The sequence below is a fragment of the Anabaena sp. FACHB-1391 genome (assembly GCF_014696755.1).
Classification (GTDB): domain Bacteria; phylum Cyanobacteriota; class Cyanobacteriia; order Cyanobacteriales; family Nostocaceae; genus Dolichospermum; species Dolichospermum planctonicum.
Genome location: NZ_JACJQS010000034.1, coordinates 1 through 52,799 on the forward strand (window position 1 = coordinate 1; position 52,799 = coordinate 52,799).

The 52,799-nt window shown below is 37.7% G+C and carries 38 protein-coding genes, 1 tRNA gene and 2 pseudogenes; 25 read left to right on the top strand and 16 right to left on the bottom strand.

Annotation, left to right across the window (positions count from 1 at the left end; translation table 11 throughout):
- The 3 genes and pseudogenes from H6F62_RS15440 to H6F62_RS21050 all read right to left on the bottom strand — a co-directional run.
- A pseudogene (locus H6F62_RS15440) lies at positions 1-683 on the bottom strand (photosystem II q(b) protein); the annotation flags it as partial.
- A 223-nt stretch (positions 684-906) separates the two neighbouring features.
- Complete coding sequence (locus H6F62_RS15445; protein ID WP_028084856.1) at positions 907-1,257, bottom strand: histidine triad nucleotide-binding protein; 351 nt, start codon at positions 1,255-1,257, stop codon at positions 907-909.
- A 404-nt stretch (positions 1,258-1,661) separates the two neighbouring features.
- On the bottom strand, positions 1,662-1,847 hold the full coding sequence (locus tag H6F62_RS21050; protein WP_242026029.1) for a hypothetical protein: 186 nt from the start codon (positions 1,845-1,847) through the stop codon (positions 1,662-1,664).
- A 120-nt stretch (positions 1,848-1,967) separates the two neighbouring features.
- Here H6F62_RS21050 and H6F62_RS15455 point away from each other — a divergent pair, with 120 nt between their 5' ends.
- The 9 genes from H6F62_RS15455 to H6F62_RS15490 all read left to right on the top strand — a co-directional run bounded on the left by H6F62_RS15455 (position 1,968) and on the right by H6F62_RS15490 (position 10,562).
- Positions 1,968-3,500: a YifB family Mg chelatase-like AAA ATPase gene (locus tag H6F62_RS15455; protein ID WP_190372428.1), complete on the top strand. Its 1,533-nt coding sequence runs from the start codon at positions 1,968-1,970 to the stop codon at positions 3,498-3,500.
- A 15-nt stretch (positions 3,501-3,515) separates the two neighbouring features.
- Complete coding sequence (locus tag H6F62_RS15460) at positions 3,516-4,082, top strand: uridine phosphorylase (protein WP_347238719.1); 567 nt, start codon at positions 3,516-3,518, stop codon at positions 4,080-4,082.
- Between the two features lie 45 nt (positions 4,083-4,127).
- Positions 4,128-4,307: a hypothetical protein gene (locus H6F62_RS21355; protein ID WP_347238720.1), complete on the top strand. Its 180-nt coding sequence runs from the start codon at positions 4,128-4,130 to the stop codon at positions 4,305-4,307.
- Between the two features lie 35 nt (positions 4,308-4,342).
- Positions 4,343-5,593: a competence/damage-inducible protein A gene (locus H6F62_RS15465; RefSeq protein WP_190372429.1), complete on the top strand. Its 1,251-nt coding sequence runs from the start codon at positions 4,343-4,345 to the stop codon at positions 5,591-5,593.
- Positions 5,594-5,711: 118 nt separating this feature from the next.
- Positions 5,712-6,842, top strand: coding sequence for a succinylglutamate desuccinylase/aspartoacylase family protein (locus H6F62_RS15470; RefSeq protein ID WP_137906813.1), 1,131 nt, complete (start codon positions 5,712-5,714; stop codon positions 6,840-6,842).
- Positions 6,843-6,868: 26 nt separating this feature from the next.
- On the top strand, positions 6,869-7,441 hold the full coding sequence (locus H6F62_RS15475; protein WP_137906812.1) for a GNAT family N-acetyltransferase: 573 nt from the start codon (positions 6,869-6,871) through the stop codon (positions 7,439-7,441).
- A 38-nt stretch (positions 7,442-7,479) separates the two neighbouring features.
- Entirely contained in the window at positions 7,480-8,673 is a 1,194-nt protein-coding gene (locus H6F62_RS15480; RefSeq protein ID WP_190372430.1) for an NAD(P)/FAD-dependent oxidoreductase, read from the top strand.
- A gap of 125 nt (positions 8,674-8,798) precedes the next feature.
- Positions 8,799-9,452, top strand: coding sequence for an HAD family hydrolase (locus tag H6F62_RS15485; protein ID WP_137906810.1), 654 nt, complete (start codon positions 8,799-8,801; stop codon positions 9,450-9,452).
- A gap of 297 nt (positions 9,453-9,749) precedes the next feature.
- On the top strand, positions 9,750-10,562 hold the full coding sequence (locus H6F62_RS15490; protein ID WP_190372431.1) for a carbon-nitrogen hydrolase family protein: 813 nt from the start codon (positions 9,750-9,752) through the stop codon (positions 10,560-10,562).
- A 260-nt stretch (positions 10,563-10,822) separates the two neighbouring features.
- Here H6F62_RS15490 and H6F62_RS15495 read toward each other — a convergent pair whose 3' ends face one another.
- On the bottom strand, positions 10,823-11,305 hold the full coding sequence (locus H6F62_RS15495) for a DUF29 domain-containing protein (RefSeq protein WP_190372432.1): 483 nt from the start codon (positions 11,303-11,305) through the stop codon (positions 10,823-10,825).
- Between the two features lie 133 nt (positions 11,306-11,438).
- Here H6F62_RS15495 and H6F62_RS15500 point away from each other — a divergent pair.
- Positions 11,439-12,315: pseudogene (locus H6F62_RS15500) on the top strand (IS630 family transposase).
- Positions 12,316-12,445: 130 nt separating this feature from the next.
- On the opposite strand, the gene fba reads toward H6F62_RS15500, so the two are convergent.
- From fba to H6F62_RS15520, 4 genes are all read right to left on the bottom strand, one after another.
- The gene (fba, locus tag H6F62_RS15505) at positions 12,446-13,519 is read right to left on the bottom strand and encodes a class II fructose-bisphosphate aldolase (RefSeq protein ID WP_028084868.1); all 1,074 of its coding nucleotides are present in this window, start codon (positions 13,517-13,519) and stop codon (positions 12,446-12,448) included.
- 501 nt (positions 13,520-14,020) lie between these two features.
- Entirely contained in the window at positions 14,021-15,259 is a 1,239-nt protein-coding gene (locus H6F62_RS15510) for a DUF4912 domain-containing protein (RefSeq protein WP_137906807.1), read from the bottom strand.
- 579 nt (positions 15,260-15,838) lie between these two features.
- The gene (locus H6F62_RS15515) at positions 15,839-18,133 is read right to left on the bottom strand and encodes an IMS domain-containing protein (RefSeq protein ID WP_190372433.1); all 2,295 of its coding nucleotides are present in this window, start codon (positions 18,131-18,133) and stop codon (positions 15,839-15,841) included.
- A 258-nt stretch (positions 18,134-18,391) separates the two neighbouring features.
- Entirely contained in the window at positions 18,392-18,700 is a 309-nt protein-coding gene (locus H6F62_RS15520; protein ID WP_028090991.1) for a DUF3067 family protein, read from the bottom strand.
- Between the two features lie 335 nt (positions 18,701-19,035).
- Between H6F62_RS15520 and petC the strand changes: the two genes are divergently transcribed.
- The 3 genes from petC (at position 19,036) to H6F62_RS15535 (ending at position 21,661) form a co-directional block, all read left to right on the top strand.
- Positions 19,036-19,575, top strand: a complete 540-nt coding sequence (gene petC, locus H6F62_RS15525) for a cytochrome b6-f complex iron-sulfur subunit (RefSeq protein ID WP_190372434.1) — start codon at positions 19,036-19,038, stop codon at positions 19,573-19,575.
- 122 nt (positions 19,576-19,697) lie between these two features.
- Positions 19,698-20,699, top strand: coding sequence for a cytochrome f (gene petA, locus H6F62_RS15530; protein WP_137906805.1), 1,002 nt, complete (start codon positions 19,698-19,700; stop codon positions 20,697-20,699).
- 188 nt (positions 20,700-20,887) lie between these two features.
- Positions 20,888-21,661, top strand: a complete 774-nt coding sequence (locus H6F62_RS15535; protein ID WP_190372435.1) for a glucosamine-6-phosphate deaminase — start codon at positions 20,888-20,890, stop codon at positions 21,659-21,661.
- A gap of 51 nt (positions 21,662-21,712) precedes the next feature.
- Here the strand turns inward: H6F62_RS15535 and H6F62_RS15540 are convergent, their stop codons facing one another.
- From H6F62_RS15540 to H6F62_RS15555, 4 genes are all read right to left on the bottom strand, one after another.
- Complete coding sequence (locus H6F62_RS15540; RefSeq protein ID WP_190372436.1) at positions 21,713-22,417, bottom strand: DevA family ABC transporter ATP-binding protein; 705 nt, start codon at positions 22,415-22,417, stop codon at positions 21,713-21,715.
- An 18-nt stretch (positions 22,418-22,435) separates the two neighbouring features.
- Positions 22,436-23,611 carry an ABC transporter permease DevC gene (devC, locus tag H6F62_RS15545; protein ID WP_190372437.1) on the bottom strand — a complete coding sequence of 392 codons (1,176 nt, stop codon included), beginning with the start codon at positions 23,609-23,611 and terminating at the stop codon, positions 22,436-22,438.
- Between the two features lie 30 nt (positions 23,612-23,641).
- Positions 23,642-24,871: an ABC exporter membrane fusion protein gene (locus H6F62_RS15550; RefSeq protein WP_137906801.1), complete on the bottom strand. Its 1,230-nt coding sequence runs from the start codon at positions 24,869-24,871 to the stop codon at positions 23,642-23,644.
- Between the two features lie 325 nt (positions 24,872-25,196).
- Positions 25,197-25,526, bottom strand: a complete 330-nt coding sequence (locus tag H6F62_RS15555) for a hypothetical protein (RefSeq protein ID WP_028082946.1) — start codon at positions 25,524-25,526, stop codon at positions 25,197-25,199.
- A 754-nt stretch (positions 25,527-26,280) separates the two neighbouring features.
- On the opposite strand from H6F62_RS15555, the gene H6F62_RS15560 reads away from it, so the two are divergent.
- From H6F62_RS15560 to proC, 10 genes are all read left to right on the top strand, one after another.
- A complete protein-coding gene (locus H6F62_RS15560) occupies positions 26,281-32,598 on the top strand; it encodes a type I polyketide synthase (protein ID WP_190372438.1) in 6,318 nt (2,105 codons plus the stop codon).
- Positions 32,599-32,718: 120 nt separating this feature from the next.
- Complete coding sequence (locus tag H6F62_RS15565) at positions 32,719-35,409, top strand: PfaB family protein (RefSeq protein WP_190372439.1); 2,691 nt, start codon at positions 32,719-32,721, stop codon at positions 35,407-35,409.
- A 96-nt stretch (positions 35,410-35,505) separates the two neighbouring features.
- Positions 35,506-37,155: a PfaD family polyunsaturated fatty acid/polyketide biosynthesis protein gene (locus H6F62_RS15570; protein ID WP_199306445.1), complete on the top strand. Its 1,650-nt coding sequence runs from the start codon at positions 35,506-35,508 to the stop codon at positions 37,153-37,155.
- 96 nt (positions 37,156-37,251) lie between these two features.
- Entirely contained in the window at positions 37,252-38,580 is a 1,329-nt protein-coding gene (locus tag H6F62_RS15575; protein WP_190372441.1) for a condensation domain-containing protein, read from the top strand.
- A 12-nt stretch (positions 38,581-38,592) separates the two neighbouring features.
- Positions 38,593-38,898 carry an acyl carrier protein gene (locus H6F62_RS15580; RefSeq protein WP_190372447.1) on the top strand — a complete coding sequence of 102 codons (306 nt, stop codon included), beginning with the start codon at positions 38,593-38,595 and terminating at the stop codon, positions 38,896-38,898.
- Between the two features lie 139 nt (positions 38,899-39,037).
- Positions 39,038-40,897 carry a hypothetical protein gene (locus tag H6F62_RS15585; RefSeq protein ID WP_162501168.1) on the top strand — a complete coding sequence of 620 codons (1,860 nt, stop codon included), beginning with the start codon at positions 39,038-39,040 and terminating at the stop codon, positions 40,895-40,897.
- Between the two features lie 327 nt (positions 40,898-41,224).
- Positions 41,225-41,503 (top strand): transcriptional coactivator PipX, encoded by a 279-nt coding sequence (gene pipX / locus H6F62_RS15590; protein ID WP_028082939.1) that lies wholly within the window; start codon positions 41,225-41,227, stop codon positions 41,501-41,503.
- On the top strand, positions 41,500-42,189 hold the full coding sequence (locus H6F62_RS15595; protein ID WP_190372442.1) for a YggS family pyridoxal phosphate-dependent enzyme: 690 nt from the start codon (positions 41,500-41,502) through the stop codon (positions 42,187-42,189). The genes pipX and H6F62_RS15595 overlap by 4 nt, the downstream gene beginning before the upstream one ends.
- Positions 42,190-42,656: 467 nt before the next feature.
- Entirely contained in the window at positions 42,657-43,253 is a 597-nt protein-coding gene (locus H6F62_RS15600) for a cell division protein SepF (protein ID WP_190372443.1), read from the top strand.
- A gap of 119 nt (positions 43,254-43,372) precedes the next feature.
- A complete protein-coding gene (gene proC / locus H6F62_RS15605) occupies positions 43,373-44,188 on the top strand; it encodes a pyrroline-5-carboxylate reductase (protein WP_137906910.1) in 816 nt (271 codons plus the stop codon).
- Between the two features lie 458 nt (positions 44,189-44,646).
- On the opposite strand, the gene H6F62_RS15610 is transcribed toward proC, so the two are convergent.
- Genes H6F62_RS15610 through H6F62_RS15620 form a run of 3 tightly spaced genes read right to left on the bottom strand, consistent with a single transcriptional unit; the run spans position 44,647 to position 46,448 of the window.
- Complete coding sequence (locus H6F62_RS15610) at positions 44,647-45,450, bottom strand: inositol monophosphatase family protein (protein ID WP_190372444.1); 804 nt, start codon at positions 45,448-45,450, stop codon at positions 44,647-44,649.
- 28 nt (positions 45,451-45,478) lie between these two features.
- Positions 45,479-46,048, bottom strand: coding sequence for a thermonuclease family protein (locus H6F62_RS15615; protein ID WP_242026030.1), 570 nt, complete (start codon positions 46,046-46,048; stop codon positions 45,479-45,481).
- Between the two features lie 31 nt (positions 46,049-46,079).
- A complete protein-coding gene (locus tag H6F62_RS15620) occupies positions 46,080-46,448 on the bottom strand; it encodes a 2Fe-2S iron-sulfur cluster-binding protein (RefSeq protein ID WP_028082833.1) in 369 nt (122 codons plus the stop codon).
- A gap of 161 nt (positions 46,449-46,609) precedes the next feature.
- On the opposite strand from H6F62_RS15620, the gene H6F62_RS15625 reads away from it, so the two are divergent.
- Positions 46,610-46,696, top strand: a tRNA-Ser gene (locus H6F62_RS15625).
- A 75-nt stretch (positions 46,697-46,771) separates the two neighbouring features.
- On the top strand, positions 46,772-47,302 hold the full coding sequence (locus H6F62_RS15630) for a ComEA family DNA-binding protein (RefSeq protein ID WP_137906790.1): 531 nt from the start codon (positions 46,772-46,774) through the stop codon (positions 47,300-47,302).
- An 865-nt stretch (positions 47,303-48,167) separates the two neighbouring features.
- Here the strand turns inward: H6F62_RS15630 and H6F62_RS15635 are convergent.
- On the bottom strand, positions 48,168-52,373 hold the full coding sequence (locus H6F62_RS15635) for a bluetail domain-containing putative surface protein (protein ID WP_190372446.1): 4,206 nt from the start codon (positions 52,371-52,373) through the stop codon (positions 48,168-48,170).
- Positions 52,374-52,799: the final 426 nt, after the last annotated feature.

Below are 52,799 nucleotides of genomic sequence, written 5' to 3' on the forward strand. Positions count from 1 at the left end.
GTTGTTTCTTTAACCAAGGAAGATGTCACCAAAGAACCGTGCATTGCAGAGAACAAAGAACCACCGAATACACCAGCTACACCTAACATATGGAAGGGGTGCATCAAGATGTTATGTTCTGCTTGGAACACAATCATGAAGTTGAATGTACCGGAGATACCTAAAGGCATACCATCAGAGAATGAACCTTGACCGATGGGGTAAATCAAGAAGACTGCGGTAGCTGCTGCTACAGGAGCAGAGAAGGCTAGGCAAATCCAAGGACGCATTCCCAAGCGGTAAGAAAGTTCCCATTCACGACCGAGGTAGCAGAATACGCCGATCAAGAAGTGGAATACTACTAACTGGTAAGGACCACCGTTATACAACCACTCATCTAAAGAAGCTGCTTCCCAAATTGGGTAGAAGTGTAAACCTATAGCGTTAGAAGAAGGAACTACTGCACCGGAAATAATGTTATTTCCGTATAGTAAAGAACCTGCAACTGGCTCACGGATACCGTCAATGTCAACGGGAGGTGCTGCAATGAAAGCGATAGTAAAGCAAGCGATCGCACTCAAGAGAGTAGGGATCATTAATACTCCGAACCAACCGATGTATAGGCGGTTATCTGTGCTGGTAATCCACTCGCAAAAGCGATCCCATACGTTAGCGCTTTGGCGCTGCTGTAATGTTGTGGTCATGTGTTTATAATGGCGTTTGAGTTATGTATGTTTTGGTAGGTGTTTCTACCTCATGAATTTATATTAAGCCTTATGTTTTGATTTGTAAAGATATTTAAAGTAAGTATTAGTTATGAAAGTCATTAGTTTTTCTGATATGATGGAATTTACAGAAGCTCTTGTCATAATTGGGCGGGCAGGATGCCCACCCCACAGGAATTATGGACTATTTTGGATGTAAAAATCAACCAGGAGGCCAAGACATAGAACGACCGCCTAGTATATGTATATGCAAATGATGGACTGTTTGACCGCCATCAACACCGGTATTCATAACTACTCGATAACCGTTTTCTAGTCCGGCTTGTGCTGCAACCTTTTGCACTATTAATAGAAGATGTCCCAAGAGAGCTTGATCTTCAGGTTCAGCGGTGGCCAGGTTAACTATGGGTTTTTTGGGGATAACAAGGATGTGAACTGGTGCTTGGGGGTTAACATCTGTAAAGGCCAGGGCTAAATCGTCTTCATAAACAATATGCGCGGGAATTTCTTTACGAATGATTTTACTGAAAATCGTTTCTGTGTTCTGACTCATGCAGTTTTACTTACTCATCTGCTCAAGATTTTAAGCGATGGTTAGAACAGACGATTAAAAGTTAAGTTGTTATTTAATTAGTGCATCTATCTATAGCTCTATGTCCAGACCTGACCAAACGCTTAATTAGCCTCGCACCCAACAATTGGGTAAAAGAGGAATTAAGACCAAGCGATATTGAAAAAAATTATTTTTCTCATATTTAGAATATCCTAACTAACATTTATACAATTTCGCGGCATAATATCATCTAAACGCAGTTGCGGCGAAGGTAAAAGAGTTGATTTAATAAACTCTCCTAAAGGTTCATGGTGTAGCACAGTTTCATCTAATACTAGAATATCAGGTCATCGGGCTGTGGCTGTTTCTGCAAAAGGACAGATTAGACAGGTGCGCGGCATAAACTAGGGAAGTTCAGCATGAGTAATAGCAATACCCAGTTTAGTTGCCAGTTTACCACCAACGGCTTTATCTAGTCCAGTTGGTTCGATGTCAATCACTTCTCCCTCTGCAAGTTCATAGCGGGGGTTGTTACCGTATTGAAAGATAAATTCTGCACAGGTTAATAATTTTGTTAATGCTTGAACCATAAGCCACCTGCATCTTTAGCTGCTATTGTTATATTAACAATCTTCTTGAGTGATTTCACCCATTGTTAATTTACCTAAAAATCTGCTTTGATATGGATAAAGTTTATTGATATGTAAAAAATGCTGGCTAGAGTTTGGAGTGCATCTATTGTTGGAATTGACGCGGTTAAGGTGGGAGTGGAAGTTGATGTTTCTGGGGGTTTACCGGGAATTGTGATTTTAGGTTTACCAGATTCAGCCATTCAAGAATCTAAAGAACGAGTAAAAGCCACCTTAAAAAATGCCGGTTTTGCCTTTCCCATGCGGAAAATTGTCATTAATCTAACTCCTGCGGATTTACGCAAAGAAGGACCTGCTTTTGATTTACCAATTAGTATAGGAATTTTAGCAGCTTCTGAACAGGTTAACGCTGATTTGTTAGGAGATTTTTTATTCTTAGGAGAAGTTTCTTTAGATGGTAGTTTGCGTCCTGTTGCTGGTATTTTACCCATTGCTGCAACGGCAAAAAAAATGGGAATTTCCGGTATTATTGTTCCCGTTGATAATGCTCAAGAGGCGGCTGTTGTTGAAGGTTTATCAGTTTATGGTTGTCAACATATTGCTGATGTAGTAGACTTATTAAATCATCCCAAAAATTACAAACCTGTACAGTTTAATCAAAGCCTAGAAAACCCCTCAGAAACATCTTTAAATTTAGCAGATTTGCAAGATGTCAAAGGACAAGCTCATGCTAGAAGAGCCTTAGAAATTGCCGCAGCCGGGGGACATAATTTGATTTTTGTTGGACCACCCGGAAGTGGAAAAACAATGTTAGCAAGGCGCTTATCGGGGATTTTACCACCTTTAAGTTTTTCCGAATCGTTAGAAGTTACACGCATTCATTCTGTAGCTGGATTATTAAAAAATCGTGGTTCTTTAGTAAAAGATCGTCCTTTTAGAAGTCCCCACCATTCTGCCTCTGGTCCTTCTTTAGTTGGTGGTGGTACTTTTCCCCGTCCTGGTGAAATTTCATTATCCCATAGAGGTGTACTTTTTCTAGATGAATTAACCGAATTTAAAAGAGACGTTTTAGAGTTTTTACGTCAACCTTTAGAAGATGGTTATGTGACAATTTCTAGAACTAAGCAATCTGTCACTTTTCCTGCTCAATTTACATTAGTAGCTAGTACAAATCCCTGTCCTTGTGGTTATTATGGTGATACAATTCAAGCCTGCACTTGTTCACCTCGACAACGAGAACAATACTGGGCAAAATTGTCTGGACCATTAATGGATAGAATTGATTTACAAGTCGCAGTAAATCGTTTGAAACCAGAGGAAATAACCCAACAACCAACAGGAGAAACATCAAAATCTGTAGCCCAAAGAGTCGAAAAAGCCAGAGAACTTTCTCTAATTCGCTTTCAAGAAGAAAGAAATTTACAATGTAATGCCCAAATGCAAAGTCGTCATCTGCAAAAATGGTGTAAATTAGATGATCCTAGTCGTAATTTATTAGAATCTGCAATTAGGAAATTAGGGTTATCCGCAAGAGCAAGTGATCGCATTTTAAAAGTAGCACGCACTATAGCAGATTTAGCAGGAGATGAAAATCTTAAACCCCACCATGTAGCAGAAGCAATTCAATATCGGACAATTGATAGAATGCAGTAAAAAACCTCCAAAAATATGGATAATAAAATGCTATATCATATTGGTTTTAGCAAAGAAGATTTAGGTAAATTTCCTCCCGAAATTGCTTTATTATCAGGTGATCCCCAGCGGGCTAATTTCATCGCCCAAACCTATCTACAGGATGTACGTATATTGTCAGAAAATCGTGGACTCCATAGCTATTTAGGCTATTTACCCAATGGAAAAAAGATTTTATCTGCTACTAGTGGAATGGGTGCGCCTTCCTTGAGTATTGTAGTTAATGAATTAGTGCAAGTAGGTATTCGACAAATAATTCGTATTGGTACTTGTGGCTCAATTCAACCGCATATATCTGTAGGGAGTATTGTTATTAGTAAAGGGGCTTTGTGTCGTCAAGGAGCAGCTAATGATATCGCACCTGTAGAGTATCCAGCTATAGCAGATCCTTTCCTGACCGTGGCTTTAGTCAAAGCAGCACAAGAATTAAAAATTGAGCATTATTTGGGAATTACCGCCTCAGTTGATACCTTTTATGAAGGACAAGAACGGACTAATTCAGCTAATCCCTATTTAATACTTTCTCTTGAGAGAATTACCTAAGAATATCGCCGATTAAATATTTTCAATTATGAAATGGAATCGGGAATGTTATTTAAAATGGCAGGTGTATATAATTTTGTGGCGGCGGCTGTTTGTGCTGTCATTGCTCAACGTACCATGTCAGAAAATATTATCTTATCAACAGAGGATTTAGCTATCAACAATGCAATTTTAACCGCCATTCACGCAGCTACAAATTTCCAGTCAGATCAAATACTTACTTAAGTTTCTTAAGTTTATTCACATCATCAAGAACTATCATGAGTGCAGAAATTATTTGTGTTGGTACAGAAATGCTACTAGGAGATATTCTGAATAGCAACGCCCAATATCTTGCTCAAGAATTAGCAAAACTAGGCATTCCCCACTACTATCAAACAGTAGTAGGGGATAATCCAGACAGACTCAAGCAAGTTATCGAAATTGCTGCTTCTAGAGTGCAAATTCTCATTTTTACAGGTGGTTTAGGACCCACACCCGATGATCTCACCTGTGAAACTATCGCTGATTTTTTTGGCGCTCCTTTAGTAGAACGAGCCGATATCGTCGAAGATATAGCAGAGAAATTTGCCCAACGGGGACGAGTCATGTCTCCCAATAATCGCAAACAAGCCCTAATTCCCCAAGGTGCGGAAATTTTACCCAACCCCACAGGCACAGCACCTGGTATGATTTGGCAACCTCGCACTGGATTAACTATTTTTACATTCCCTGGTGTTCCCAGCGAAATGTATCGAATGTGGTCAGAAACAGCCGTACCTTTTCTTAAAAGTCAAGGTTGGGGAAAAGAAATTATTTACAGCCGCAGTTTAAGGTTTTGGGGTATTGGAGAATCAGCTTTAGCCGAAAAAGTGGCTGCTTACTTTGACCTAACTAATCCCACAGTAGCGCCCTATGCAGGCAAAGGAGAAGTCAGATTAAGAATTTCCGCTAAAGCCACCGACGCAACAACAGCCCAGGCTTTAATTGTACCAGTGGAAAAACAACTGATAGAAATTGCTGGCTTAGATTATTACGGTGCTGATGATGACAGTTTGGCTTCAGTAGTTGGTAATTTGTTAAGGTCTTCCCAGGAAACACTATCAGTAGCAGAATCTTGCACGGGTGGAGGACTAGGGCAAATGTTAACAGAAATTCCTGGTAGTTCTGATTATTTTTGGGGTGGTGTAATTGCTTATGATAATTCAGTAAAAGTTGGATTATTAGGAGTCAACCCAGAAGATTTAGATAAATTTGGCGCTGTGAGTGCGACTGTGGCCGAACAAATGGCTATCGGTATTAAAAATCGTCTTTCAACTACTTGGGGATTAAGTATTACGGGAATTGCTGGACCGACTGGAGGGACAGAAGACAAACCAGTGGGTTTAGTATATATCGGGTTAGCAGGTCCTGGAGATCAAGTCATAAGTTTTGAACATCGTTTGGGAGCGATTCGCGGACGTTCTTTAATTCGTTATGTTAGTGCCAATGCGTCTTTAGACAATTTACGACGGCGGTTATTGACAAGATAGGTTTTGTCTAGGTTCATTCACCCCTTCAGCATTTAAACTAGATCAAAATAGAAAATTAAGTCTGAAGGGGTGTTGACATACTTAAAACAAGTTTTTTAGCGACTATTGGATTTTATTTATGATTCCCATTGTTTCCACTATTCCCGTTTTTCAACTCGCTTCTGGTGACTTTCTTTCTCTCCAGATATATAAGTTTTTTGGTGCTAAATCAGGTAAAAAGGTGTATATACAATCTAATTTACATGGTGCGGAAATTGTTGGTAATGCTGTTATTTCCCAACTCATTGATTTCTTAATCACACTAGACAATACTCAGCTAATAGGAGAAATTTGGCTTGTTCCTGTTTGTAATCCTTTGGCTGTTAACCAGCGAAATCATCACTTTTCCACTGGTAGATTCAATATTTATGATAGTAAAAATTGGAATAGAATTTTTTGGGATTATGAAAAACAACATGATCATATAGAAGAATTTGCCTGTACTCAAATTGACTTAGATATAGACACTATTAAGTATAATTTTTTTCAAAAAATCAAATCTAGTTTCGACAGTCTTTTAGAAAAAATAAATTCCCCTAGTAGTGTACAACTAACTGATAAATATCGCTATAAGTTGCAATCTCTTTATTTAGATGCAGACTACGTAATTGATTTACATAGTCACACTGGAGAAGGAATAGAATATCTCTATTGTTTCCGAAATCGAGAAGATAGTGCTAATTTATTTCTCCTCAATTATGGTATTATATTTGATGAATATGATGGTGATGCTTTTGATGAATCATTTATCAAACCTTGGTTGGCTTTAGAGGATGCTTTGTCAAAATTAACCGGCGAAAAAATCAGATTTGATATAGAAGCATGGACCCTAGAATTAGGAACTGGAATGCAAATGAATCCAGATTCAGTATCTAAAGGAGTGCGCGGAATTAAAAGTTATTTAACTCAAAAAGGCATTTTAGAAATACAGGATTTAACCCAACCAGAAACTAGATCCCATCAAATCAGTTTTCGTTCACTCAGTCAAATTAAAAAATACTGGAGTCCTGTAGGAGGAATGATTTTATCTAAACCTAAATTAGGTACTTTAGTTAATCAGGGAGATTTATTATATGAGGTTCTCACTTTCAATAAAATCGGTGAATTACCCACAACTATTCATATTTATGCCGAGAAAACAGGTTTGGTTTATGATATATCAATAAATAACTCCGTTAATGAAGGAGAATTTGTACTAGCAACTATGTAGTTTATAATTAGCAGTATTTAATTTTCATGTTAATCATCAAAGACCAAATTACTATTCGTCCCATGAAAGATGATATCCATGATTATCAATTAATGGAAAAATGGCGTAGTGATGAAAAAGTATTACAATTCTATGGTGGTAGAGATGATCCTTTTGATTTAGAAAAAGTTATAGAAATCTATCAACCTAGAATTAAAGGAGAAGAACCTTTAATTCCCTGTATTTTCTCATATCAAAATTTGGAAATTGGCTATTTACAATATTATGATTTGCATAAATTACCAGAAAATATTAAACAAATGTATTTGCTGGAAAACACTAATAATGTTTATGGTATTGACTTATTTATTGGTGAAACTCAATATTGGAATCAGGGAATTGGTACAAAAGTCCTTTTATCTGCTATAAATTATCTTTTTAATCGCCTGAAAGCTGCTAAAATCGTTATCGATCCTAATGTGAAAAATTTTCGCGCTATTCGCTGTTATGAAAAATGTGGTTTTGTCAAAGTCAAGCTTTTATCAGGTCATGATTTACACGAAGGTAAATATCAGGATTGTTGGCTAATGGCAAGAGAACGCAATAAATCGTTACACTAAAATAAATATCTGACTGGAATTTAGTTGCTAAAAAAATTATGACTCAACCAACTACAAAAATTTGTATACTCGGTGGTGGCTTTGGTGGCCTCTACACCGCGCTACGCTTAAGCCAATTACCCTGGGAATCTACACCAAAACCTGAAATTATTTTAGTAGATCAGAGCGATCGCTTTGTCTTTTCTCCCCTACTTTACGAACTCCTGACCAGAGAACTCCAAACCTGGGAAATAGCCCCACCTTACTCCGAATTACTCCAAGAAACAGGTATTCAATTTTACCAATCCACGGTTTCCGCCATAGATATCAACCAGCAAAGAGTCCAATTAGCAAATAAATCAGAACTGAATTATGACCACTTAGTATTAGCATTAGGTGGCGAAACCCCTCTAGACTTAGTTCCCGGTGCTACTGACAATGCCTACCCATTTCGTACTATTACTGACGCTTACCGATTGGAAGAACGGCTGCGAATTTTAGAAGCAAAAAACCCAGAAAAAATCCGTGTCGCCATAGTTGGTGGGGGTTACAGTGGGGTAGAATTAGCTTGTAAATTAGCAGATAGAATCGGACAAAAAGGACGTTTTCGCCTCATTGAGGTCGGTGATCAAATTTTACGAACTTCTCCAGAATTTAACCGTGAAGCCGCTAAAAAAGCCTTAGATAGCAAAGGCGTATTTATTGACTTAGAAACCAAAGTAGTCGCCATTGACAAAGATAGTATCTCTTTGGAGTATAAAAGTCAAGTAGACACCATTCCCGTGGATTTGGTAATTTGGACAGTAGGAACAAAGGTTTCTCCAGTGGTGACAGCTTTACCAGTCAAGCAAAATCAGCGCGGACAAATTACCACCACACCCCAATTACAAGTTCTGGAACATCCCGAAATATTCGCTTTAGGGGATTTAGCAGACTGTCTCGACGCAGAAGGAAAGCAAGTCCCCGCAACAGCCCAAGTCGCATTTCAACAAGCTGATTATACCGCATGGAATATCTGGGCTGCTATTACCAATCGTCCCCTCCTTCCCTTCCGCTATCAACCATTAGGGGAAATGATGGCTTTAGGAATAGATAACGCCACTCTCACAGGTTTGGGTGTGCAATTAGACGGTTCTTTTGCGTATTTAGCCCGTCGTCTGGCTTATCTCTATCGTTTACCCACATTAAATCATCAGTTAAAAGTCGGTTTTAACTGGTTATTTAGCCCTATAATACAAGCCATTTCCCAATAATTTCAAAATTAAGATCAAGATCCCCGATTTCTCGCAGAAGTCGGGGATCTGAAACGTAAGCCACACAAATTCAGATATCATTGCTATGTATTTACCCACTACTGAGGACTTAAATATTAATTATTATGAAAAAACCCAAAGTAATTTTTCTAGATGCTGTAGGCACATTGTTTGGTGTTAAAACTAGTATAGGTGAAATTTACCGACAAATCGCCCAGGAATTTGGTGTCGAAGTTTCCGCCCAAATTTTAGATCAAAACTTTATTAAAAGCTTTAAGTCCGCACCACCACCTATATTTCCTAACACAGATATTAAAGATATTCCCCAACGCGAATATGATTGGTGGCGCATTATTGCTTTAAATACTTTTGAAGGTGCAGGTGTTCTCAAAGATTTTACTGATTTTTCCGCTTTTTTTAGTGAACTTTATATTCACTTTGGTACTCCTGAACCTTGGTATGTTTATCCTGATGTTCTCTTAGCTTTAATGAACTGGCGACGCTTAGGGGTTGAATTGGGTGTTTTATCTAATTTTGATTCCCGTTTATACTTGGTATTACAAGGTTTGGGGCTGAAAGAATATTTTACTTCTGTCACCATTTCTACTCAAGTCCGTGCCGCTAAACCAGATCCAGAAATTTTTAAAATCGCTTTAAAAAAGCACAATTGTTCCCCGGAAGACGCATGGCACATTGGCGACAGTATCAGGGATGACTATCAAGGTGCTAAAGCAGCAGGAATGAGAGCGATTTGGATTAACCGTAATCCCAGTCTGTAATACTATCTAGCATAATATCTAGCTTGTAGTTTGCTTCCACTGACAATAAAAATATCATCTGTGAAATAGATTTTAAACCATTGGGTGAATGCGGAAGATAGGTGTTGTAAATTGTTCAAACTAATATGATATAAAGATGATATAAAGATATGAGTAGAGAGGCACAAAAAACCACAGTATGTAAGGAAAAGTAAAATTTCCCCAATCCTCTTTCCTCTTGTCATAACGACAATTTTTGACGCTAACCTACTTATTGAATATCTGTATTGTTTCAATCTACCGTTTGTTCTTGAATCTATGAAGTCTTATTTAGCCGCCGCTATTCAAATGACCAGTGTACCGGATTTACAAAAAAATTTGGACCAAGCAGAAGAATTAATTGATTTGGCCGTGCGTCAAGGTGCGGAATTAGTGGGTTTACCAGAAAATTTCTCTTTTATGGGTGAAGAAAAAGATAAAATAGCACAAGGAATTGCGATCGCCCAAGCCACGGAAACATTTCTTCACCAAATGGCACAACGTTTTCAAGTTACCATTCTCGGCGGCGGCTTCCCTATCCCTGTAAATGGTAATGGTAAAGTCTATAATACAGCGTTACTTGTCAGTCCTAACGGTCAAGAACTCGCCCGTTACCAAAAAGTACACTTATTTGATGTCAATGTCCCTGATGGTAATACTTATCAAGAATCAAGTACCGTCATGGCTGGACAAGAATTACCTTCTGTCTATTCTTCCCCTGATTTGGGCAAAATTGGCCTGTCTATTTGTTATGATGTCCGTTTCCCTGAATTATATCGCCATTTATCCAGTCACGGTGCAGATGTCTTATTTATACCCGCCGCTTTTACGGCTTTTACAGGGAAAGACCATTGGCAAGTATTGTTACAATCTAGGGCGATAGAAAATACCTGCTACGTGATTGCTCCTGCTCAAACTGGTAATAATTATCACCGTCGCCAAACCCATGGACACGCTATGATTATAGACCCCTGGGGTGTAATTTTAGCAGATGCCGGCGAAAAACCGGGAGTAGCGATCGCCGAAATTAAACCTACTCGATTAGAACAAGTACGCCGACAAATGCCATCTTTACAACATCGCGTATTTTAATGTAGTGCGGGCATCTTGCCCGCGATCATTCCTACACAGGACTTACGCAAAATATCCCTCCCTAAACCCCCATATCTGTTGTCTGTGCCTGGAGTGGTATGTCTATAGCTCCTGCGTCGCTACGCAAGCTATCGACACGCTACGCGAACGTTATATTGAATTACAAATCACCGCCAAATAGAAGATTTAAAATATAATTAACTTAAACTAAATTTAAGTTTAGCTAATGACAATTACACTAATTTAACCAAAAATAAAAATTAAATTTCCTCCTGACTCAGCAGTGTCATGATAAAATCAGAATTAATGACATCCAAAGGCTCAAAAGGAGAGTCAATAGGAAAAACCTGAATAGATAATTTAGTTTCCGTACTAGTAGCGCGAACAGCTTTTAAATAACAATCAGAAAATAGTTCTAAATAATAAGGTTTGAGACTAGGACTATCCTCCAATAAAGATTCAATTTGATAAAACTGTTCCCAAATTGTACTTACCCAACTAGAAGAACGTTTTTCAGGTTGAAATTGATATTTAAGCAAGTGCATTAGTAAAACTATGAGTCGGTTTTTTAATTCACGTCGTTTTTCTTTCCCCATGTCCTCTATTTCTGCAATCAAATGCTCAAAATCAACTTGTTCTAGTTGGCGATTGCGTAACAACTTAGCTGTAGTTTCTATCCACAAACAATAATCCTGATCATAAATATAACTACTTAAGAATGTAGATTGTAAATTGGTAGTCATAACAGATAGCCTTATTTACGCCATTGTCTTACTATATCACATTCATCACAGGGATGTTATTCTCAAGTATAGCTATAGCCATCAAGATTAGGACATAAACTATAAGAGTTCCCATAGCGTCTACCTCATTTCAATGGCTAAACCTTATAGTGATGATTTTCGGCAAAAGGTAATGCAGGCGATCGAATTGGACGGTCTCAAGAAGTGTGAAGCAAGCCAATTGTTCAATATCAGTCGCAACACAATTAACTTGTGGTTTAAGCGTCAAGCCGAAACGGGTGATATCAAACCTAAACAGAGAAAAACATCGCCGCAGAACGGTAAAATCAAGGATGGGGAGAAGTTTCGCACCTTTGTGAAAGAGCATGGGGATAAAACCCAAAGTGAAATGGCACAGCTATGGGAAGGAGATATTAGCCAACGCACAATTTCTAGAGCATTGCAAAAGATAGGACATACTCGTAAAAAAAAACATACGGATATATTCAACGAGATGAAGCCAAGCGGTCAGCGTTCTTGGCGCAACTGAAAAACCCTATAAACCCCATCTAGTATATGTTGATGAGTCTGGCATGGATGAACGCGATAATTACGGTTACGGATACTCCCCAGCCGGGGAACGCTTTTATGACCTCAAATCAGGTCAGCGCAAAGGTCGTATCAACATGATTGCTGGCTATCGAGAAGGGCAAATAATTGCGCCATTTACAGTCGAAGGGGCGTGTAATCGTACAGTGTTTGAGACCTGGCTAGAAACTTGTTTGATTCCGATGCTACGTCCCGGTGAGTGGGTGATTGTTGATAACGCTACCTTTCATCGTGGTGGTCGGATTGCTCAATTAATTGAAGAGGCTGGGTGTCAGTTAGTTTACTTACCGCCTTATTCACCTGATCTCAATCGAATTGAAAAGTGTTGGGCTACTTTGAAAAGTAGAATTCGTAAGCTTTTATCCACATCAGACAATTTACGTGATGCAATGGAAATCGTTCTCAAGCAAGCAGCGTCCTAATTAACTTGGCTACAGCTATAAATTTATAAGTAATTACAATTAATATAAAAAACCGGGAAACAGTAACGTTTCCCAGTTTACTTCTGTAAAGGCATAGCCTAGCTACACCTTAATTTATTGCTAAGAAAGATTAAACCTTAGCAGCAGCCCTCATGACCAATTCACCCTTAGCATACTTAGCAGCAAAATCTTCCAAAGAAACTTGCTTAATCTTGCTTGCATTACCAGCAGTACCAAACTGTACATAACGGTCAGCGCAAACCTTCTGCATATATTTAATGGAAGGTTTGAGGAAGTGACGAGGATCAAATTCCTTGGGGTTAGCCGCCAAAGCTTCCCGCACAGCCGCAGTAATCGCTAAACGGTTATCAGTGTCAATATTTACCTTACGTACACCACTCTTAATACCTTTTTGAATTTCTTCTACAGGTACACCGTAGGTTTCAGGAATTTCGCCACCATATTGGTTAATTAGCGCCAACAAATCTTCAGGGACAGAAGAAGAACCGTGCATTACCAAATGGGTATTAGGTAAACGACGGTGAATTTCTTCAATGCGGCTAATAGCCAAAATTTCGCCAGTTGGTTTGCGGGTAAACTTATAAGCACCGTGGCTAGTACCGATAGCTACAGCCAAAGCATCTACTTGAGTAGCTTCTACAAAGTCAACAGCTTCATCAGGATCAGTTAATAGTTGAGAATGGTCTAGTGTACCTTCAAAACCGTGACCGTCTTCAGCTTCACCAGCACCAGTTTCTAGAGAACCCAAACAACCTAGTTCACCTTCAACGCTGACACCTAAAGAGTGAGCGACGTTGACAACTTCACTGGTAACTCTAACATTATATTCAAAGCTGGCAGGAGTTTTAGCATCAGCTTCTAAAGAACCATCCATCATTACACTGGTGAAATTGTTCTTAATAGCTGAGTAGCAGGTAGAAGGAGCATTACCATGATCTTGGTGCATGACAATGGGAATCTGAGGATAGGTTTCTACCGCAGCTAAAATCAAGTGGCGGAGGAAATTTTCCCCTGCATAATTACGAGCGCCGCGAGAAGCTTGTAAAATCACAGGACTGTCTGTTTCAGTCGCTGCTTTCATGATTGCCTGAATCTGCTCCAAGTTGTTAACGTTAAAAGCGGGAATGCCATAACCGTGTTCAGCAGCGTGATCCAAAAGCAACCGCATAGGTACAAGCGCCATATATATTCCTCCTAATTTGGGTATCAGCCAGTCAGTTTAATAGAAGCGTAATCTTTATTTTAATGTAATTTTTACGCTAATCTTAATGTTTTTTTCAACTTATAAAAAATTATAGCTAGTAGTGGTTGCTTATGTTGAAAAATTTTCCTCGCTGATTTTCTCAATTTATGTACTGTTCAAGTATAAATAAGTACTAAATATCAGCATTTGATTGAATCAAGTTTCAGTAACAACAAAAATATTTTAGGATGTACGTAAGTGTCACAAAAAATAAAATTCTAATCTTTTGTTTGTAGTCAGGGCTTTAGCCCTGATGAGTGTTATCATAGTGACCCCAAGATAGGACTAAAGTCCTAACTACAATCTCATCTGTTATGCCAGTTGCGTAAGTCCTGAATCAGTTGAAGTTGTTTGTTTTTTTTCAATAAAAAACCCACTATACTATTTCTATAGTGGGTGAAATCAACAAATGCAGTTATGGTTAATCTTCAAATACAGCAATTATGCAAGCCATTCCAGAACAGCTTCATCTTTGGTATTAGTATTACGAGAAGGTGTTTCCCGCTCAAACTTCATGTGAATAGAACGAGATTGCTCACCATCAGCCGCAATAGCTAGAATTGGGTAGTCAATTAAACCATCTTGGAAAGACATTTGGAAGCGGAATGTACCATCCGAATTGAGTTTAATGGGACGACCACCAATAGTGACATTTGCATCAGGTTCGGTTGCACCGTAAACAATCAATTCAGCATCAGCAACTAACCAGAATTTGCGGGGACGCGCGGGAACAGCACCAGCGGAGAAACCGGACATTCCCACACCGGACATAGTTAAACCAGATACGTTAGGAACAGCCCACATACCTACACCAGATGGGAAAACGTAGGAACTGATGGCTTGTTCTGGAGCAGCAGAACCAGGGACGTGCTGCATAGAACCGAATAGAGAACCCGCAACTCGTTGAGCTTCAGCGGATTCTGCTAGGCCAAAGATTTGTTCGTAAATCGGGTTTCCACCACTAGCAGTAACAGTTGGTAATTTCTTAGATGGGGGAACTAGTTCATAGAAGGTCTTAGCGCGTAAGTCTTCTTCAAAGTCTACAGTGATAAAGACATCTTCAATCCAATCGGAAGGATAGACGGGAGGAATATGTACTCTAGCAGAACGGGCTAATACTAACCAGCCACCATCAGCGGTGCGATAACCTACATCTATCACATAATCGCGATCGCTCACGGGAATTGGCAAGTACCATTCTCTCGCTAGTTCATCCGCAGGGTATTCTTGCAAGCTGTGAGGACTTTGGTAATCTAGATCAACATCAGTGACATCATAAATCCGCAGAGCTAGGGTCTGTCCACCTTGACGACGGAGTTCTTCTTTATGGTCGTTAGGAATATCCCAGTAAGTATAAGCCCATTGAGGATCGCGGGGTAATAGAACTATCCGGCTTTCACCATAACCTGCGGGTAAATCCCCTAGTGCTTCATCAACATCAGCAAGAGAACCACCAGTACGATCTTCTTGGCCTAATTCAAATTTTGTTGCTTCCACGGTTTCTTGTGCCTCCTGTGTACGAGATGAACTGAGTGAGAATTTGCTACGCTGAACATCTTGAATTGATGTTAATAATTGCGATTTACGCATTCTGCTATAGCGAGATATACAATATTCACTGGCAACTTTACGTAATTGCCGTAGTGTCATCTCTTCTAGCGGTGGGCGTTCTTTTGCCATTAATTTGGCCTCCAGTAGTTTGAAAGGTAAGTTTTTCCGGGTTAAAATAGAGTTTGATCAAATATCATCTACCCAGATTTTTTTATCACTGACTCCTGGACAAAACCCCAGTTTTAAATTTGTTTACTGTCTGTTTTTTTTATTAAGATCCCAACTGCTCTAAATTCTTAGCTTGAGAATTGCAAAGAGTTGTTAAGTAAATATTAACCAGTAAAACTATCCAGGAATCAAGGGGTCTAAACATGGATTTTACCGTATTTCACGTAGTTATCAGCCCTTTGGGGATCGTTTTGTCATGAAACCTTAACATATTGCCGTTAACTAGGGTATTATTGTCAAGATTTCATAACATTTCAGGCAAAGGAGAATATTTATAACAGGGAACAGGGAACAGGGGACAGGGAACAGGGGACAGGTGACAGGGGACAGGTGACAGGGGACAGGTGACAGGGGACAGGTGACAGGTGACAGGGGACAGGTGACAGGGGACAGGTGACAGGGGACAGGTGACAGGGGACAGGTAACAGGGGACAGGTAACAGGGAAAAACTGACAACGCACAACTCACTCAACTAACTAATTACAAAAACGTCTGAATTACTGACATTCGCTGAATTAGCCATTTACCTTCTTTGTGAACCAACTCATAGCGAACACGCAAGTTTTCATGAGAAGACTTTTTTTGTCGGCTATTTTCATAGAAATGAGTAACTTCTTGTACCGTAGCGTCTACAGATACATAATTTTTATCTGTGCCTTTTTTAGAGACAGATTCTACTTTTACATCATGTTTATATTGCCGATAGCGTTTATCTTCTTGTTCTTGCTGGGCTAATGAACGCCATTGCGATAAAACCTGACCTGTTAAAATTTTGTTTAAACCATCAATGTCATGATTTTCCCCTAAAGCTGCTGCTTTAACAGATAACCAAGTTTCAATTACTTCCTTGGCTGTCTTATTTGTTAGTTCTTCGTCCCTTGCTTCAGGTTGGCCGTTGGGGTCAGGAATGGTTATCGGTGGTTGATTTAGTTCTATTGCTAACTGTTCTCCCTCTAATGATGGGTTGGAAAAGAAGATATTTTTGACCAATTCCACAGTTGTTGATACTAACAACGAAAAAACTACTACTCCTCCTAATGAGAAGAACACCATCCAAACTAAGCGTGTTTTCGGATCTAGGCTACTGAGGAAATTAGTTTGAGACTGTAAAAAACGTTGTGGAATGTTATTGGCGCTGGGTTTGCGTCGTCTGCGCCTTGGGTGCTGGTGGTTTGTAGCTGCTTTAGAAATGTTATTACCTGGATGTGGTTTTCTGTTGGGGGTTGCCGCTGTTGGTGTTACGGGTATTTGTGATCCTTGCTTGGCTACACTTCCATTGGTTGCAACATGATTCCATCTTGGCATGGAAATCTGGCTAGGTTCATGGTGGGGGCTATGGTGTGTTTCTAGTAACTCAGGGTTGGATGGTTGGTGATGATATTGGTGAGTTTCTCCGGTTTCACGAGGATGGTGAGGGAAATGATTAGTATCTGGCTGGGGAAAGGATTGAGGATTGATCACTGCCCATTCAGTTGTTTGAGCATCTGTAGGCAATGATTCTAAATAAGCCTGTACTTGTCTATCTGCAAAATAATCTTTTAAAGCGGCTTTCTGTTTTGCTAAATCACGGAAATGGGGAAATACTTCTTTTTGTAACCATTTTTCAGTGTATAAACACAGTCCTGGCAACAGGTCGGGTGAGTCTTGGGATTTTTCTCGAATAAACGCTAAAGCTTCATATTCTTGACTTAGTTCTAAAACACGGGTGGCTTCTTCGGTTTGTCCCATCAGCAAAGCACAAAGAGATTGTTCTAAATGTACATCTTGGCGTTTTGCTAATTGCATTAACATTTGCTTGGCTTGGCGAATTAAAGCTGGTTGTCGTTGGGCAAAACCTCTGGCGATTAAGGAGTATACTGCTAAATATGTGGCCACGGCTGAAGGACGTTTACTTTCTAATTCAAAGAGTTTATGCTGTTCTGATACTGTTAAAAAATGCCGAATTTGCTGGATAAATCGCAAAAAATCATCTATATTTAACCCTGATTGATCATTGCCACTGCCATCAATGCCGCCACGATCTTCTAAAATACCTTGTAATAATTCTAGTCCTTGTTGGCGTTTAGCGACCTGTTCTTTTGGCAGTGCTAATAGTTCCAAAATTCTATAAGGACGGAGTTTGTAAAGATCAGCCGTCATTTCGGCGCGAACCGTGGGAAATAATCCTTCCCTGGCCAATAATTCTTCACCTGTTTCTAAAGAAACTGCCGCATTTTCATAGTTACCTTGTTGCCATTCTTCCCGTCCTAGCTCTAGACAAGCTAAAGACACTGTGAGGACAATATCTGGCAAATTTGGGTTTTCGGGAATTTCGGTTTGAGTGAGACGATTACCTGTTTTGACGCTAATTTTACCAGTTTTATTGACTAAGTACGGACGACCAAGTTTTAATACCAACTCATATTCTCCTAGTTCTTGGAGAATTAACAAAGAACCAACAAATCGGTCTGGGCTGATTTCGATGCTGAGAGTTGAAGGATCAAGACGTTGGGAGTTAGTCTCTGTGGGAGATAGGGGCAATGGCGCTTGATCAGCAGTTGTGTTATCAGTATAGATATGAGATAGATAAAGCTCATCGTAGGACTTGCGCTTTTTAGCATCTAATAAAACCATATAAGCTTCTGAAATTAAGTCTTTGCGAGAAGATATAGCCGTAGTTGAATACTCCCGTCGCGGTAGTTGGACAATGCGATCGCTGTATGCCTGGCGCAATTGTTCCTCAGTTGCCGCTAACGGTAATCCCAAAATTCTGTAGTAATCGAGCGGAATTCGCACAGCTTACGTCCCCTGCACTGTGTTCTCGTAGCATCTCGTAAAAATTAACATAATTCACCTAGAGCATACTAGGCTGCCAAAACCGTCTCATAATCATAGCTTTATTAATACCGTGTTGATCTAGCACTATAGGTGTAGATAGTAACAGATATCTTATTTTCTGCCCGATAATTTTATTTTTATTTATATCTTAAATCGGGAATTTTTAACTCATAGTGATATTTTATTGTATTGGCCTAACCCACTATACCCTAATTTTTAGACAATCCATTCGGAGGCACGTTCACCCAAATCAAGAGGAATGCTAACTGCTTTACCGAGACGGGGACGCTCTTTGGTATCGGTAATAAAAGTTTCTACTTGTTGTGTTCCTCCTAAAGCATGGAGATAATTAGCAATGCTGTCAAGATGATCTTGGTAATCGCTTTCGCTCAAGGGGAAAGAAGCTTGGCCTTGGTACTTCCACATGATTTGCAAGAAGATTTTACCCTGGGTGCGGCGAAACTGGACATCATAGGGTTGTCCCCATTTATTAATTAACAGTTGGCGTAATTCTTTTCCAGTCATAGTAATTTTGGCTTTTGGATTTTGGATTTTGGATTTTGGCATTGGTGATTACGGAGTGGGGAGTATGAGAAAAAATTATCTTCCTCTGGGTTTCCCCTTTCCTGTTCCCTGCTCTTATTTAGATTTTACATTTAGTTATGATGTTAAGTTCCGTGAGTCCAGTATGATAAGGATATAAAGAAATGTAATGCTAACAGAAAAGATGCTCACTTGAGTCTTGCACAAAGAGGTACAGCATCGCTGCGGGCGTTATTAGTTCGATGCAGACAAGAATTACTCCAGTGCTGGTACTCTTGTCGAAATGGTTAATAAATTACACAAACAGCGCGTAGATTATGGCTCAATTTTCTGAAACCAATGATGTACCCGATATGGGTCGTCGTCAATTTATGAACCTGCTCACTTTCGGGACTGTTACCGGAGTAGCGTTAGGTGCATTGTACCCTGTTGTTAACTACTTCATTCCCCCTGCTAGTGGTGGCGCTGGCGGCGGTACAGTAGCTAAGAACGAATTGGGTAACGATGTTTCAGTCAGTCAATTTCTGGATAGTCATAATGTGGGAGACCGCACTCTGGTACAAGGACTCAAGGGCGATCCTACCTACATTGTAGTTCAAAGTAAAGAAGCGATCGCTGACTACGGAATTAATGCTATTTGTACGCATTTAGGTTGTGTTGTCCCCTGGAATGTGGCTGAAAACAAGTTTAAATGTCCTTGTCATGGTTCACAGTATGACGCTACTGGTAAGGTGATTCGTGGTCCTGCACCAAAATCTTTAGCCCTAGCTCATGCAAAAGTTGAAGAAGACAAAGTTCTGTTAACTCCTTGGACGGAAACTGACTTCCGTACTGGGGATGCCGCTTGGTGGGCTTAAATACATAGTGCAAAAGTTATTAGTCTCCAGTCAAGAACAAAAGGGATTTTCATCAACTCTTGACCAATGACCAATGACCACCGACCAATGACCGCTAACCACTGACAAATGACTTTATAGAGATGAGAAATGCCCTTACACCAGCGAGATTAACTCGCACCGCTAAAGTGATGGTTAATACATTGCTAATAGCGATCGCTACCGTGACTTTTTTCTTCACTAGCGATATAACCCGACCACAAACTGCTGCTGCTTATCCTTTCTGGGCCCAGGAGACCGCTCCTGAAACTCCCCGCGAACCAACAGGGCGGATTGTTTGTGCTAACTGTCACTTAGCAGCTAAAAATACGGAGATAGAAGTTCCTCAATCTGTACTTCCTGATACCGTATTCAAAGCGGTTGTGAAAATTCCCTATGATACCAGCGTGCAACAAGTAGGCGCGGATGGTTCTAAGGTTGGCTTAAATGTTGGGGCTGTGTTAATGTTGCCTCAAGGCTTCAAGATTGCGCCAGAAGATCGTATTCCTGAAGAAATGAAGGCGGAAGTGGGTGATATGACTTTCACCCCTTACACTGATGATAAGGAAAATGTTGTCATTGTCGGACCATTACCTGGTGAAGAATATCAAGAAATTGTTTTCCCTGTTCTTTCTCCTAACCCCGCTACAGACAAAAATATTCACTTTGGCAAATACGCTGTTCATGTAGGCGGTAATCGTGGCCGTGGACAAGTTTACCCCACTGGTGAAAAGAGCAATAATAACTTATTCAACGCTTCCGCTACGGGTACAATTAGCAAAATTGCTCAAACAGAAGATGAGGACGGTAACGTTAAGAATCTAATTAGTATCACAACGGCTGCTGGTGATGTTGTTACCGATACAATTCCCGTTGGACCAGAATTAATTGTTGCCGAAGGACAAGCAGTTAACACTGGTGATGCTTTGACTAATAACCCTAACGTTGGTGGTTTCGGACAAAAAGATGCAGAAATCGTCTTACAAGATTCCTCCAGAGTTGCATGGTTAGTTGCTTTTATTTGTTTGGTGATGTTAGCACAAGTAATGCTAGTTCTCAAGAAGAAACAAGTAGAAAAAGTCCAAGCTGCGGAAATGAATTTCTAAATTCAATAATTTAGGGGTCAGAAGTCAGAATAATTGTCAAGTCAGGAATTAAGTATGATAGTGCAAATTTTATTTATTTGGACTTAGATGATTCCTGATTCTGAATTATTTGCTAAATTATCAGCTATTTGACAGGCAAAAAGCCTGTCTTTTTTTATAATTAGTTATTGGTTATTGGTAACAGGTAAATGACAGAACCTACAAAATCTTTTTATGTTGATAATCTGTTGGTAGAAATTTACACTTCTGAAATAGCAATGTCTAAAAGTGTGGCTAAAATCACACATCAGTATTTACAAAATCTGCTTGATAAACAAAATCAAGTTGCTATTTTATTAGCTACAGGTAATTCCCAAATTCGGTTTTTAGATGCTTTAATAGCTTTAGGGGAAATAGATTGGTCACGGGTAATTTTATTCCATTTAGATGAATATTTGGGAATTACATCAGATCATCCTGGAAGTTTTCGTCATTATTTGCGGGAACGGGTAGAAGAAAAGGTCAATCCTCAAAGATTTTATTATATCGAAGGAGATACGTTACAACCAGTAGCGGAATGCGATCGCTATAGTAAACTTTTAGAAAATCAACCCATAGATTTATGCTGTTTAGGTTTGGGTGAAAATGGTCATTTAGCATTTAATGATCCAGCAGTCGCAGATTTTCAAGATCCTGCTCAAGTTAAACTTGTCAAACTAGATGATGTTAACCGTCAACAACAAGTGAATACCGGATATTTTGCGAATTTAGCAGATGTTCCCCAATACGCATTTACTGTAACTATTCCCATGATTTGTGCTGCTAAAAAAATAATTTGTTTAGTACCAGACAGCAGAAAATCAAGCATAGTTGAAACTATGTTAACAGGAGATATTATCACAAATTGTCCAGCTTCCATTTTGCGTGAACAACCTCAAGCTAGTTTATTTTTAGATGTCAATTCTGCTAGTTTATTATCTTAATTAAATAAAGTTAAATAACGACATTCCCGACTTATTAAAGAAGTTAGGGATCTATATATTCCTGATTTGCTGCATTAAATGACCATCTTCCATAGTAATGATTCTGTCAGCAATATCTAAAATTCGGTTGTCATGAGTAACAATTAAAATCGTACAATCTTGTTCTTTGGCTAATTGCTGCATCAAATTAACCACGTCTCGTCCTGATTTACTATCTAAAGCAGCCGTAGGTTCATCAGCTAATACTAACTTAGGACGACTAACCAAAGCGCGAGCGATAGCTACCCGTTGTTTTTGTCCCCCGGAAAGATCAGAGGGATAATAATTAATTCTATCTCCTAATTTCACAGCATTGAGCATTGTTTCTGACTGGATATAAGATTCCCATTGAGAAATATTATGCTGTAATTCCAAAGACATTTGAACATTTTGCATAGCTGTGAGGAAATCTAGTAAATTATGAGCTTGAAAAATATAACCAATTTGACGACGAACTTGTACTAATTCTTCCTTACTAGCGCCTAATAATTCCTGACCATTGAATTTTAAACTCCCCGCTTGTACAGAACGTAAACCACCAATTAATGTTAATAAAGTAGTTTTTCCTGAACCAGAAGGTCCAGTCATAATCACAATTTCTCCAGCTTTGATAGTCAAATTAATATCAAACAAAGTTTGAGTAATTAATTTACCATGACCAAAGTAATGATGAAGATTGGTGATTTCCAAAATATTGTTACCAGGTAAATATTGCATTTTTAGTGAGATTATTAATTAATTAAAAATTTCCGCTGGATCTACCTTACGAAGTTTATTGGTAGAAAAGAAACCAGAAGTTAAACACATAAAAATTACAGAAGTAAATACTAATAATCCCTTGCTTGAATCCATAACAATTGGTAATTTAGTTGCATCTTTAGCAACGTCATATAATCCTAGAGAAATAGCAAAACCGGGGATATAACCCAAGACAGCTAAAATCAAAGCTTGCTGAAATACAACATTTAAAAGATATTTATTTCTAAATCCCATAGCTTTGAGGGTAGCAAATTGGACGAAATGAGTAGATATATTACTATAAAGAATTTGATAAACAACAATTACACCGACTACAAAAGCCATCATTACCATCAAATTAAATACAAATCCAATTGGTGTTCTTAATGTCCAATAGCTTTTTTCAAAATCAATAAATTCTTGACGGTTCATGATGATGACATCACTAGGTAAACTTTTAGATAAAGTTGCTAAAATTGTCCGAGGATTAACATTTGCTTGGAGATGAATTAAGCCTATATCCACTTCATTTGCGCCATGTTCTGGGAAGATTTTAAAAAAAGTAGAAGAACTAACAATTAAATTACCATCTACACCAAAGGAAGGACCAAGACTAAATAAACCACTAACTTTAACTTTATAACCAACAGTAGCTAAATAACTAAATATTTCCATAGTTATGGGTTGATTCTTTTGAAAATATTCAGCAATTGGACCAAATTCTGGACGTGCAGCCCGATCAAAAAATACTTGATCAGGAATTTTTAATAATTGAAAATTTTGTTCAATTTCCGGTAATCTAAATATAGATTTGACTGGTTCAAATCCCAGGACATAAATAGGATATTTGCGGCCATTTATGGGGTTTTTAAGTTTAGCAAATTGTAGATATAAAGGTGCGACTGATTCTATGCCATTAAAACCCAATATCTGATATAAACGACTACGAGGAAAGCTTTGAGTGGAAGTCAAAGATTTATATTGGGAGCTAATTAAAAACAAATCACCCTCCAGATGTTTATGTAATTGAGTAGCACTAGCATAAAGAGCATCTTGAAAACCAATTTGCATAAACATTAAAACAGCAACAAAAGCAATACCAGCTAAGGCTACAAAAAAACGTACTTTTTGTTTTACCAATTGTAGCCAAGCTAAAGGTATATTTGAAATCATATTTTACTCCTATTAGCTATTAGCTATTACCTATTCATTATTACCTACCCCTGATATTTGAATAAGTGCCTGTACCTGTAAATTAGTTAAACTAGAAACTCGTTGATTATCTGCTAAGTTATCAATGCGAATTTTCACATCAACTATTCTATTATCTGTATTTGAACCGGGATTAGTATTAAAGATATTTTGTCTACCAACTTGTAAACCAATATCTGCAACTGTTCCCTTTATTTTTCCTGGAAAAGCTTCACTTGTGATTATTGCTTTTTGACCTAAACGAACTTTTTTAATATCAGTTTCATAGACTTCTGCAACTACATACATTTGTTGCGTTTGTCCCAATTCTAGGATGCCTCTATTGCCAATTATTTCTCCTGGCCAAGTATTAATTTTTAGAACTTGGCCATTAATAGGTGAACGGATAGAACTTAAATTTAGCTCGGCTTGAGCTTGTTGAACAGATGCTTTAGCACTTTGCAGATTTGCTTGGGCAACTTGTACATCTGTGGGGCGAATTTCTGCAATACTATTGAGTCTAGCTTTAGATTCAGTTAACTGTTTTTGCAAAGTTTCTATAGTCCGTTTCAAACTAGCATTAGCCTCATTAAGTTGTTGTTGTACAGTATCTCGACGTAATCTTTTAGTATCTGCATCAGAAGCAGAAATAGCACCATCTTGATATAATTTTTGATATCGTTTATTTTCGGTTTCTGAATTTTTTAATTCAGCTTCTAAACGAGCAATTGTGGCTTTTTGTGTGAAAAATGATCCTCGTAATTCAGCTTCTAAACGGGAAATTGCGGCTTTTTGAGCAAAAATATCACCCAATTTTGCACCTGCTTCTACTTGCTGAAGATTCGCTTGACTAACTTCTACTTGTCCTTTGGCTTTTTCTAAAGCCGCAAGATTAGGAATATAACTATCAAGAATTGCTAATACTTGTCCTTGACGAATTTTGTCTCCTTTTTTAACTAGAAGTTGATTAACTCTTATCCCTGTTTGAGAATTGGGTGCTGAGAGACAAATTACTTCTCCTTGGGGTTCTAAACGTCCTAAAGCAGCAACAGCGGTAATAGTAGGGACTAAATTAGGGGTAATAGAAGATATGGTAGAGGCTGATTTTGAAGTTTTCTGAAAGTGAAAATATGAAAGGCCATAAATAGATATTACACCAGTAGCTATGACTCCAGAACTCGCCAATATTATCGGCCAGAAACTTACAGGTTTTGTTAATGAGTGCTTTTCTCTGTGTAGCATAATTTTGTCTTTTAAGTTAGGAAACATGACAATTTATGACTCTAAATAAGAGACAGAAAAGACATTACACTTGATAGCATCTCTTGATAACCTTGGGTCTAATATAATATCCAGCAAAATACTATTAATCAAAATCTTGCTGATTTTTTAAAACTTGATGATTATATAAAATACTTAATTACTTAAAGATCAAAATTTTGACAGGTAATTGGTAATTAGTTACTGTAGGAATCATAAGTGACATCTGAAAAATTTTAGCCATTATATGCAAATATCAAATATCAAATATTATTCCTAATAATACCAATTACCAACATCGAGATTTTTATTTATTTAGGACTACCTCTTTCTCTTTTTTCTTGCGCATAATTGCCAAGTATTCGCTGCGTGTTCCGTCTACTCGGTAATGATCACAAATTTGACATAGTTTAAGAAGATCCAAACGACTAAAGATTTTTTGATGTTCAATAGCGTTGTCATTACGCCACCGCCAAAATGTTGTTCTATCAATTCGACGATTGCTTTCAGGCCATCTTCTCCGTGATAAAAAATCGACTAATTCATCTTCATAAAATGAGTAACCTTTTGGTAATTTGAGGAGGTCTTCTCGTAACTCATTCAGCGGGATGAGTGGATCTAATTCAGATAGTCTCATGCCAGCAAGCCCTTATAGTTTTTGTAAGTCCAATATTGCAGAAGCCAAATGTTATAATCGAGTTGAAATGTCTGAGTTGATGCTAAAACACTGTTTTAATTTCCCTGATTTAATCATATAGATTAAACTAATTTTTTGAGAATTTCAACCTATATGCAACAAGTTGTTTCATAAAACGATAATTATCGCCATATATGAAATTTGTAAAAATTGCAAGTTTTAAATTCTTGACTTATTCTTAATTTTTATTATCTCAAACTTTGGACTCAAATAAATTGAAAAATATTTTTTAATTCCTAAGATATATTTTGTGGTGACAAATTTTACAGCCAGGAAAATATATTTCTGAGGATAGATGTAAAAATGCAGAATTTAGCAATAAATACAATTCTTCAAGATATCTGAAACTCTTGATGTTAAAAACACTATTTTAAATCGGCTACTTCATTTATATTAAAAAGATATGCAATATATATGCAACTTTGGTCAAAATGGCTAAAACCTAGATAATAATGATTGTATTGGATAAGCAAAAATATTTGTCTGACTTCTCTATCAACTTTACATTTGCAAGACTTTTTCCAAGTTGCACGTAAGTTGCTAATGAGTTGTAATAGGGTTGTCACCACTGTTCAAGACGAAAATCAATAGTTTGGATATGCCTAAATGAATAAAAGTCATATCTTCTGAAATTCACTAAATTTTCAAAACCTTCTATTAACCGACTGCCCGATCAAAAGAGTGAAATATGATTATGGCTGCTTCCAAATTTGAAGCCGCTTTCGCACAGTTACAATCTGAAATTAGTAACTGTGAAAAGTCTGTAATCAAGATGATAAAGGTGAAAAAAGATATGCCTGATACCACAAAGATTAAAGATGAAATTAAAAATAAAATTCATGCCAAATTGCGAACTACTAATGTAGCCATTATTGGCATGGCTTCTATCTTTCCCCAAGCGAAGAATTTACAGGAATACTGGCAAAATATTATCCAGAAAGTGGATTGTATTACTGATGTTCCTCCTTCTCGTTGGCAGATAGATGATTATTATGATCCTGACCCCAAAGCCCAGGATAAAACCTATTGTAAACGGGGTGGTTTTCTGCCAGATATTGATTTTAATCCGATGGAATTTGGTTTACCTCCTAATATTTTAGAGGTGACAGATATTTCGCAATTACTCGGTTTGGTAGTGGCAAAAGAGGCAATGGAAGATGCTGGTTATGGTGCATCTCGCCAATTTAATCATGAACGAACAGGGGTAATATTAGGAGTAGCAATTGGTAGACAATTGGCTGTTCCTTTGGGTGCAAGATTACAATATCCTCTTTGGAAAAAGGTTCTCACAAATAGTGGTTTATCCGAGGAAGATAGTCAGAAAATTATTGAAAAAATCAAAAGTGGATATGTAGAATGGGAGGAAAATGCCTTCCCCGGAATGTTAGCTAATGTCATTTCTGGACGTATTGCTAACCGTTTAAATTTAGGAGGAATGAATTGCGTAGTAGATGCAGCCTGTGCAAGTTCACTAGGCGCATTAAGGATGGCTATTAGCGAATTAACGGAATATCGCGCCGACATGATGATAACTGGCGGTGTGGATACTGATAATTCTATTTTTGCGTATATGTGCTTTAGCAAAACCCCAGCTGTTTCTCCTGGGGATAAGGTGAAGCCTTTTGATGCTGATGCTGATGGAATGATGTTAGGTGAAGGCGTGGGAATGCTGGTACTTAAACGTTTAGAAGATGCTCGACGAGATGGCGATCGCATTTATGCAGTTATTAAAGGTGTTGGCAGTTCTAGCGATGGTAAGTATAAAAGTATCTATGCACCTCGTCCCGAAGGACAAATAAATGCTTTGCATCGTGCATATACAGAAGCAGGAGTAAATCCAGCCAGTATAGGCTTAATTGAAGCCCATGGTACAGGAACGATGGTAGGAGACCCTACAGAATTTAGCTCAATTACCACCGTTTTTAGTGAAAATAATCCCAAAAAACAGCATATCGCTTTAGGAACTGTTAAATCCCAGATTGGACATACTAAAGCTGCTGCTGGTGCGGCTAGTCTGATTAAAGCGGCTTTGGCGTTACACCATAAAGTTTTACCACCGACAATTAATATCAGTAAGCCCCATCCTAAACTGAACATTGAGAACTCACCATTCTACTTAAATACGGAGACGAGACCTTGGGTAAGTCATCCTACCCAACCGAGAAGGGCTGGAGTCAGTGCCTTTGGATTCGGTGGTACAAATTATCACGTTGTTTTAGAAGAATATGAACATGAACATCATCACCCGTACCGTTTACACCATACTCCACAATCCTTGCTACTATTTGCCCCCACAGCTTCAGCTTTGTTGTCTCGTTGTCAGCAAATCCACCAACAGCTACAGAGTGAGAGCAAAGAAAAACACTATCAACAATTAATTACTGATTCTCAGATTGGCAAGATTCCCCTTAATTACGCCAGAATTGGCTTTGTAGCCAATGATTTAGCCCAAGGGAAGGAATTACTGAAAATTGCGATTGAAGGGCTAAAACAGAAGCCTGAAGCCCAATCATGGGAACATCCTCAAGGGATTTACTACCGTCAAACGGGGATAGATATGACGGGTAAAGTGGTGGCTTTGTTTTCTGGACAGGGTTCACAATACTTAGAAATGGGGCGGGAGTTGGTAATGAATTTTCCTTGTTTGCGGCAAACATATACGCATATAGATAGTCTGTTGTGTGAAGACGGTTTACAATCTTTATCAGCAGTAGTATTTCCCCCACCAGTTATTGATAAAGCACAAAAGCAAATTCAGTTAGAAACATTGCATAAAACTGAATATGCACAGCCGGCAATTGGTGTGTTTAGTGTGGGATTATATAAAATATTGCAACAAGCTGGATTTAAACCTGATTTTGTTGCCGGTCATAGTTTCGGTGAATTAACAGCTTTGTGGGTTGCGGGTGTATTAAGTGAAGAGGATTATTTGTTCTTAGCAAAAGCTAGAGGACAAGCTATGGCTGCACCTGTAAATCCTAATTTTGATGCGGGAGAAATGTTAGCTGTTAAAGGAGATATTAGTCAAATAATAGAAGTAATCAAAAACTTCCCCCAAGTAGTTATTGCTAATAGAAATTCTCAGAAACAAGTAGTATTAGCTGGGAAGAAAACCGAAATTAAGCAAGTACAAGAACTTCTCAAAAATCAAGGATTTTCTACTTTTTTATTAGCAGTTTCCGCAGGATTTCATACACCATTAGTATCTCATGCCCAAAAACCTTTTGCCCAAGCTGTTGAAAAAGTAAATTTTAACGAACCCCAAATTCCCGTTTATACAAATATCACGGGTGAATGTTATCCTCAAGAACCCCACGCTATCCAAAAAATTCTTAAAGAACAATTGTTAAATCAGGTATTATTTCAGCAGGAAATTGAAAATATTTATGCTGCTGGTGGTTACTGTTTTGTAGAATTTGGTCCCAAAAATGTCCTTACTAATTTAGTGAAAGAGATTTTGAGTGATAAACCCCACATAGCTATAGCTGTCAATGCAAGTCATACTAAAGATAGCGATAAAATTCTTCGACAAGCCATAGTTCAATTGCAAGTAGCTGGGTTATCTTTGCAAAATATAGACCCCTACCAAGTCCCAACTAAAATTACCGAAGTTCCCCAACAACAAGTTTTGAACGTGAGATTAAATAGTACAAATATTACCGAAAAAACTCAAAAAGCCTTTGCAAAAGCTTTAGAAAACGGTTCTCATATAAGCGTTGTATCACCTCAACCAACAGTTAACGAAAAGCCTGTAACGTCATTTAATGAAAAATTAGAAGAAGCAGAAATTCAGCCCCAAAATTATGAAAAAGTTATTCATAGCTTAGAAAATTTTATCACAGAATTTAGTCAACAACAACGGGATATTATTCACGTTCATGAACAGTCATTGCACAGCCAAGCAGAATACACAAAAACGTTTTCTCAATTAATGCAGCAACAGTATTCATTATTAGAAAATAGTGAAACTACAGAACATCAAGCCAAAATTCAAGAATTAATAATTTCCAGTTCTGAACGTAACATGATGCGGTTTCATGATCATCAAGGTGATACTCTGCGTATTCATGAAAAATATCTCAAATATCAACAGGAATATACCCAGAACTATTTTCAACTTCTGCAACAACATTTTCATTTACTAACTTCAGAAAAAAAAGCCATTAATTATGTAAATCAGCCGCAAACTGTCAGCGTCACTGCGCCTCTGGGTGAGGAAAAAATCATCCCATTCATCAATAACACAGAAAAAACTATTACCGTAGTTCCCAAAATCCCAATTAACATAGATAAAGCTACCCTGAGTCAAAACCTATTAAACATAGTCAGTGAAAAAACAGGTTATCCGTTAGAAATGTTAGAAATGTCAATGGATATAGAAGCAGATTTAGGAATTGATTCCATCAAAAAGGTAGAAATTTTAGGAAGTTTATTAGAACTATATCCTGACTTACCTAAACCCAACCCTGAAGAAATTGGAGAATTGAGAAATTTGGGCGAAATTGCTAGTTATATGCAGCAGCAAGCCCAGAGAATTACTAAGTTATTAACTGAAGAAATAGTAGAGATAACAAAAACCACATCTGAGCCAAATATCCGCCGCAGTATTGCAAAATTACAGCAAATTCCTGCACCTGACAGTTTAGAATTTTCTGTTGCTGATAACCATGTTGCATTAATAACTGATAATGGTTCTTTTATTACTGAGAAATTAGCAAAAAGTTTGATAGATAAAGGCTGGAAAACAGTAATTTTAAGTTTTCCTGGTATCGAACCAAATGTTAATCAAGGAATAAATAGAGTAGTTTTAACTGATTGGAATGAAGACACTTTACAACAACAGTTAAAACAAATTAATGATAATTATGGTACTGTAGCTGCATTTATTCACCTCCACCCATTAACACCATTAGACATAGAGAAATCTATTCTTCGTCACGTTTTTTTAATCGCCAAACACCTGAAAGAATCACTCAACGAAGCCGCAAAATTTGGACGCAGTTGTTTTATTAATGTGGCGCATTTAGATGGTAAATTTGGATTAGGAGAAACCAATAAATTTAGTGCTGTTGCGGGAGGATTATTTGGACTGAGTAAGAGTATTAATCAAGAATGGGAAAATGTATTCTGTCGTTCCATTGACTTAAATCCAGACTTAGATTTAGAAACATCTGTTAAACAGATTATCGCGGAAATTCATGATCCAAACTTGTTAATTCAAGAAGTAGGGTACAGCAGCCAAGGTAGAGTTAACTTAATTGCAGATTTCACCCCATTACCAAGCACAAATTCTCTGAGAGAGATTACTAAAGATCAAGTATTTTTAGTTAGTGGTGGTGCGAAAGGAATCACAGCCCAATGTGTAATTAAAATCGCCCAAAAATATCAATGTAAATTTATTCTTTTAGGGCGTTCCAGTACAGAACCTGAACCTGTTTGGGCAGAAAATTGTAAAAATGAAGCGGAATTAAAACAGCGAATTTTAGAAGATTTCCAAGCCCAAGGGGAAAAACCAACACCAATAATGGTACAGAAAAAGTATCAACTTATTTCCTCACAACGAGAAATTAAAAATACTCTCAAAGCCATTGAACAAGCAGGAGGACAAGCAGAATATCTGAGTGTAGATATTACCAATACAGTATTATTAGAATCAAAATTGGCAGATGTAATTGCACGTTTTGGGCAAGTAACTGGCATAATTCATGGTGCAGGAAACTTAGCTGATAAACGCATTGAAAACAAATCAATTCAGGATTTTGAAAATGTTTATGCAGCTAAAATTAAAGGTTTAAAAAATCTTTTAAGCTGTGTACCAGCCAGTCAATTACAATATTTAGTTTTGTTCTCTTCTGTAGTCGGATTTTATGGAAATGTGGGACAATCAGATTATGCCATAGCGAATGAAATACTCAACAAATCAGCCCATTTAATTAAACATAATTACCCCAATTGTCATGTCATGGCTATCAACTGGGGACCTTGGGAAAGTGGCATGGTATCACCAGAATTAAAAAAAGCTTTTGCGGAAAGAGGAATTGAGACTATTACCATAGAAACAGGAACGCAAATATTAATTGATGAATTAACAAACCCTAATCAAGATACAGTGCAATTAGTGATTGGTAGTCCCTTAGTTTATATTCCCTCGACCTTATCTAATGAGTTAAAAACCTATCGCATTAAACGCCAATTAACATTAGCAGAAAACCCATTTTTACAGGATCATATTATCGCTGGTTGTCCTGTACTTCCCGCTACCTGTGGGTTATTATGGATGACAAATGCTTGTGAACAACTATATCCTGGATTTACAGCTTTTATTGCTTCAGATTTCAAAGTTTTAAAGGGCATAGTTTTTGATGAAACTTCAGCAAATGAATATGTTTTAGAAATTCAAGAACTTGCGAAACATGAAAATCAAGAAATAGAATTTGCTGCTAAAATTAGTAGTCAAACGCCAGATGGAAAAATCCGCTATCATTTTAGTACAAATTTAATTCTCAAACGAGAAATTCCCCCCTTTGCAAATTATGGAAGCTTGAACTTTAATCAGGATCAAAATTTGCTAAAAAATAATCAAGAATTGTATCAAGTAAATGCTTCTAGCCTATTTCATGGAGGCACTTTTCAAGGTGTAAAATCAGTTTTAAATACTAGTCCTAGCCAGATAACAATTGAATGCTTTTTATCAGAACCGACAGCAAAACAACAAGGACAATTTCCCGTCCAAACATTTAATCCCTATATAGCAGATGTCCAGATTCATTCTCTTTGGATTTGGACTCAACATTTTCATCAAGTTGGCTGTTTACCATCAGAAATTAACAACTTTGAACAATTTGCTAAAGTGCCTTTTGGTGAAACATTTTATGTTACTTGTGAGGTGAAATCAAAAACAGAATCTTCGGTAATTACAGATGTGATTACTTATAATCGTCAAGGACAAATTTATAATCGGATGATTGGTGCAAAAGGAACAATTTTACCTAGACAAATAGCAAAATATTAGATATTTTTCACGCAGAGACGCAAAGGGGCAGGGAAAATTAAAGTTCTAAAACTTGGTGCTTTTGCTCCTTTTTACCTTTGCGTAAAAGGTGATTTTAATTCTAAAATATGGAGAATGATCATGAAATTAATGGCACAAAATCCCAAGTTAGCAATTATTGGTATGGATTGTTTTATTAGTAATTCATCAACATTAAATAAATTTGAAAGACTAATTTATGAAACTAAGCAAGATGCAGTTAGATCTGAAGATTATCAGCAAAGTCCATTAAGTCGAGAAGTGATCAATTCTGCTCTTAAAGATGCTCAAATTAAGCCAGAAACAAAAATAGGCTTAATTATTATTTCTCCTCTAGAAAATTCTACTTTAGCTAGTTATATTTCTGCGGAAGTAGGATTTTTGTCGGTAGAAAAATCGCTCTTATCAGCTTTAGATATGAGTCAAAAATTATTAAGTAATCAACAAGTTGAAGCTGTTTTAATTGTGGGAATAGATAGAAATTACTTAATGGAAGTTAATACAGGTGTATATACTTTTAGTTATGATGAAAATGCCAAAGATATAATTAAAACAGCAGGTGTAGCCGCAGTGGTATTAGAATTACATGAAACAGCTAAACAACAAAATCGTTGCATCTATGCAGTTATTGATGGTTTGAGTGTGGTGAAACATTCTCCAAATCACCCAGAAGTTGTTACTCAAGTTTGTCAGGAAGGGTTTCAAATAGCAGATATTAAAGCCGCAGATATTGGTTATTTAGAAGTTGTTGCTAGTGGGATTCTTAACGCAGATACAGCGGAAATTCAAGGTTTAATATCAGCTTATCAGACAGAGAAAGAAAATCTCAGTTGTGCTATGGGTAGCGTTAAAGCAAATATTGGCAATACACAAGCAACTGCTGGTATATTTAGTCTCATCAAAACTGCGCTTTGTCTATATCATCGTTATATTCCCGGTGTTCCCCATTGGTCAAATCCTAAACAGCCGGAAATTTGGCGGGGAAGTCCTTTTTATGTAGCAGTAGAATCAAAACCTTGGTTTTTAGAACCTGGTGCAACTAAAAGAATAGCTGCGGTAAATATGATGGAAGAAGATAATCAAGATAATACTTATGGACATTTAATTTTGTCAGAAGAAATCAGCCAGAGAGAACGTAATAGTAAATATTTGGAACAAATGCCTTATTACTTATTTACTATTGCAGGAGATGATCCTGCTTCTTTATTAAGACAAATTACCGCACTTCAAGAAAATATTACAGGTATTTCTTGCCTAGATCAACTGGCTAGTAATTATTTTCAAAAATATCAGCGATATCAAAAATCAACTTACGCTTTAGCAATTCTATCACGACATCCAGAGGAATTAAAACGAGAAATTGAAAGGGCAATTCAGGGAGTAAATATTGCTTTCGATACTGGTAAAGATTGGCAAACTCCCCTTGGTAGTTATTTTACAGTTAATCCCCAAGGAAAAAAAGGTCATGTTGCCTTTGTTTATCCTGGTTCTTTTACTTCTTATATAGGAATAGGCAGAAATATTTTCCGTCTTTTTCCCGAACTACATAATGATGTTGTCATTAAAAGTGTTTATAATCGAGTCGCTAATATTGAAAAAATTCTCTATCCTCGTAGTATTGATAAACTATCAAAAAGACAACTAGAAACTATAGAACAAACATTAATAAATGATCCAGTTTCTATGCTGGAATCAGAAGTTGGTTTTGCCGGATTAATGACAGCAATTCTGAAAAACTATTTCCAGATTCAATCACCTTATGCTTTTGGATATAGCCTTGGTGAAACCAGTATGATGTTAGCCCAAGGTATCTGGACTAGCTTTAAAAGTACCAGTGATTATTTGAATTCATCACCTTTATTTAAAACCCGGCTATCAGGTCCTAAAAATGCAGTTCGTCAGCATTGGGGATTACCTTTAATTGATGAAAATAAAGGCGAAGAATTTTGGAGTAACTACATTTTAATCTGTTCATATTCCCAAGTAAAAGAAGTTTTAAAAAATGAAAAACTGGTTTATATACCTTTAATTAATACACCCGAAGAAGTAGTTATTGCTGGTGAAACTCAGGCTTGTCAAAGAGTGATTGAAACTTTAAAATGTGACGCTTTTCCTACATCAATTAATCATGTAATTCATTGCGAAGCAATGCAATCTGAATATGATGAATTAGTTAAAGTTAATACCTTACCAACTCAAACAGATTCAAACACAATTTTCTATTCTGCTGCTGAATATGCACCCATGAAAATTGATGGTCATTTAATCGGCAAAAATATCGCCAAAGCCCTCTGTCAACAACTTGATTTTCCGCGCTTAGTTAATCATGTCTATAATGATCAGATTAGAATCTTTATTGAAGTCGGTGTTGGTAGTAATTGTAGCCGTTGGATTAGCGAAATTCTTAAACATCAAGAACATTTAACTGTATCTCTAAATAAAAGAGGTGTAGATGATCACACCTCTATTATTAAAGCATTAGCTAAACTATTTAGTCATCGAGTTGAGTTGGATTTATCACCTTTATATTCCTTAGCTAATATCAAATTTGAACAAGACATTGCTTACAAAAATCAATCATCTTTGCTGGATACTTCCTTATTTAATTATGAACGCAGTATTAAATCTCTTCCTAATTATCAAGGTTTAAATGATAATAATCTGCGTTTGGCTAAAGCACACAGCTTTTTATTACAGTCTCGGCAAAGATCACTTCAAGAACTTAGCCTATTTCTCCAGCAGCAATTAGATTTATACAAAAAAATGGTCATACAAACAAGAAAAGAAAAGTAAATATCTAGCTTTTTGTGATGTGGAATAGGCATCTCGTACTTAAATACACAATAGTTTAGTTATCTGAGGTCAAATAAAGTGTTTAATTCCGAAAGTATGTTGAACAAATACCATCAAAAACTCAAATTTTCTCCGGCAATGAACAATAATTATCAAGGATGGCAAGGCGATTTAAATACTGTATCTTTCGATGCAGAGAACATTAAAAATAAACTGATGAATTTAGATTATCCTTGTTATATTCTGAATAAAGAAGGACAAATTGGGATTAGTAATGTCGGAAGTTTATCCTATAGTGCTAATGGTAAAACTAAGCAATTAGAAATGCTTTTAACTGTTCCTGCTATTAAGTTTCATCAATTAGGTGATCCAAGCTTTCTAGAGTTTTATGGCGTAAAATACGCATATATGACTGGTGCAATGGCTCAGGGTATTGCATCAGAAGAAATGGTAATTGCTTTGGGAAAAGCCAACATTTTAAGTTCCTTTGGTGCAGGAGGTTTATCTCCTAATCGTGTAGAAACAGCAATTGATAAAATTAAACAAGTTTTACATAACAAATCCTATGCTTTTAACTTACTTCATAGTCCCAGTGAACCTGCTATTGAACGTCGTTTAATTGATTTGTATTTACAGCATCAAATCAGAATAATTGAAGCCTCTGCATTCTTAGATTTGAGTGATAATATAGTTTACTATCGGTCTGTTGGTCTGAGTTTAAATTCAGCTAATGAAATTGAAATTAACAATAAAATTATCGCCAAAATTTCCCGTCGAGAAGTTGCTACTAAGTTCCTGCAACCTGCACCTACAAAAATTCTGAAACAATTAGTTGAACAAGGATTAATTAGCGAATTACAAGCTAATCTGGCGGCTAAAATTCCTATGGCTGATGATATTACTGTAGAAGCAGATTCAGGAGGACATACAGATAATCGTCCCTTGGTTTGTTTATTACCTTCTATTTTAGAATTAAGAGATGAAATTCAGCGTCAATATAATTATGAAAAACCCGTAAGAATTGGTGTAGCTGGTGGTATTTCTACACCCCAATCAGCACTAGCAGCTTTAATGATGGGTGCTGCTTATATTGTCACTGGTTCTATTAATCAATCCTGTATTGAAGCTGGTACTTCTGAATATACAAAAAAGTTATTAGCTGAAGCAGAAATGACGGATGTAATGATGGCTCCAGCGGCTGATATGTTTGAAATGGGAGTAAAATTACAAGTTCTTAAAAAAGGAACTCTCTTTCCCCTCCGCGCTCAAAAATTATGGGAATTATACAAAAACTATAATTCAATTGCAGAAATTCCCCCGGATGAAATAGAAAAATTAGAAAAACAAATTCTGCGAAAAACAATTTCCGAAATTTGGCAAGAAACAGCTACTTATTTATCTCAACGTCACCCGGAAAAATTAAGCAAAGCAGCTAATAATCCTAAAGTAAAAATGGCATTAATATTTCGCTGGTATTTAGGACTATCTTCTCGGTGGTCTAATACTGGAGAAAAAGGTCGAGAAATTGACTATCAAATTTGGTGTGGACCTGCAATGGGAAGTTTTAATAATTGGGTGCGTGGTTCTTACTTAGCAGATATTAATAATCGTCAAGTAGTTGATATAGCCGATCAAATTATGACGGGCGCTGCTTATTTATATCGCATTCAAAATTTGAAAATTCAAGGTTTACAAATGCCAGAAGAATTTAGTCAATATCATCCAGTATCTAACTTAAATAAATAAGCAAGTTTGTAGTTAGTGCTTTGGTGCTAATAGTGAGGGATAAATCCCTCACTACCAACTATTTTGATATTTCTGATTTAGCAAAGGGTGATAAATGTGGCTATACTTAGGAAATTGGGACAGCTAGAACAAACAATGGAAATCCTGAATCAACGAGCTAAAACATGGAACTTAGTTACTATTAGTCGTATTCAGGGAAATATTCAAGAAACAGTTCTTAGACAGTCTTTAGATATTATTCAATATCGTCATCCTGTCCTTAATTCTCATATTATTAACTCTGATAATTCCTACTATTTTCAGTCCGCAGGTATAAGAAAACTTCCTGTAAGAGTTGTTAATCTTGTAGAAATTCAGGAATGGGAAGCGGTCGTTAATGCAGAAATGAATCAAGTAATTGATAGTAGTAAATATCTACTAAGAGTTGTACTTGTAAAAGTATTAAATCAGCAGAATATCAATTATCTGATTACAACTACACATCATGCTATTACTGACGGTTTATCAAGCATCGAACTTCACTCAGAAATTTTAACCTATTGTCAAGAAATCACTGAAGATAAATCTATTCCAGTAGTTAATACTTTAGAAAATATCCCACCCATTGAAAAACTATTACCGTCATGGACAAATAGTTTTCAAAACAAACTATCTAGAATTGCTTTATTATTAAATATCGCACTTCAAAAATACTTGAATCCTCCAAAAACATTAAAAGTAGAAAATTATGTTCCCATTTCTCAGCGTCGTTGTGAAATTATTCATAGACAACTTAGCGAAGAATCAACCCAAAGGTTTATTCAAAAATGTAGACAAGAAAATACTACAGTACAAAGTGCTTTATGTGCGGCACTAATGTTAACAGTATGCAAACAAATTACTCAAAGCTATGAAGATCATATTAAAGTTAGTTGTTTATCATATATTGATTTGAGAAAAAGGTTAGAACCTAAAATTAATGCGGAAAATATGGCAGTTTTAGCAACATCTTTGATGGGATTTTATAGAATTAAGAATAATATATGTATTTGGGAATTAGCACGGAACATTAAAAAGGATTTAAATAAAAAAATAAATCAAGGGGAGATATTTAACATGATATTTCTCGCTAAACACCTGATAAATTTTGCTTTGCTCTTCCCCAATCAAGTATCGGCTACAATCTCAGTTTCTAATGTTGGTAAGGTCAATATTCCCCGTGTTTATGGTGAATTAGAACTAGAGGAAATCAGTTTTGTTGGTTCTCATGCTTTATATGCAGGAATGTTTATTGTTCATGCTGCTACTTTTCAGGAAAAAATGACCCTAAATTTTGTGTTTTCTCAACCTGCAATTAATCGTCAAACTATGGAAAAAATTGTAGATGATTGTATATCAGATATGATGAAAATCTCCTCTCATTCCTTAATAATAGGATCTGCATAAATGAATAATAAAATGAATAATAGTTTATCCACTTATCTAGTTAAAAACCAAGATAACACAGCTAAAATCCAGGCTTGGTTAGTTTGCGAAATTTCCTCTTTATTAGCAGTTAACCCAGAAGAAATAGATATTCGTGAACCTTTAGATAGTTACGGTTTGGACTCAGCACAAACCATAATTATCGCTAGTAAGGCCGAAAAGTTTTTGGGATGCAAATTATCTCTTATTCACCTTTGGTATTATCCCACTATTCAAGAACTTTCTATTAGACTATCTGAAGAATTAGAAAATTCACAGTCAGAAATTATCCAGCTATAATCTCTACATATTCTGTTTAATTACTGACAATCTAGTTTTTCCTCCTTGATTATTGGGACACTTCGCTAGATTAGGAAAATCCTATCAGCCAGGTGTCCTCTTTCCTAAATTGTTGTTTTTAAATACGAGAAATTTTGTTATGAATGCAGCAGAAATTTTAGCCAAACTTACTCAACAAGGTGTATTATTTTGGGCAGAAAATAGCAAACTTAATATTCGTTCTCCCCAAGGTGTAATTACTCCAGAAATGCAATTAGAAATAGCTAGATATAAAGCAGATATTTTAGCATTAATTCAGGAAATGAATGTTACAGATAACTATACTAATCAAAGTTTAATTCAAGGAATTAGTTTACAAACTATTGGTAAGTTAATTGGTGGTTTTTCTGGAGAATCACCCATTGGATACCAACCTCCAATTATTAATGCTAAATTCATGGCTGAAAATTTGAAGGTTACTTTTAGACCTTTGCCTGATTATTATGAAAATAAAGCTATTATTAGATTTCGTCAACAATTAATTTTCTATTTGCAAAAGCATGGTGTGAAAGTAATTCCCTGGAAAGAAGCGACAATGGAATTACAACATACTATGAAAATCCCTATTATTAACTGGCATCAATCTTTAAAAATGCAGGTAGTCAAAGCAGATATTGCTGCTATTGTAGACGTGGAAAGACCAAATTCATGGTTAAGGAAATTAGGAATAATTATCGCTGAAAGTTGGTATAAATTATCTTATAGATGGCTAAAGGAAAAACAACAAATGTCTGTTGTGCAAATTGCTAAATTGAGTAGTTGGGCTGAAGATCACGCAGCTAAATATGTGGAAGATCCTACAAATACACAAGTAGTAATCTTGACTGATATAGATGATAAATTTGTTAGCCCAACTACACCTTATACAGAAAAAATTCCCATGGGGATAAATACACTAGTGAAAACTTTTTCAGAAGTTGTTATTGGTATATCCCATGAAAAATTTTCTATTCTGAATATGAATCTCTCTGATTCTAACTTTAATCAGGATGAAGTTGAGGATTTTGCCTTAAAATCTCTGATTCCTAAGATATTTGTCCCTATTACTCCTCTATTAATTAACCGTTTTCAACTGGGAGAATATAATCCTCATTTATCAGATTATGCTCATAAATTGGTGAAAATGGGTGAAGAATTAGCATCTACAGGTTTATTTCCAGCGGGGTTTAAATTAGACAAAGTTATTAAAAGAAAATCCCATAGAGATATTGTCAATGTGATCGTTAATGGCAGAACAGGAGTATCTTATGGTTTTGTAGCTTATGCTGAACCTCCTCATTATGTAGGTAAACCAGAAATCACTATTGAGGAATGGGAAAACTTATTACCTGTACCCGGATTTAGTATTTATGAACTTCGTCAAAATCAAGAAGGTAGACGTTATCTAAAACTAAATATCAACGCAAAAAATAGATTTAAACAAATACCTGATATTTGGCTAGTTAGTTCTCGTTCTGGCGCAAATAAAACAGCTTTAAATATTGATTGTGATGTCCTTCGCATTGGGTTAAAAGATACATTACATCTGCAATTACCATTAGGAAATCAATCAAAAAAGGCAGATATTAAACCTTCCTATGATATCTATGTGATGTTAGCTATTAGTTTAGCAGCGGCTTTGTACACACCAGAATTAATTAAAAATGGTGCGCCCATAGTTCACTTTCATGGCTATCCTGATTTTGATTGGTTTCAAGACAATGAATACTGTGTGGGGATGAATAATCCTGCTGTACCTTGTGGAACTTATGAATCAGGAGTTTTAAACTTTTTAGGAATTGCTAATTTAGGCGATCAAATCATTCATAATGTCAAATTAATTAGCTTAGTAGAACCAGATCATGGGACAAATTTTATTGCTAATGATTGGGAGTATTTAGTAAATAGGTTAAAGGCTGGGTGTGTGATTGGAGAAATTGAATTAGGTGGTAAAAATTTCCCCTCTCTGAGAAATCGGTGACAGGGAAAAGTCAGGGGAATAGGGGAAAAATTTCTTTCTTCTTTCTTCTGGCATTTTTTTTATTCCTGACTCCTGCTATATGCCGGCTGGGTAAATGTCCATCTTTGCGCCATTGAGGGAGAATTGTGGCACGATGGAGGCAGCCATGGCAATACTGCATCAACTTAGGTTATGATCCAAGACAAAAAAGTATTGTTAGCTGTGGGAAATTGTAATAAAATAGTTATTTTCCCATTGTCAACGAAAATTTTGGCGGAAGGGACGTACTATCCTCTGAATGTTAGTTGATTGCAAAACACCCTATATACTCCCAACCTTGACTAGGAAATGAATCCAGAAAACTCAGAAACTTACCTAAATCATCCAACTTGGGGTTTGCTCTATAGGATCAGTATGGTTGATGAGAACCAGGATCTGTTTACCACACTCTACGCCCAACGCCTATTTTTTCTGGTAACAAGTGAACTTAAAGTCCTGAAATTTCAGCCCATTGGCCGCACTGAAGCTAGAATGATGCTGGAAAATCGTTTACGTATTTTGCGCCGCAGTGGTAACTCCCAAGAGTATGATCAACTTCAAGGTGTATTTCAGCGCACGTTCCAATGACTAATTCCATTAGCGATAGCTTCGCTCACCGTAGGCAACGCCTTGCTAATATTCGCTCCTCACTACCCCCTACGGTGAGGTTGATTGCTGTGACAAAAAGAGTGTCTACTGAATTAATGCGGGAAGCATACACCGCAGGAATTCGTGATTTTGCCGAAAGTCGCATCCAAGAAGCTGCCAGTAAACAAGCCGAGTTACAAGATTTAGCGGATATTACCTGGCACTTTATAGGACATCTACAAAGTAATAAGGCTAAAAAAGCCTTAGAACTATTTCAGTGGATTCACTCCGTAGATAACTTAGCACTAGCGCAACGTTTAAATACTCTAGCGCAAGAATTGGGAGTGACCCCAAAGGTATGCTTACAAGTCAAAATTCTCCCCGATGCGAATAAATCTGGTTGGATGATTCCAGAATTATTTGCTGACTTGGAAGCACTCAATCAATGTCAAAATTTACAAATTCAAGGTTTGATGACAATTCCGCCTCTAGGGTTGGAATCTGAAGAAATCTTGAAGGTGTTTAATAGTACCTACGAACTAGCGCGAACCATCCAATCACAAAATTGGTCAAATATTACAATGCAGCAGTTATCAATGGGGATGTCTGGAGATTACCAATTGGCAGTGCAAGCAGGGGCAACCATGGTAAGATTAGGTACAATATTGTTTGGACAACGTCCATAGATAACGCTGTAGCTGTGGTGGTCTAGAACGGATTGACAATCTTTCGAGAATCTATAATCTCCGCTATTGATATAGCGGTATGCAATTAAATTAGATACTAATTTTTATCGCAGAGGCTTGGACAATTAAGGGTTTTACTCTTAACTACTGAAGTCCGCCAGAATTGTCAAAGAATATTATAATCTCATAAATAATGCTGAATTGTAAAAGGGGTGTGACCACCTTTATTTTTAATTATCATTAGGCTATAATCTTAACTCATTGTTATAGATTCGTTAATGTACAAGCATTAACATCAATATCTGTTGATAATCTGTTGATAATTGATCATTTGTACTAAAGAATAAAGTAAGTAGTACAATTTCTAAGTCAAGTATCTACTATAGTTATGAATACTGGCTACAAGGGGCCGAAATGCAACTTATAGCCAGGAAAATTAGGGTAATTTTCATCCGGGAGTGTACAACATGGCCAATATATTTTCTAAACTCAGGGATTTTGTCGGTTTGAATGAGCAGGTAGAATACGAATACTACGAAGAAGAAGCCGATGCCGGCGATAATTATCAGAATGTCTATCAACAACCCAATCCTCAGCCAGCCCCACAGGAAACTAATCCTCCTCGACGTTGGCGGGAAAATCCACCTGCAACTACAGATGAAGTAGCACCAACAGTATCCAAACCTATGAGTAATGTTATTGGTATGCCCGGCGCAATTAATGGAATATCTGAAGTTCTAGTTTTAGAACCTCGGACATTTGAAGAAATGCCCCAGGCAATTCAGGCCTTACGCGAACGCAAATCAGTAGTATTAAACTTGACGATTATGGACCCGGATCAAGCTCAACGAGCAGTTGACTTTGTTGCCGGTGGTACTTATGCCTTAGACGGACATCAAGAGCGAATTGGCGAAAGCATCTTCTTATTTACCCCCAGTTGCGTACAAGTTAGCACCCAAAGCGGTTTAGTACATGAAGTACCGATTAACCAAGCCCGTCCTGCCCGTCCAGCAGCTACAGCAACTTCAGCTTGGGGAAATGAACCCACTCGCATGGCACAGTAGCGCTAAATTAGTCATTAGTCCATAGTTTTAAATCCCCAATTAATTGTATTCGCCCTAGCGTTTCCTAAACAAGGATAATTAACTATTAAGAATTGACTACTAACTAGTGACTAATGACAATGAATATAAAATTTGGCTTAATTGGTGGTGGGATAATGGCAGAAGCCCTATTATCCCGCCTTATTGCAATTGGTACTTATCAACCATCAGAAATTATAGTCAGCGAACCCCAAGGGGAACGCCGCAGCTATTTAGAACAGAAATATGGGATATCTGTAACTACAGATAATAGTCGGGTTTTAGGGGAAGCACAGGAAGCTGTTATGTTGGCAGTCAAACCCCAGATATTTACTACTGTAGCTCAGGAATTAGCAGATATTTCCCCGGCAGAAAATTCACCTGTAATCATTTCTATACTGGCGGGTGTAAATTTAAAACAATTGGAAGCAGCCTTTAGCCAATTCCCGATAATTCGGTCTATGCCTAATACTCCCGCCACAGTAGGCGCGGGAATAACGGCGATTTCTTTAGGTGCTTATACTTACGCTAGTCATAAACAAATAGCAGAAAAGATTTTTGCCGCTGTGGGGGAAGTGGTGGAAGTTCCCGAAACCTTGATGAATGCAGTTACAGGCTTGTCTGGGAGTGGACCTGCTTATGTGGCATTGATGATCGAGGCTTTAGCTGATGGTGGTGTTGCTGTGGGTTTAAATAGAGCAATGGCACAACAACTAGCTATACAAACAGTATTAGGAACAGCTAAACTGTTACAAGAAACCAAAATCCATCCCGCTGAACTCAAAGACAGAGTTACCAGCCCTGGGGGTACGACTATTGCTGGTGTTAGCGCGTTGGAAAAGGCCAGTTTCCGTTCCGCTGTTATGGAAGCTGTTAAAGCCTCGAAAGAACGCGCTCAGGAATTGGGGAATGGTTGATAGGTGAGGTGAATGTTTCTATTTTTATGGTAGCAAGTACATCATCAGAAATCAGTGAATCATTTCCTTTAAAGCTATATTAATTATTTCTTCACTAACTCCATGATGTTTTAAGTTTTCAATAAAAGTAGAAATTCCCTGATTACGACTTTCTAAATAATATAATATTGTGGCAATGGGGGAGGGAGGATCAATAGGATAATTTTGTTGTTCATAAACTTCTACTAAGGTGGTTAAAATATCTAATTTTTCATATTCTGGTGTATTAGGTTGAGCATCAAAAATTTGTTCAATTGCTTTTAATGCTTGTTGATAATCTGTTTATGTTCTAATGGGTTTTAAGTTCATAATATCAAACCTCCTTCCAGGGAATAAATTCCTTCTCTAATATAGAAAAGTCGGTTTTAACCGACTTATGAAAAAAAGTAAGTTTCTCACCCACAATCATCATAGCAAAATCATGTCCAACTAGATAAACGGGGAACTTTTATTAGTTCTTGACTGAGACTATCATGAAGATGACCATTAGTGGCTAAAATTCTCCCCGATTCAATTTTGATCGGAGTCCCATCATAAGCAGTGACCTTTCCTCCCGCTTCCTGAACCAGTATTATTCCAGCCACAACGTCCCAAGGAGCTATTCCTCTCTCCCAATAACCATCAAGTCGTCCACAGGCTACATAGGCTAAATCTAAGGCGGCTGCACCACCACGACGCACACCCTGGGTAAGATGGGTCAGATGACAAAATTCAGCATAATTATTATCAGCGGTTTCTCGACGATCATAAGCAAATCCACTGGATAACAGGCTTTTATTTAATTCTGCTGTTTGGGAAACATGAATAGGACGACGGTTACGGGTTGCACCTAAACCCGCCCCAGCCTGAAATAATTCATCACGAAAAGGGTCATAAATTACTCCTACTTTGGGTACACCCTGAATCAATAAGCCAATGGAAACAGCAAAACAAGGATATTGATGGGCGTAATTAGTTGTACCATCGAGGGGGTCAATAGCCCAGAGAAAATCATGGTCTTGATTTCCCAGTTTTCCCGACTCTTCTGCTAAAATTGAGTGTTGGGGAAAATGACGACGCAAGACTTCTAAAATTACCTGTTCTGAGGCTTTATCAGCAGCAGTAACTAAGTCACCCGGACGGCTTTTTTCGGTGATTGTGTTTTCTAATTTACCTAAATAATCTTGTAAAACTACACCTGCGGCCAGGGCTGCTTCTGTAGCAATATCTAGAAAAATTTGCATATTTGTTAGTTGTTAGTTGTCAGTGGATTTAACGATAAAGACGACGATACTCTCCAGGAGTGATTCGCATAGGTTGATCAGGGTTCCAGATACCTTTCCCCATGATTCTGGCCCATTGTTGGGCGTGTTCCAAACGTTGGTTATATTTATTATTAGGCGATCGCGCCACAAATAAAGCATATCCTTGTTTAATGATTTCTTCGTTTAACAATAGTTGATCTTTCCATACATAAGCTAAGGTACGGTTAAATTTATCCTTGTTTTCTAGGTCAAATTCCAGTTTTAGAGATTGATTTACACCACCAATCAAGGTTTCTAGTGTTTTTTTTGCATCCTCCCCCCAAGGAGTTTGACCCAGATCTGGAGCATCTAAACCAATTAATCGGATTTGGGAGGTTAAATTGGGTTGTGTTTCCATTCCCAACACTTCCAAAGTTTGTCCACTCACAACCCGCGCTAATTTGACATCAGAGGGAATTGTTGCGGATTTATTTTGGCTTTGACAACTCAGCAAAAATAACAAACTCAACAATATAATTATTTTTATTTTTGTCGCAGAAATGCGAAGACGGAATACAATAGAGATCGTCCTCGCCATGAAATTTGTTAACTTGAACACAGAAAAAGTATTAGTCCTCATCTAAGGGTAAACCCGCTTTAACTCTACCTTTACCAAAAAAGCGCCCAAATTGAAGTTCATAAACTTCATCTTCGTCTTGTGTTTCTACTTCTAAATCAGAACGGGCGTAACTTACACATAATAAAGCGTACCCTTGACGGCGTAAAGCAGGGGAAAGGCCAATGGCTTCTGGTTGATAAATTTCTCCTGATACAACTCTCACCGCACAGGTTGTACAAGCCCCATTACGACAAGAAAAGGGGAGTTCAGCCCCGTTATGTTCAGCAGTGTGCAAAATATAACGGTCTTCGGGAACTTCCAGGGTATGGGATATACCAGTTTGGCGATTATAAACTTTAATGGTGTGGGTTTGAACCATTTTGATTTTTAGCTTTTCCGCTGAGGGGGTGTCAAAGTCTATTATAAGAAAATAGGTGGAAAACCCGGCATTTTCAGGTCAGGGAGTCATGAAAAAAAATATTTTTTTAAAATGCTTGCTTTTTTGAAAATTCTGTTGTAGGATTGTAAAGCGAGACACCTGGAGAGGTGGCCGAGTGGTTGAAGGCGCAGACCTGGAAAGTCTGTTATGCAGTAATGTATACGAGGGTTCGAATCCCTCCCTCTCCGTTCCTAAGTGACAAAAAAGTTCGATTTGATGATGACTAGCTTAGGTAAGAATCACTTATTTATAACTGTAAAAATATGAATAAGTGGCTACCGTTAAATCTGAAATTACAAAAGCTCCGGGTTAAATTACTCAATGACCCCTACTATCGTTTACAATCCGGTGAAGAAGTGCAAATAGCGGCTGAATTGGGTTTGGGGATTGATGCTAATCAAGCGACGGTGGATGATTGGTTGCGTTTACCTGGGTTATCAATTCATCAATGCCGATCTTTGGTGGAACTTTCCCGCGCTGGTGTAGTATTTTATTGTCTTGAAGATGTGGCTGCGGCTTTGGGTGTACCAGTGCAGCGATTAGAACCACTAAAACCTCTGTTAAGATTTAACTATTATGACAATTATTCTTTAGATAAACCCCAACTAATTAATCCCAATACAGCGACGGTTGAGGGGTTGTGTAAAATTCCTTTTATTGATTTATCCCTCGCACAGACAGTTATAGAAAACAGACTGGCTGCTGGTCCTTACCTAAGTTTACTGGATTTCCAAAAACGGTTAGAATTATCAGGGGAAGCGATCGCTCAGTTAATGTATTATTTGCGATTTTAGTTAGTTGTCAATAAATGAACACAAGTTGGTACAATTCTGTTGTAGAACATCGTCAAAGGGTTTTACATAATTTAGCAGATACCCTAAATGCCGGGTTTGTGTACAGGAAGAGAGTGAGTATCCTGTGGTCTTTTTGGGATGGAGGAAATTCGGGCTTACGCAAAATATCTCTCAAACCCTCTTAAATTCCTGTTCTTTGCGTTCTTCGTGGTTCATTCTTCCGTAATTTATACGTAAATTTATATGTAAGTTCTGTTATTCTATATCATTCATAAATCTGATCAGCAAACCTATTTATCATTTTTTATGTATTATAAATATAACTTATATAAAATCTACAATACTTTTAATATTCAGAACTTAGGAAAATTCAACTTGAGATTTTCTTAACAATTAATTGAGAATAATTTTTATTTAGCAACGAGCTTGCAATACTTTCGGCGATTTGCTAGAATTATTGAGAATTTCATAATTGGGTTACTATTGTCAATTTTCTACCCTGCTCAAAAGATGATCTGTAAAAGTCTTTATTTATAGTCGTTTCAGAGATAAATTTTGAAAAAATATACAAAACTTTACAAATTAGGAGTGGTTTGAAAGAGTCAATTGGGAAAAAATTATTCAGCAAATCATGTACTTTGACTATTAGAACAAATATACCATTGACAAATAGGTTAACTTATGGTATGTAGGGTGTGTTAGCGATTAGTAACGCACCATATTATCAAATCATTTAAATTGTCTAATGTGCGGTTATGAATAATTGAATCTTGATCATATCCCATCAATCACAGGATAATTTGATGATGTAGAGACGTTTCATGAAACGTCTCTACAACGTGGTTCAGCTACATGATACCAGAAGCTACGCTAAGGTAGGGGTAAAGTTATCAGTTGTCAGAGTACCAGTTAAACCTGTCACCTCAATAATGGCATCAGTAGCGGCACTAAATCCTGCGGTAGCGTCATTAATAGCGACAAAAGTACGGGTATTAGCACCAGTACCAAAGGTAAATTGAGCAGCAGAGTTAGCTATAAAAGCAGTAGGAGTTAACTTAGCTGTAATGCTTGCTGTATTAAGTGCTATCACAGATCCGGCATTAAAGAATCCGTTGCGAGCAGTGGAAACAAGGAATAAATCATTAGCATTGAAGTCAGTAATCACATCAAAGTTACTGTTATTGATATTGTTACTGAAAACAGAATCAGCTAAAACACGGTAGTCAAAACGGTCTACTCCCAACCCTCCAGTCAGAGTATCTTTTCCCAGCCCCCCGGTTAAGGTGTTGTTAGCACCGTTACCAGTAATGACGTTATTAGCTGCGTTCCCTATACCGTTAATGGCTGCTGCTCCTGTTAGGGTCAGGTTTTCCACGTTAGCAGGCAAAACAGTGTAAGTAACACTAGATTGAATGGCATCTATACCACCGTTGGCACTTTCCGTAATAGTGTCAGTGGTGCTATCAACAATGTAAATATCATTGCCTAAACCACCAATTAAGGTATCTATACCTGCACCACCGTCAAGGGTGTTATTAGCACTGTTACCAGTGATGACGTTATTACCCGCGTTACCAGTACCGTTAATAGCTGCTCCTGTTAGGGTCAGGTTTTCCACGTTGGGAGCAGTAGCAAGAGTAAAAGTGACACTAGATTCAATAGTATCTGCACCCTCCTCCAGTTCCTCCGTAATGATATCAGTTGTACTATCAACAACGTAAGTATCATTACCATCTCCACCAATCAAAGTATCAATACCCGCACCACCATTAAGGGTGTTATTGATTTCATTACCTGTAATGATGTTATTACCAGCATTCCCTGTGCCATTGGCAGCCGTTCCTATCAGGTTCAGGTTTTCAATATTTGCAGAGAGAGTATAGTTAGTGGTGGTGTAAGCCGTATCCATGCCTTCGTTGGCATTTTCAATAATGCTGTCACTGCTATTATCAACGAAGTAAATATCACTGCCTAAACGACCAATCAAAGTATCAATACCCGCATCACCGTCAAGGACATTATCGGCAGCGTTACCTGTGATGGTGTTATTAGCAGTGTTACCAGTACCGTTAATTGCTGCTGTTCCTGTCAGGATCAGGTTTTCGATATTCTCAGAGAGATCATAATCAGCGGTGCTGTTAACCGTATCCGTGCCAGCGGCGGCATTTTCAGTAATGCTGTCACTGCTATTATCAACGAAGTAAATATCATCGCCTAAACCACCAATCAAATCATCAATACCTTCACCCCCATTCAGGGTGTCATTACCTGCTCCACCATCAAGGGTATTATCAGCACCGTTACCCGTGAGGACGTTATTAGCTGCGTTACCTGTACCGTCAATGGCTGCTGTTCCTATGAGAGTCAGATTTTCAACGTTGGTAGCAAGAGTCGAAGTAACACTAGTAGATTGAGTATCTGTACCACCGTTGGTAAGTTCTGTAATGGTGACAGTGGTGCTATTTACAATGTAGATATCATCACCTACTCCACCAATCAAATTATCATTACCTGCTCCACCATCAAGGGTGTCATTACCTGCTCCACCAGTTAAGGTATTATTAGCACCATTACCCGTGAGGACGTTACTAACTGTGTTACCAGTACCGTTAATGGCTGCTGCTCCTGTTAGGGTCAGGTTTTCCACGTTAGCAGGCAAAACAGTGTAAGTAACACTAGATTGAATGGCATCTATACCACCGTTGGCACTTTCCGTAATAGTGTCAGTGGTGCTATCAACAATGTAAATATCATTGCCTAAACCACCAATTAAGGTATCTGTACCAGCACCACCGTCAAGGGTATTATCAGCACCGTTACCCGTGATGACGTTATTACCCGCGTTACCAGTACCGTTAATAGCTGCTGTTCCTGTCAGGGTCAGGTTTTCCACGTTGGGAGCAATAGTGTAAGTAACACTAGATTGAATGGCATCTATAATACCACCGCTGGAATTTTCAGTAATGATATCATTTGCGTCATCTACGATGTAAGTATCATTACCCAAACTACCGATTAAGGTATCTGTACCAGCACCACCATCAAGGGTGTCATTACCTGCACCACCATTGAGGGTGTTATTACCACTATTACCCGTGATGACGTTATTAGCTACGTTACCCGTACCGTTAATGGCTGCTGTTCCTGTGAGAGTCAGATTTTCGATGTTCGGCCTGGCAGCAATAGAGTAGGTGACACTGGATTGAATTCCATCTGTACCTTCATTGGCACTTTCCACAATAATGTCAGTGCTACTATCAACAATGTAAATATCGTTGCCTGTACCACCAATTAAGGCATCAATACCCCCACCACCATCAAGGGTGTCGTTACCCGCTCCACCGTTGAGGGTATCATTACCAGTTATGGTTTCAATGATGCCTCTTCTTACAGAAGAGGCACTTAAATCATTCCATTGACCAGCATCACCCAAAACCATCTCCACATAATCTTCATTCCCGGAATTATTTGGTTCATCTGAATACCAATTAGTGTAAGTAGAGGTTTCACCACTCACCCACTTAAACTCGCCTTCTGTCACCTCATCTGTAAACCCAATCCACAGTTGTTCACTACCACCAAAAGTAGTGACTAACCAATCCTGCTCGCCTTGATCATTGATGGTGACAAGATTTCCCCCTAAACTCTGTGCCTGAGCTTGAGCTTGTTGCCATGTTCCAGCAGTGCTTAACAGATATGTATTACCATTGTAGTTGAATAAGGTAGATCCGCCGTAATCTGCGACATCCCCATATAGCATATCATTACCCGCACCACCGTTGAGGGTGTTATTACCACTATTACCCCTAATGGTATTATTACCAGCGTTACCCGTACCGTTAATCGCTGTTGTTCCTGTTAAGGTCAGGTTTTCGATGTTCGGCCTGGCAGCAATAGAGTAGGTGAAACTGGATTGAATTCCATCTATACCCTCATTGGCATTTTCCGTAATGATGTCAGTGGCGCTATCTATAATATAGATATCATCACCTAAACCACCAATTAAGGTATCTGTACCCGCACCACCATTGAGGGTGTCGTTACCCGCAGCACCATTGAGGGAGTCATTACCAGCATTACCAGAGAGTTGGTTATTTTGAGTATCACCAATAATGGTGTCATTTTGACTTGTTCCCAGAACATGATCAAAATTGGTGACTGTGAATGTTCCCACTCCTGGTAGACCATTGATAGTCAATTGTTGGGTTTGTAAATTGAAGTTGATAGAGGCTGCATTCTCCGTAGTAGACACATCAATGGTATTATTAACCGCACTGGCATCAGCAATAATTGTCTCTACTGAAATCAGTTGATCATTTCCCAGTCCACCACCTTTAGTGATGATTCCTGTGGGTGAAAAAGTTATACTTTGACCAAGTTGGCTATAGTCTGCTGTGTCATTACCTGCTCCACCATCTAGGGTGTCGTCACCCGCACTACCTTTGAGGGTGTCATTGCCACCAAAACCACTAACAGTGTTATCAAGTATATTACCATCAAGGGTGTTATTACTATCATTACCATCGATGATGCCTTCCTCGGCTTCAATTGAGAGAGACCAACCACCATCAACATTTCCCATATCACCACGAGTATCATCCACGATGTAGAGCCGCCACTCACCGTTCGGGTCAGTATCGTTAAAGACAGAAAAGTCTGTATTGTAAGGTCCTTCGGGGGCAGGGAAGTCAAAAAAGTCGGGGTCATCAAAACCATCAAAACCATCAAAATCAAAATCAAAATCAAAATTAGTTGGCCGATAAGTACCACTGCTAATGGCATCAGAATCAGAAAGACTAGAAGTGGCAGTGGCATCAAAAGTCAAAGTAACGTCGGTTAAACCCGTATCACCCCCTACATCAGACATCAGGATGCTCTTCGCGCCCGTTGGACTTACTAAAAGCACATCAATGTCACCCGAAAAAGTATGGTTGAGGTTGGTCAGGGTGACTGTTAGCTTAGTCAAGCTACCACTGATTCCAGAAACATTGATAATTGAAGGATAAGGATCACTTGCCCCGCTGTCTGGAATAGAGATGAAGTTAGTGTTACTGAAAGTTGAAATTGCCATGGAGATAACCCTGTGTATTGTGAATGGTTATTTTCTCAATATTATCATACCTGAGAGATAGTTTTGTACTGAGTTTGTACTGAGTTTGTACTGAGTTTGTACTGAGTTTGTAATCGCCTGGATAGCAATAGGATTTAAATATCTATCTTTAGATAGATGATAAATCAGCCTTAAAGTACATAGTTGACATTTACTTACTTGATCTATTAGCTTGGAAAAAGACAATTAACGTTATAAGTAATTGCGTAAAATACCAACATCCCACCATATAGGTGAATAACTAAGTGAACAACTACTTAACAAAAATCAATGTCAAGATCACTGAGAGTTCGTCATGACTGCATTGCCAAAGTAAAATTAGCAGTTACAGACAACGGATACCCTAACCAAAGAGTTTTAGCTCGTGATACAGGATTATCCCTATCT

What these genes read in the sequence shown, in the direction of transcription:
- H6F62_RS15445 (WP_028084856.1), bottom strand. Translation starts at nt 1,257, where the DNA reads ATGAGTCAGAACACAGAAACGATTTTCAGTAAAATCATTCGTAAAGAA.
- H6F62_RS21050 (WP_242026029.1), bottom strand. Translation starts at nt 1,847, where the DNA reads ATGGTTCAAGCATTAACAAAATTATTAACCTGTGCAGAATTTATCTTT.
- H6F62_RS15455 (WP_190372428.1), top strand. Translation starts at nt 1,968, where the DNA reads ATGCTGGCTAGAGTTTGGAGTGCATCTATTGTTGGAATTGACGCGGTT.
- H6F62_RS15460 (WP_347238719.1), top strand. Translation starts at nt 3,516, where the DNA reads ATGGATAATAAAATGCTATATCATATTGGTTTTAGCAAAGAAGATTTA.
- H6F62_RS21355 (WP_347238720.1), top strand. Translation starts at nt 4,128, where the DNA reads ATGTTATTTAAAATGGCAGGTGTATATAATTTTGTGGCGGCGGCTGTT.
- H6F62_RS15465 (WP_190372429.1), top strand. Translation starts at nt 4,343, where the DNA reads ATGAGTGCAGAAATTATTTGTGTTGGTACAGAAATGCTACTAGGAGAT.
- H6F62_RS15470 (WP_137906813.1), top strand. Translation starts at nt 5,712, where the DNA reads ATGATTCCCATTGTTTCCACTATTCCCGTTTTTCAACTCGCTTCTGGT.
- H6F62_RS15475 (WP_137906812.1), top strand. Translation starts at nt 6,869, where the DNA reads ATGTTAATCATCAAAGACCAAATTACTATTCGTCCCATGAAAGATGAT.
- H6F62_RS15480 (WP_190372430.1), top strand. Translation starts at nt 7,480, where the DNA reads ATGACTCAACCAACTACAAAAATTTGTATACTCGGTGGTGGCTTTGGT.
- H6F62_RS15485 (WP_137906810.1), top strand. Translation starts at nt 8,799, where the DNA reads ATGAAAAAACCCAAAGTAATTTTTCTAGATGCTGTAGGCACATTGTTT.
- H6F62_RS15490 (WP_190372431.1), top strand. Translation starts at nt 9,750, where the DNA reads ATGAAGTCTTATTTAGCCGCCGCTATTCAAATGACCAGTGTACCGGAT.
- H6F62_RS15495 (WP_190372432.1), bottom strand. Translation starts at nt 11,305, where the DNA reads ATGACTACCAATTTACAATCTACATTCTTAAGTAGTTATATTTATGAT.
- fba (WP_028084868.1), bottom strand. Translation starts at nt 13,519, where the DNA reads ATGGCGCTTGTACCTATGCGGTTGCTTTTGGATCACGCTGCTGAACAC.
- H6F62_RS15510 (WP_137906807.1), bottom strand. Translation starts at nt 15,259, where the DNA reads ATGGCAAAAGAACGCCCACCGCTAGAAGAGATGACACTACGGCAATTA.
- H6F62_RS15520 (WP_028090991.1), bottom strand. Translation starts at nt 18,700, where the DNA reads ATGACTGGAAAAGAATTACGCCAACTGTTAATTAATAAATGGGGACAA.
- petC (WP_190372434.1), top strand. Translation starts at nt 19,036, where the DNA reads ATGGCTCAATTTTCTGAAACCAATGATGTACCCGATATGGGTCGTCGT.
- petA (WP_137906805.1), top strand. Translation starts at nt 19,698, where the DNA reads ATGAGAAATGCCCTTACACCAGCGAGATTAACTCGCACCGCTAAAGTG.
- H6F62_RS15535 (WP_190372435.1), top strand. Translation starts at nt 20,888, where the DNA reads ATGACAGAACCTACAAAATCTTTTTATGTTGATAATCTGTTGGTAGAA.
- H6F62_RS15540 (WP_190372436.1), bottom strand. Translation starts at nt 22,417, where the DNA reads ATGCAATATTTACCTGGTAACAATATTTTGGAAATCACCAATCTTCAT.
- devC (WP_190372437.1), bottom strand. Translation starts at nt 23,611, where the DNA reads ATGATTTCAAATATACCTTTAGCTTGGCTACAATTGGTAAAACAAAAA.
- H6F62_RS15550 (WP_137906801.1), bottom strand. Translation starts at nt 24,871, where the DNA reads ATGCTACACAGAGAAAAGCACTCATTAACAAAACCTGTAAGTTTCTGG.
- H6F62_RS15555 (WP_028082946.1), bottom strand. Translation starts at nt 25,526, where the DNA reads ATGAGACTATCTGAATTAGATCCACTCATCCCGCTGAATGAGTTACGA.
- H6F62_RS15560 (WP_190372438.1), top strand. Translation starts at nt 26,281, where the DNA reads ATGGCTGCTTCCAAATTTGAAGCCGCTTTCGCACAGTTACAATCTGAA.
- H6F62_RS15565 (WP_190372439.1), top strand. Translation starts at nt 32,719, where the DNA reads ATGAAATTAATGGCACAAAATCCCAAGTTAGCAATTATTGGTATGGAT.
- H6F62_RS15570 (WP_199306445.1), top strand. Translation starts at nt 35,506, where the DNA reads ATGTTGAACAAATACCATCAAAAACTCAAATTTTCTCCGGCAATGAAC.
- H6F62_RS15580 (WP_190372447.1), top strand. Translation starts at nt 38,593, where the DNA reads ATGAATAATAGTTTATCCACTTATCTAGTTAAAAACCAAGATAACACA.
- H6F62_RS15585 (WP_162501168.1), top strand. Translation starts at nt 39,038, where the DNA reads ATGAATGCAGCAGAAATTTTAGCCAAACTTACTCAACAAGGTGTATTA.
- pipX (WP_028082939.1), top strand. Translation starts at nt 41,225, where the DNA reads ATGAATCCAGAAAACTCAGAAACTTACCTAAATCATCCAACTTGGGGT.
- H6F62_RS15595 (WP_190372442.1), top strand. Translation starts at nt 41,500, where the DNA reads ATGACTAATTCCATTAGCGATAGCTTCGCTCACCGTAGGCAACGCCTT.
- H6F62_RS15600 (WP_190372443.1), top strand. Translation starts at nt 42,657, where the DNA reads ATGGCCAATATATTTTCTAAACTCAGGGATTTTGTCGGTTTGAATGAG.
- proC (WP_137906910.1), top strand. Translation starts at nt 43,373, where the DNA reads ATGAATATAAAATTTGGCTTAATTGGTGGTGGGATAATGGCAGAAGCC.
- H6F62_RS15610 (WP_190372444.1), bottom strand. Translation starts at nt 45,450, where the DNA reads ATGCAAATTTTTCTAGATATTGCTACAGAAGCAGCCCTGGCCGCAGGT.
- H6F62_RS15615 (WP_242026030.1), bottom strand. Translation starts at nt 46,048, where the DNA reads ATGGCGAGGACGATCTCTATTGTATTCCGTCTTCGCATTTCTGCGACA.
- H6F62_RS15620 (WP_028082833.1), bottom strand. Translation starts at nt 46,448, where the DNA reads ATGGTTCAAACCCACACCATTAAAGTTTATAATCGCCAAACTGGTATA.
- H6F62_RS15630 (WP_137906790.1), top strand. Translation starts at nt 46,772, where the DNA reads ATGAATAAGTGGCTACCGTTAAATCTGAAATTACAAAAGCTCCGGGTT.
- H6F62_RS15635 (WP_190372446.1), bottom strand. Translation starts at nt 52,373, where the DNA reads ATGGCAATTTCAACTTTCAGTAACACTAACTTCATCTCTATTCCAGAC.